At 68.6% G+C, this 54984-nt stretch carries 54 protein-coding genes (2 of these 54 only partly in view); 25 read left to right on the top strand and 29 right to left on the bottom strand.

Annotated elements, in window-relative coordinates:
* Positions 1 to 1444: the 5' portion of a S9 family peptidase gene (locus FBZ89_RS06340; RefSeq protein ID WP_211115126.1), read on the bottom strand. 572 nt of this gene lie to the left of the window's left edge; the window shows 1444 of its 2016 coding nt (coding positions 1-1444); its start codon is at positions 1442 to 1444; its stop codon lies off the left edge, out of view.
* A gap of 190 nt (positions 1445 to 1634) precedes the next feature.
* Between FBZ89_RS06340 and FBZ89_RS06335 the strand changes: the two genes are divergently transcribed.
* Complete coding sequence (locus FBZ89_RS06335; protein ID WP_145749170.1) at positions 1635 to 2705, top strand: lysine-2,3-aminomutase-like protein; 1071 nt, start codon at positions 1635 to 1637, stop codon at positions 2703 to 2705.
* A 151-nt stretch (positions 2706 to 2856) separates the two neighbouring features.
* Here FBZ89_RS06335 and FBZ89_RS06330 read toward each other — a convergent pair whose 3' ends face one another.
* The 3 genes from FBZ89_RS06330 to FBZ89_RS06320 all read right to left on the bottom strand — a co-directional run bounded on the left by FBZ89_RS06330 (position 2857) and on the right by FBZ89_RS06320 (position 5487).
* Entirely contained in the window at positions 2857 to 3603 is a 747-nt protein-coding gene (locus FBZ89_RS06330; RefSeq protein ID WP_145749169.1) for a DUF599 domain-containing protein, read from the bottom strand.
* A gap of 94 nt (positions 3604 to 3697) precedes the next feature.
* Positions 3698 to 4366 (bottom strand): maleylacetoacetate isomerase, encoded by a 669-nt coding sequence (maiA, locus tag FBZ89_RS06325; RefSeq protein WP_145749168.1) that lies wholly within the window; start codon positions 4364 to 4366, stop codon positions 3698 to 3700.
* Between the two features lie 29 nt (positions 4367 to 4395).
* On the bottom strand, positions 4396 to 5487 hold the full coding sequence (locus FBZ89_RS06320) for a fumarylacetoacetate hydrolase family protein (protein WP_246172066.1): 1092 nt from the start codon (positions 5485 to 5487) through the stop codon (positions 4396 to 4398).
* A 300-nt stretch (positions 5488 to 5787) separates the two neighbouring features.
* Between FBZ89_RS06320 and FBZ89_RS06315 the strand changes: the two genes are divergently transcribed.
* A complete protein-coding gene (locus FBZ89_RS06315) occupies positions 5788 to 6264 on the top strand; it encodes a MarR family winged helix-turn-helix transcriptional regulator (RefSeq protein WP_145749167.1) in 477 nt (158 codons plus the stop codon).
* A gap of 103 nt (positions 6265 to 6367) precedes the next feature.
* On the opposite strand, the gene FBZ89_RS06310 is transcribed toward FBZ89_RS06315, so the two are convergent.
* Both FBZ89_RS06310 and FBZ89_RS06305 read right to left on the bottom strand, forming a co-directional pair.
* Positions 6368 to 8575: a xanthine dehydrogenase family protein molybdopterin-binding subunit gene (locus tag FBZ89_RS06310; protein WP_211115125.1), complete on the bottom strand. Its 2208-nt coding sequence runs from the start codon at positions 8573 to 8575 to the stop codon at positions 6368 to 6370.
* 2 nt (positions 8576 to 8577) lie between these two features.
* Positions 8578 to 9042: a (2Fe-2S)-binding protein gene (locus FBZ89_RS06305; protein WP_145749166.1), complete on the bottom strand. Its 465-nt coding sequence runs from the start codon at positions 9040 to 9042 to the stop codon at positions 8578 to 8580.
* Positions 9043 to 9547: 505 nt separating this feature from the next.
* Here FBZ89_RS06305 and FBZ89_RS06300 point away from each other — a divergent pair.
* From FBZ89_RS06300 to FBZ89_RS06290, 3 genes are all read left to right on the top strand, one after another.
* On the top strand, positions 9548 to 10639 hold the full coding sequence (locus FBZ89_RS06300; protein WP_246172065.1) for an amino acid ABC transporter substrate-binding protein: 1092 nt from the start codon (positions 9548 to 9550) through the stop codon (positions 10637 to 10639).
* A gap of 164 nt (positions 10640 to 10803) precedes the next feature.
* Positions 10804 to 12054: a dicarboxylate/amino acid:cation symporter gene (locus FBZ89_RS06295; RefSeq protein WP_145749165.1), complete on the top strand. Its 1251-nt coding sequence runs from the start codon at positions 10804 to 10806 to the stop codon at positions 12052 to 12054.
* 412 nt (positions 12055 to 12466) lie between these two features.
* The gene (locus tag FBZ89_RS06290) at positions 12467 to 12667 is read left to right on the top strand and encodes a hypothetical protein (protein WP_145749164.1); all 201 of its coding nucleotides are present in this window, start codon (positions 12467 to 12469) and stop codon (positions 12665 to 12667) included.
* A 198-nt stretch (positions 12668 to 12865) separates the two neighbouring features.
* On the opposite strand, the gene FBZ89_RS06285 is transcribed toward FBZ89_RS06290, so the two are convergent.
* From FBZ89_RS06285 to hslV, 3 genes are all read right to left on the bottom strand, one after another.
* Entirely contained in the window at positions 12866 to 13084 is a 219-nt protein-coding gene (locus tag FBZ89_RS06285) for a hypothetical protein (protein WP_145749163.1), read from the bottom strand.
* Positions 13085 to 13422: 338 nt separating this feature from the next.
* A complete protein-coding gene (hslU, locus tag FBZ89_RS06280) occupies positions 13423 to 14733 on the bottom strand; it encodes an ATP-dependent protease ATPase subunit HslU (RefSeq protein ID WP_145749162.1) in 1311 nt (436 codons plus the stop codon).
* Between the two features lie 8 nt (positions 14734 to 14741).
* Positions 14742 to 15302, bottom strand: coding sequence for an ATP-dependent protease subunit HslV (gene hslV / locus FBZ89_RS06275; protein WP_145749161.1), 561 nt, complete (start codon positions 15300 to 15302; stop codon positions 14742 to 14744).
* Between the two features lie 138 nt (positions 15303 to 15440).
* Here hslV and hisB point away from each other — a divergent pair, with 138 nt between their 5' ends.
* The 8 genes from hisB to hmpA all read left to right on the top strand — a co-directional run bounded on the left by hisB (position 15441) and on the right by hmpA (position 21141).
* The gene (gene hisB, locus FBZ89_RS06270) at positions 15441 to 16064 is read left to right on the top strand and encodes an imidazoleglycerol-phosphate dehydratase HisB (RefSeq protein WP_145749160.1); all 624 of its coding nucleotides are present in this window, start codon (positions 15441 to 15443) and stop codon (positions 16062 to 16064) included.
* A 31-nt stretch (positions 16065 to 16095) separates the two neighbouring features.
* Positions 16096 to 16761, top strand: coding sequence for an imidazole glycerol phosphate synthase subunit HisH (gene hisH, locus FBZ89_RS06265; protein ID WP_145749159.1), 666 nt, complete (start codon positions 16096 to 16098; stop codon positions 16759 to 16761).
* Positions 16762 to 16816: 55 nt separating this feature from the next.
* The gene (locus FBZ89_RS06260; RefSeq protein WP_145749158.1) at positions 16817 to 17410 is read left to right on the top strand and encodes a GNAT family N-acetyltransferase; all 594 of its coding nucleotides are present in this window, start codon (positions 16817 to 16819) and stop codon (positions 17408 to 17410) included.
* 8 nt (positions 17411 to 17418) lie between these two features.
* Positions 17419 to 18159, top strand: coding sequence for a 1-(5-phosphoribosyl)-5-[(5-phosphoribosylamino)methylideneamino]imidazole-4-carboxamide isomerase (gene hisA, locus FBZ89_RS06255; RefSeq protein WP_145749157.1), 741 nt, complete (start codon positions 17419 to 17421; stop codon positions 18157 to 18159).
* The gene (gene hisF, locus FBZ89_RS06250) at positions 18159 to 18935 is read left to right on the top strand and encodes an imidazole glycerol phosphate synthase subunit HisF (protein ID WP_145749156.1); all 777 of its coding nucleotides are present in this window, start codon (positions 18159 to 18161) and stop codon (positions 18933 to 18935) included. The genes hisA and hisF overlap by 1 nt, the downstream gene beginning before the upstream one ends.
* Positions 18936 to 18939: 4 nt before the next feature.
* Entirely contained in the window at positions 18940 to 19272 is a 333-nt protein-coding gene (locus FBZ89_RS06245; protein WP_145749155.1) for a phosphoribosyl-ATP diphosphatase, read from the top strand.
* A gap of 53 nt (positions 19273 to 19325) precedes the next feature.
* Positions 19326 to 19688, top strand: a complete 363-nt coding sequence (locus tag FBZ89_RS06240) for a histidine triad nucleotide-binding protein (RefSeq protein ID WP_145749154.1) — start codon at positions 19326 to 19328, stop codon at positions 19686 to 19688.
* A gap of 238 nt (positions 19689 to 19926) precedes the next feature.
* Positions 19927 to 21141, top strand: a complete 1215-nt coding sequence (hmpA, locus tag FBZ89_RS06235; protein ID WP_145749153.1) for an NO-inducible flavohemoprotein — start codon at positions 19927 to 19929, stop codon at positions 21139 to 21141.
* Positions 21142 to 21205: 64 nt separating this feature from the next.
* Here the strand turns inward: hmpA and FBZ89_RS06230 are convergent, their stop codons facing one another.
* From FBZ89_RS06230 to dnaK, 3 genes are all read right to left on the bottom strand, one after another.
* Entirely contained in the window at positions 21206 to 21787 is a 582-nt protein-coding gene (locus FBZ89_RS06230; protein WP_145749152.1) for an LOG family protein, read from the bottom strand.
* Between the two features lie 82 nt (positions 21788 to 21869).
* A complete protein-coding gene (dnaJ, locus tag FBZ89_RS06225; RefSeq protein ID WP_145749151.1) occupies positions 21870 to 23012 on the bottom strand; it encodes a molecular chaperone DnaJ in 1143 nt (380 codons plus the stop codon).
* A 173-nt stretch (positions 23013 to 23185) separates the two neighbouring features.
* Positions 23186 to 25105 (bottom strand): molecular chaperone DnaK, encoded by a 1920-nt coding sequence (gene dnaK, locus FBZ89_RS06220; protein ID WP_145749150.1) that lies wholly within the window; start codon positions 25103 to 25105, stop codon positions 23186 to 23188.
* 681 nt (positions 25106 to 25786) lie between these two features.
* On the opposite strand from dnaK, the gene FBZ89_RS06215 reads away from it, so the two are divergent.
* Entirely contained in the window at positions 25787 to 25993 is a 207-nt protein-coding gene (locus FBZ89_RS06215; RefSeq protein ID WP_040849273.1) for a hypothetical protein, read from the top strand.
* 161 nt (positions 25994 to 26154) lie between these two features.
* Here the strand turns inward: FBZ89_RS06215 and FBZ89_RS06210 are convergent, their stop codons facing one another.
* From FBZ89_RS06210 to FBZ89_RS06200, 3 genes are all read right to left on the bottom strand, one after another.
* The gene (locus tag FBZ89_RS06210) at positions 26155 to 27573 is read right to left on the bottom strand and encodes a hypothetical protein (protein ID WP_145749149.1); all 1419 of its coding nucleotides are present in this window, start codon (positions 27571 to 27573) and stop codon (positions 26155 to 26157) included.
* A 159-nt stretch (positions 27574 to 27732) separates the two neighbouring features.
* Positions 27733 to 28581, bottom strand: a complete 849-nt coding sequence (locus tag FBZ89_RS06205) for an ABC transporter permease (protein WP_088870485.1) — start codon at positions 28579 to 28581, stop codon at positions 27733 to 27735.
* A 4-nt stretch (positions 28582 to 28585) separates the two neighbouring features.
* Positions 28586 to 29425 carry an ABC transporter permease gene (locus tag FBZ89_RS06200; protein WP_246172064.1) on the bottom strand — a complete coding sequence of 280 codons (840 nt, stop codon included), beginning with the start codon at positions 29423 to 29425 and terminating at the stop codon, positions 28586 to 28588.
* Between the two features lie 167 nt (positions 29426 to 29592).
* Here FBZ89_RS06200 and FBZ89_RS06195 point away from each other — a divergent pair, with 167 nt between their 5' ends.
* A complete protein-coding gene (locus tag FBZ89_RS06195; protein WP_145749148.1) occupies positions 29593 to 30210 on the top strand; it encodes a regulatory protein RecX in 618 nt (205 codons plus the stop codon).
* 36 nt (positions 30211 to 30246) lie between these two features.
* Here FBZ89_RS06195 and FBZ89_RS06190 read toward each other — a convergent pair whose 3' ends face one another.
* Complete coding sequence (locus tag FBZ89_RS06190) at positions 30247 to 32634, bottom strand: mechanosensitive ion channel domain-containing protein (RefSeq protein ID WP_246172063.1); 2388 nt, start codon at positions 32632 to 32634, stop codon at positions 30247 to 30249.
* Positions 32635 to 33093: 459 nt separating this feature from the next.
* Here FBZ89_RS06190 and FBZ89_RS06180 point away from each other — a divergent pair, with 459 nt between their 5' ends.
* Together FBZ89_RS06180 and FBZ89_RS06175 are read left to right on the top strand one after the other, a co-directional pair.
* Positions 33094 to 33801: a sulfite oxidase-like oxidoreductase gene (locus tag FBZ89_RS06180; protein ID WP_145749147.1), complete on the top strand. Its 708-nt coding sequence runs from the start codon at positions 33094 to 33096 to the stop codon at positions 33799 to 33801.
* A 111-nt stretch (positions 33802 to 33912) separates the two neighbouring features.
* Positions 33913 to 34434, top strand: a complete 522-nt coding sequence (locus FBZ89_RS06175) for a glutathione peroxidase (RefSeq protein WP_145749146.1) — start codon at positions 33913 to 33915, stop codon at positions 34432 to 34434.
* A gap of 38 nt (positions 34435 to 34472) precedes the next feature.
* Here FBZ89_RS06175 and FBZ89_RS06170 read toward each other — a convergent pair whose 3' ends face one another.
* A complete protein-coding gene (locus FBZ89_RS06170) occupies positions 34473 to 36488 on the bottom strand; it encodes a sensor histidine kinase (RefSeq protein WP_145749145.1) in 2016 nt (671 codons plus the stop codon).
* A 177-nt stretch (positions 36489 to 36665) separates the two neighbouring features.
* Between FBZ89_RS06170 and FBZ89_RS06165 the strand changes: the two genes are divergently transcribed.
* Complete coding sequence (locus tag FBZ89_RS06165) at positions 36666 to 37010, top strand: DUF1289 domain-containing protein (RefSeq protein ID WP_145749144.1); 345 nt, start codon at positions 36666 to 36668, stop codon at positions 37008 to 37010.
* Positions 37011 to 37024: 14 nt separating this feature from the next.
* Here FBZ89_RS06165 and FBZ89_RS06160 read toward each other — a convergent pair whose 3' ends face one another.
* The 5 genes from FBZ89_RS06160 to rsmI all read right to left on the bottom strand — a co-directional run bounded on the left by FBZ89_RS06160 (position 37025) and on the right by rsmI (position 40963).
* Positions 37025 to 37237 carry a hypothetical protein gene (locus FBZ89_RS06160; RefSeq protein WP_145749143.1) on the bottom strand — a complete coding sequence of 71 codons (213 nt, stop codon included), beginning with the start codon at positions 37235 to 37237 and terminating at the stop codon, positions 37025 to 37027.
* 277 nt (positions 37238 to 37514) lie between these two features.
* The gene (gene gshB, locus FBZ89_RS06155) at positions 37515 to 38465 is read right to left on the bottom strand and encodes a glutathione synthase (protein ID WP_145749142.1); all 951 of its coding nucleotides are present in this window, start codon (positions 38463 to 38465) and stop codon (positions 37515 to 37517) included.
* Positions 38466 to 38583: 118 nt separating this feature from the next.
* Positions 38584 to 39477, bottom strand: coding sequence for a SirB1 family protein (locus tag FBZ89_RS06150; RefSeq protein ID WP_246172062.1), 894 nt, complete (start codon positions 39475 to 39477; stop codon positions 38584 to 38586).
* Positions 39478 to 39618: 141 nt separating this feature from the next.
* On the bottom strand, positions 39619 to 40008 hold the full coding sequence (locus tag FBZ89_RS06145; protein ID WP_145749141.1) for a YraN family protein: 390 nt from the start codon (positions 40006 to 40008) through the stop codon (positions 39619 to 39621).
* A complete protein-coding gene (rsmI, locus tag FBZ89_RS06140) occupies positions 39995 to 40963 on the bottom strand; it encodes a 16S rRNA (cytidine(1402)-2'-O)-methyltransferase (RefSeq protein WP_145749140.1) in 969 nt (322 codons plus the stop codon). Before rsmI ends, FBZ89_RS06145 begins: the two co-directional genes overlap by 14 nt.
* Positions 40964 to 41000: 37 nt before the next feature.
* Between rsmI and FBZ89_RS06135 the strand changes: the two genes are divergently transcribed.
* A complete protein-coding gene (locus FBZ89_RS06135; RefSeq protein ID WP_145749139.1) occupies positions 41001 to 42365 on the top strand; it encodes a penicillin-binding protein activator in 1365 nt (454 codons plus the stop codon).
* A 5-nt stretch (positions 42366 to 42370) separates the two neighbouring features.
* Here FBZ89_RS06135 and FBZ89_RS06130 read toward each other — a convergent pair whose 3' ends face one another.
* The 3 genes from FBZ89_RS06130 to FBZ89_RS06120 all read right to left on the bottom strand — a co-directional run bounded on the left by FBZ89_RS06130 (position 42371) and on the right by FBZ89_RS06120 (position 44391).
* The gene (locus FBZ89_RS06130; protein WP_145749138.1) at positions 42371 to 42667 is read right to left on the bottom strand and encodes a hypothetical protein; all 297 of its coding nucleotides are present in this window, start codon (positions 42665 to 42667) and stop codon (positions 42371 to 42373) included.
* A 154-nt stretch (positions 42668 to 42821) separates the two neighbouring features.
* The gene (gene znuB / locus FBZ89_RS06125) at positions 42822 to 43613 is read right to left on the bottom strand and encodes a zinc ABC transporter permease subunit ZnuB (protein ID WP_145749137.1); all 792 of its coding nucleotides are present in this window, start codon (positions 43611 to 43613) and stop codon (positions 42822 to 42824) included.
* Positions 43606 to 44391 (bottom strand): ATP-binding cassette domain-containing protein, encoded by a 786-nt coding sequence (locus FBZ89_RS06120; protein WP_145749136.1) that lies wholly within the window; start codon positions 44389 to 44391, stop codon positions 43606 to 43608. The genes znuB and FBZ89_RS06120 overlap by 8 nt, the downstream gene beginning before the upstream one ends.
* Before the next feature lie 225 nt (positions 44392 to 44616).
* Here FBZ89_RS06120 and FBZ89_RS06115 point away from each other — a divergent pair, with 225 nt between their 5' ends.
* The 3 genes from FBZ89_RS06115 (at position 44617) to FBZ89_RS06105 (ending at position 49035) form a co-directional block, all read left to right on the top strand.
* A complete protein-coding gene (locus FBZ89_RS06115) occupies positions 44617 to 45579 on the top strand; it encodes a zinc ABC transporter substrate-binding protein (RefSeq protein ID WP_145749135.1) in 963 nt (320 codons plus the stop codon).
* 45 nt (positions 45580 to 45624) lie between these two features.
* Entirely contained in the window at positions 45625 to 46425 is an 801-nt protein-coding gene (dapB, locus tag FBZ89_RS06110; protein ID WP_145749134.1) for a 4-hydroxy-tetrahydrodipicolinate reductase, read from the top strand.
* A gap of 126 nt (positions 46426 to 46551) precedes the next feature.
* Complete coding sequence (locus FBZ89_RS06105; RefSeq protein WP_246172061.1) at positions 46552 to 49035, top strand: patatin-like protein; 2484 nt, start codon at positions 46552 to 46554, stop codon at positions 49033 to 49035.
* A 115-nt stretch (positions 49036 to 49150) separates the two neighbouring features.
* On the opposite strand, the gene FBZ89_RS06100 is transcribed toward FBZ89_RS06105, so the two are convergent.
* Both FBZ89_RS06100 and FBZ89_RS06095 read right to left on the bottom strand, forming a co-directional pair.
* The gene (locus FBZ89_RS06100) at positions 49151 to 49642 is read right to left on the bottom strand and encodes a DUF2244 domain-containing protein (protein ID WP_145749133.1); all 492 of its coding nucleotides are present in this window, start codon (positions 49640 to 49642) and stop codon (positions 49151 to 49153) included.
* A 96-nt stretch (positions 49643 to 49738) separates the two neighbouring features.
* Entirely contained in the window at positions 49739 to 50503 is a 765-nt protein-coding gene (locus tag FBZ89_RS06095) for an SDR family oxidoreductase (protein WP_145749132.1), read from the bottom strand.
* Between the two features lie 138 nt (positions 50504 to 50641).
* On the opposite strand from FBZ89_RS06095, the gene FBZ89_RS06090 reads away from it, so the two are divergent.
* Together FBZ89_RS06090 and nth are read left to right on the top strand one after the other, a co-directional pair.
* Positions 50642 to 51565 carry a LysR family transcriptional regulator gene (locus tag FBZ89_RS06090; protein ID WP_145749131.1) on the top strand — a complete coding sequence of 308 codons (924 nt, stop codon included), beginning with the start codon at positions 50642 to 50644 and terminating at the stop codon, positions 51563 to 51565.
* A 166-nt stretch (positions 51566 to 51731) separates the two neighbouring features.
* Positions 51732 to 52373, top strand: coding sequence for an endonuclease III (nth, locus tag FBZ89_RS06085; RefSeq protein ID WP_145749130.1), 642 nt, complete (start codon positions 51732 to 51734; stop codon positions 52371 to 52373).
* Positions 52374 to 52443: 70 nt separating this feature from the next.
* Here the strand turns inward: nth and FBZ89_RS06080 are convergent, their stop codons facing one another.
* Both FBZ89_RS06080 and FBZ89_RS06075 read right to left on the bottom strand, forming a co-directional pair.
* Complete coding sequence (locus tag FBZ89_RS06080; protein WP_246172060.1) at positions 52444 to 53073, bottom strand: bactofilin family protein; 630 nt, start codon at positions 53071 to 53073, stop codon at positions 52444 to 52446.
* Between the two features lie 273 nt (positions 53074 to 53346).
* On the bottom strand, positions 53347 to 54051 hold the full coding sequence (locus FBZ89_RS06075) for an EI24 domain-containing protein (RefSeq protein ID WP_145749128.1): 705 nt from the start codon (positions 54049 to 54051) through the stop codon (positions 53347 to 53349).
* Between the two features lie 93 nt (positions 54052 to 54144).
* Between FBZ89_RS06075 and FBZ89_RS06070 the strand changes: the two genes are divergently transcribed.
* Positions 54145 to 54984: the 5' portion of an adenosine kinase gene (locus tag FBZ89_RS06070; RefSeq protein ID WP_145749127.1), read on the top strand. The gene runs 141 nt beyond the window's last position; only the first 840 of its 981 coding nucleotides appear in the window; it begins with the start codon at positions 54145 to 54147; its stop codon lies beyond the right edge, outside the window.

Genomic DNA, 54984 nt, shown 5'->3' with positions numbered 1-54984 from the left:
GGCGGTTGCGATAGGCGCGGCCATAGCCGGTGCTGCCGCCGTAGTTCACGTCCACCACGGCGAAGCCGCGGCTGGTCCAGTACTGCACGCTCATGTCCATCGAGGGCTTGGCGGCACTGGTGGGGCCGCCGTGCACCTTGACCAGCAGGGGCGGCTTTTCCCCCACCGGCGCCTGGAAGGCCGGGTTGGTGGGGGCGTAGTAGAAGGCGTGGGCCGTGCGCGCCTGGCCGTCCGGGCCGGGGGTGGTGGGGAATTCGATGGGCTGGGCGCGCGACACCAGGGCGGGTTCCAGGCTTTCCGGCGCCGGGCGGCGCAGCACCGCGTGGGTGCCGGTGGAAAGGGTGACGCTGACCACCGCCGGCGTGGCGTCGGCGAAGCCGGCGATCATGACCGCCTGGTCGGGGCCCGCCAAGCGCACGCCGGTGATGCCGACGAAGGGCAGGTCCAATTGGCGTGCCGCCCCGGTCTTGATGTCGATGACCGCCAGGTGGTCCAGGCCCTTGGCGGCGTAGCGCGCCACCGCCTGGCCCTTTCCGGTCAGGGCATAGGTGGTCAGGCCCAGGTTCCACAGGGGGCCGCCGAATTCCGCCGCCTTGGGCAGAACGGCGCGTGTGGCGCCGTCCCGCCAGGCATAGAGGTTCCACCAGTCGCTGCGGTCGGAGACGAAGTACAGCGTGCCGTCGGCATCCCACTGCGGCTCCAGCACCGACTCGTCATGCCCGCCGGCCACCACCGTCGGGCTGCCCAGCCCCTGGGGCGTGATGTCGGCCACATAGAGCGTGGTGGTGTCCCAGGGCATGTTGGGATGGGACCAGGCGACCCAGGCCAGGCGCTTGCCATCCGGGCTTGGACGGGGATAGGCCACGAAGTCGCTGGCGCCAAACAGCACGGTGCCGGCGTCGCCGGGCTGGTCCACCGCCAGGCTGACGATGGCGTTTTTGGCCTCGCCCTTTTCGCTATGGTCCTCGCGCACGCAATAGAGATGGCGGGGCGTTCCCGCCACGCAGTCGGCGTAGCGGTATCCCTCCGGCGTCAGCGGCTGCGGCGCGCCGCCGGCCTCGGGCATCGTGTACAGGCGCTGGTCGGCGAAGTTGCTGAAGTACAGACGGCCACCGGTGGCCAGCAGGGCGCCGCCGCCGTATTCATGAACGCGCGTGCGGGCGTTGACCTCCGTCCCCGTCAGCTCACGGATGCCGCCCTTCCCGTCGGGGGTGACGATGGCGAAGCGCCCCTTCTCCGCCGGACGGCTTTCCAGCCAATAGGGCACGCCGCCGTCCACCATCAGGTCACCCAGGCGGATTTCGCTACCGGCCAGGCGGGCGGCGGTGATGGGCGAGGCCCAGGTGCCGTAAGCGGCGGTCTTCGTCTCGGCGGCGGTCGCGTCCGTCATGCCAGTCACCAATCCCATCAGCAATGCCGCCACCGCGGCCCGTTTCAGCCCCATGCCCTGTTCCCCGTTTGCCTGGTTATCAAAGGGATGCCCCCGCATCAGGGCGCCAGTGTGCCCCAAGCCCAGGCCCGGCGCCAACGCCGATGCGGGGGGCCCATGCGGGCGGGCCGCTTGACGAGGGGGCGCCCAAGGTCGATCTAACGCCCTGATTCCATCGTTCCACGCACCGCCAGGGAGAGGCCCCATGGGCATCGCCGTTCGCCAGCTCGCCCCGCGCAAGGCCGCCATCCGCACCCCGGATGGTTTGGTCGAGGCCGGCCTGGCCGAGGCCGCCGCCCTGCCGGTGCTGGAGCGGGTGGCGGCCAGCTTCGCCGTATCGGTCACCGACCAGATGGCCGGGCTGATCGACCCCACCGACCCGAACGACCCGGTGGCCCGCCAGTTCATCCCGGCGGGGGAGGAGCTGGAGACCACCCCCGGCGAATTGGCCGACCCCATCGGCGACGGGCCGCACAGCCCGGTGAAGGGCATCGTCCACCGCTACCGCGACCGCGTGCTGCTGAAGGCCGCCAATGTCTGCCCGGTCTATTGCCGCTTCTGCTTCCGGCGGGAGATGGTGGGCCCGGGCAGCGAGACCCTGGACGGGGCGGAGTTGGACGCGGCCATCGCCTATATCGCGGGCCATGAGGAGGTGTGGGAGGTCATCCTGACCGGGGGCGACCCGCTGATTCTCTCGCCCCGCCGCCTGGCCGAGATCGTCACCCGCCTGGACGCCATCCCCCACGTCGGCATCGTCCGCTTCCACACCCGCGTGCCGGTGGTGGACCCGGACCGCATCACGCCGGAACTGGTGGCCGCCCTGAAGGGCCAGCGCATCGCCAGCTGGCTGATGCTGCACGCCAACCATTGGCGCGAACTGAACGACGCGGCGCGCGGCGCCATCGCCCGCCTGGTGGACGCCGGCATCCCGCTGCTGTCACAGACCGTGCTGCTGAGGGGCGTCAACGACGACGCCGAGACCCTGACCCGCACCTTCCGCGCCCTGGTCCAGGCGCGGGTGAAGCCCCACTACCTGCACCAGGGGGATTTGGCCAAGGGTACGGCCCATTTCCGCACGACGATCCAGCGCGGCCGTGCCCTGATGCGCGAATTGCGCGGCGATGTCTCCGGCCTGTGCCAGCCCACCTATGTGCTGGACATCCCCGGCGGCCACGGGAAGGTGCCCCTGACCGCCGACTACCTGGCCCCCGACGGCGAAGGCGGCTGGACCGTCACCGACCCGCGCGGCGGCCGGCACGCCTATAGCGAAGAGTAGTTTTAAAACTCCCTCAGCGCCGGGCGCGGCCATCCGCGCCTTTGGCTTGCCTTCCCTTTCAGTCCGCTAATGCTCCCCGAAAAAGTCCGGCGGCCGCAGTCGCGGCCTGCGGCCTACAGCGGCATGATCCGAGATCATGCCGCCGGTGGGATCAACCCCCTTCGGGTGGCAGGGGCCGGGTGGGTTCCGGCAGCACCATCCGCACCGCCGTGCCGAAGCGGCGCACGGCGTGGAAGGCGCGGGAGTGGAAGTGGCGGCGCACCAGCACCACAATCACCAGGGTGGTGGAGGCCATGAAGGCCAAGGGGTGGACGAACCAGCCCAGCGCCGCGAAGCCGAAGTAATAGGCCCGCACCCCGGCGTTGAAGCTCTGCACCGCCAGGGACAGCAGGGCCGCCGCCGCGTCCGCCGCCGCGTCCACATCCACGCTGGGCGGATGGTTGGTGGCGTCGGGCATGGCGCCGATCAGGGCGCAGGTATAGTTGTACTGCCGTACCGCCCAGGTGAATTGGAAGAAGGCGTAGACCAACACGCCCAACAGCAGGAACAGCTTGGCCTCGACCAGGGCGCCCGACGCCGTGCTGGCGACATGCATCTTGTCCACCAGGGCCGCCAGCCGGTCGGCGTTTACCAGGGCGCTAAGGTCGCCGGCGATCAGCAGCACGGTGGTGGAGGCGAAGAAGGACACGCTCTGGATCAGATGGCCCAGCAGCTGGCCATCCAGCAGGCGGGTGTCGCGCGCCTGCATGTTGCGCATCCACACCTCGCGCACCGTGCGCATGTGCAGGTTCAGGCTGGCCGGCGCGCCCGGCAGGCGGAAGATGAGGTTATAGCCGCCCCACAACACGAAGAAGGTGATGAGGGCCAGAAGGTCCAGCGGCGCCAGGTCGAAGGGCATGGGCGGGGCTGCGGTCGCAGGAGGGCGGAAAGCGACGCCATCATGCCCTGAGCCTGCCCGCCAGGCGAGAGGAAGCTTGAGGCCCCCTGCGCCGTCAGGCGGCCGGCGGCGCGTCGGCCTGGCGGTCGGGTGCGGCGTCGGCGAAGGCCGGCAGGGCCAGGCAGGCCCGGTCGATGGCCAACAGGGTGGGACAGGCGGACAGGTCGGCGTTGAAGCGGCGGGCGTTGAACATCTGCGGCACCAGGGTCAGGTCCGCCAGGCCGGGCGTGTCGCCGAAGCAGAAGCGGCCGGCATGGGGCTTCACCATCGCCTCCACCGCCGCCAGCCCGGTTTCCATCCAGTGGCGCACCCAGCGGCCGGCCCGTTCCTCATCCACGCCCATCTCGCCCTTCAGGTATTTCTGGACCCTCAGGTTGTTGATGGGGTGGATGTCGCAGGCGATGGCCAGGGCCACGGCGCGCGCCTGGGCCCGCGCGATGGGGTCGGCCGGCAGCAGGGCGGGGGTGGGGTGCACCTCGTCCAGGTACTCCACGATGGCCAGCGATTGCGTCAGCAGGTGGCGACCGTCCGCATCCTCCACCGCCAGGGTGGGCAACTGGCCCTGCGGGTTCAGGGCCAGGTAGTCCGGCTTCAGCTGTTCGCCCCCATCGCGCAGCAGGTGCACCGGCACCTGCTTGGCCGTCAGGCCCTTCAGGTTCAGGGCGATGCGCACGCGGTAGGCGGCCGAGGAACGGAAATAGGTGTAGAGGGCGAGCGAGGCCATGGGGCAGGCGGGTCCTTGAAGGGGGACGGTCAGGGCGCGGGGACGGGAACGGGCTCGGGCGCCACCGGCTGGGGCCGGTATTCCGCCACCGTCTGCTCGATGGCGCCGAAGAGGCTGGCGCCGGCGGCGTCCCGCATTTCGATGCGCACGCTGTCGCCGAAGCGCAGGAAGGGTGTCTTGGGCTGGCCCTGCAGCAGGGTTTCCACCGTGCGCACCTCCGCCAGGCAGGAATAGCCGACACCGCCCTCGGCGATGGGCTTGCCCGGACCACCGTCCGGCCCCCGGTTGGACACTGTACCGGAGCCGATGATGGTGCCGGCGACCAGCGGCCGGGTACGGGCGGCATGCGCGATCAGCTGGCCGAAGTCGAAGGTCATGTCGATGCCGGCGTTGGGCCGACCGAAGGGTTGGCCGTTGATGAAGGACAGCAGGTCCAGGTGCAGCTTGCCATCGCGCCAGGCGCCGCCCAGGGCGTCCGGCGTCACCGCCACGGGGGAAAAGGCGCTGGAAGGCTTGGACTGGAAGAAGCCGAAACCCTTGCCCAATTCCGCCGGGATCAGGCCGCGCAAGGACACGTCGTTGACCAGCATGACCAGGCGGATCAGGCCGCGCGCGTCTTCCGCCGACACGCCCATGGGCACATCGCCGGTGACCACCGCCACCTCCCCCTCCAGGTCGATGCCCCAGGCCTCGTTGGCCATGAGGATGGGGTCGCGGGGGCCGAGGAAGCTGTCGGACCCGCCCTGGTACATCAGCGGGTCGGTCCAGAAGCTGGGCGGCATGTCGGCGCCGCGCGCCTTGCGCACCAGTTCCACATGGTTGACGTAGGCCGAGCCGTCCGCCCACTGGTAGGCGCGGGGCAGCGGGGCCATGCAGGCGGCCTCGTCGAACGCCTCGAACGGGGCGACGCCCTCATCCAGTTCGGCCGCGACCTCGGCCAGGCGCGGCGCCACCTGGGCCCAATCATCCAGGGCCCGCTGCAGCGTGGCGGCGATGCCCGGCACGGCGCGGCAGCGCGCCAGGTCGGCCGACACCACCACCAGGATACCGTCGCGGCCCACCTTGGCCTGCAAGGCGCCGTCCAGCGTCCGATCCAGCGATTTCAGGGTAGCCAGCTTCATGGGGGCCTTTCCTATCGATCCATTCGCCCTTACGGGGTCGGCAGGAAAAAGGGCGCCCTCAAGGCGGCCGGCCATCCCAGGGGACGGCGGCGCCTTGAGACCACGAAAAACGGGGCGGTTTCCTCCCAACCCGTCTTCCACCCCCGGGGCGGCGCCCGTTAAGGACAACCCCAATGACAGGATGGACAGCGGTCGGTTTTATCGTTTCAAATGAAACGTTATAAGTACAGTAGGCCGCGCGGGTTTCCCTGTCAAGTCGCCCCGCCGCCGCCACCAACCTGTCACAGGGCCAGCACCCCCATGTCCCTCGATCTGCAACTGAACCGCTTCCTGCCCTACCGGTTGAATATCCTATCGAAGAAGGTCAGCCTGGCGCTGGCCACGCGGTACCAGGAACGCTTCGGCCTCAGCATTCCGGAATGGCGGGTGTTGGCCACCCTGGGCCAGGAGCAGCCGCTGTCGTCCAACGACATCGTGGAGCGCACGGCCATGGACAAGGCCAAGGTCAGCCGGGCTGTCAACCGCCTGGTGGCCGCCGGCCTGCTGGACCGCCAGCCCCACCCCCGGGACCAGCGCCTGCTGCGCCTGTCCTTCAGTGCGCGGGGGCGCGATCTTTACGCCCAGGTGGCACCGGAAGCCTTGGCCTGGGAGGCGCAGCTGCTGTCCGTGCTGACCGACACCGAGCGCGCGCAGCTGTGGGCGCTGATGGAAAAGCTGGAACAGCGGGTGGCGGAGGAAATCCCGGAGTCGGTGCCGCTGTCGGATAGTCTTGATTAGGTGCTGGAGCGACGGCGGCCTACAGCGGCACGGGATCGCTCCCATGCCGCTGATTGGCGTCGTGGGCGACAGTGGCGGGACAAAGGCCACCGTCGCGCTTCACTCAAACGCTGACCGACCCGGCGAAGGGCAGGTCGCGGATGCGCTTGCCGGTCAGGGCGGCGATGGCGTTGGCCACCGCCGGCCCCAAGGGCGGCACGCCCGGTTCGCCAACGCCGGTGGGCGGGTTGGCGCTGGGGACGATGTGCACCTCCACCTTGGGCATCTCATCGATGCGCAGGCAGCGGTAGGTGTCGAAGTTGGACTGGTCGACCAGGCCGTCCTTCATGGTGATGGCGCCGAACATGATGGCGCCCAGGCCATAGCCGATGCCGCCCTCCATCTGGGCCTTGACCACGTCCGGCGTGACGGCGATGCCGCAATCGACGGCGCAGACCACGCGTTCGACCTTGATGCGGCCCTTGTCGTCCTGCGAGACCTCGGCCACATGGGCGACGACGGACCGGAAGCTTTCCGCTACCGCCACGCCCCGCGCCCAGCCCTTGGGCAGGGGCTTGGTCCACTCGGCCTTTTCCACCGCCAGGTTCAGCACCGCCAGATGGCGCGGGTGCTTTTCCATCAGCTTGCGCCGGAAGGCCACGGGATCTTGGCGTGCCTCCGCCGCCAGCTCGTCCAGGAAGGTTTCCACGGCGAAGGCAGTGTGGGTGGACCCCACCGATCGCCACCACAGCACCGGCACGGGCGAGGTGGTGGTGTGCAGGTCCACCAGGCGGTTGGGGATGGTGTAGGGGATTTCCGCCGCCCCTTCGACCGATGTCGCGTCGGGCTTGCCCGGCTGGTCGAACGGGCCGCCGGCCATGATGCTCTGACCGACGATGCGGTGCTGCCAGGCCAGCACGCTGCCGTCGGCGCCCAGCTTGGCCTCCATGCCGTGGACATACAGGGGGCGATAGCGGCCGCCCCGGATGTCATCCTCCCGCGACCAGATCAGCTTCACCGGCCGCCCGGCCAACTTGCCGCCCTGCACCTTGGCGTCCGACAGCGCCTTGGCGATGGCCACGCCCTCGACGATGTAGTCGGACTCGATGTTGGCGCGGCGGCCGAAGCTGCCGCCGGCATAGACGGTGTGGATGGTCACCTGCTCCGGCTTCAGGCCGGCCGTCTTGGCGGCGTTCATCTGGTCGATGGTCTGGAACTGGTCGCCCGCCCAGATGTCGCAGCCGTCCTTGCCCAGCTTGACCACGCAGGTCAGCGGCTCCATGGGCGCGTGGGCCAGGTAGGGGAAGGTGAATTCCGCCTTCACGGTCTTGGCGCCCTTCACCGCGTCGACATCGCCCTCCTTGGTCACCAGCTGGCCCGGCTTGGGCAGCAGGGTCTTGTAGTCGGCGACGATGGCGTCGGTGCCGCGCTTCTCGGCGTTGGTCTCGTCCCAGGTGACCTTCAGCGCCTCACGCCCCTGGTGCGCCGCCCAGTAGGAGGTGGCCAGCACGGCCACGCCGCGCGGGATCTCCACCACCTCGACCACGCCCTTCACCGCCTTCGCCGCCTTGGCGTCGATGGTCTGGGCCTTGGCGCCGAAGCGGGTCGGGCGCTGCACCACCGCCACCAGCATGCCCGGCTGGACGACATCGATGGCGAAGATGGCCTTGCCGGTGGTCTTCTCCGCGCTGTCCTTGCGCGGCAGCTTGGTGCCCACCAGGGTGAAATTCTTCGGATCCTTCAGCGGCACGTCGGCGGGCACGGGCAGGGTGGCCGCCTTGGCCGCCAGCTCACCGAAGCCGGCCTTGCGCGTGCCGGCGGAAAGCACGCCCTTGGACACGGTGATGTCCGACGCCGGCACGCCCCAGGTCTGGGCGGCGGCCGCCACCAGCAGGGCGCGCGCCGTGGCGCCGGCCTGGCGCAGCTGGGTCCAGGAATTATAGACGGAGGTGGAGCCGCCGGTGCCCTGGATGGGGCCGAAGGCGGTGTTGTTGTACAGCTTGGCGTTGGCGGGGGCGTGTTCCGCCCGCATCTGCGCCCAGTCGGCGTCCATCTCCTCCGCCACGATGGCGGTCAGGCCGGTAAAGACGCCCTGGCCCATCTCCAGATGTTTGATCAGCACGGTGACGGTGCCGTCCGGCGCCACCTTGACGAAGGCGTTGGGCTCGAAGGTCTGGGCGGCGGCGGCCTGGGCCCGGCGGCTGGTGCCGGTCCAGGTGAATCCGACCATCAGGCCCACGCCGGCGCCGCCGGTGACCTGCAGGAAACGGCGGCGGGAGGTGCCCTCGGGGCTTTGGGTCTCGGGGGCTTGGGTCATGTGTCCATCGGGCATGATCAGATCTCCAGCGCCTTGGCCGCCTCGTGGATGGCGGCGCGGATGCGGACATAGGTGGAGCAGCGGCAGAGGTTGCCGCTCATGGCGCTGTCGATGTCCTGGTCGGTGGGTTTGGCATTATCGGTCAGCAAGGCGACGGCCGACATGATCTGGCCCGACTGGCAGTAGCCGCACTGGACCACGTCCAGCTTGACCCAGGCGTCCTGCACGGCCTTGGCCACCTCGCCCTCGATGCCCTCGATCGTGGTCACCTTGGACCCGGCGATGGAACCGATGGGGGTGGAGCAGGCGCGCACGGGCTGGCCGTCGACATGCATGGTGCAGGCGCCGCACTGGGCGGCGCCGCAGCCGAACTTGGACCCCGTCTTGCCCGCGATCTCGCGCACCGCCCAGAGGAGCGGCATGTCGGGGTCGGCGTCAACCGACCAGGGCTTTCCGTTGAGGGTGAGTTTGATGGGCGGCATGGATCTCAATCCCGGGGGTTCGTCGTGCGGGGCATTCCCATTCCGGATGGCCGCGCCAGGCGGCACCGGTCACAGTCCCGGCCCATCCGATGCGGACGGATGGGCGGCAGGACCGGCCTTGCGGAATACGAATGCGGAACGGCGGGCAACCCCATGCCCGCCGGAAGTCATGGATGTACCACGACCGTGTAGAAATGGCCAACTTGGCCAAATGGTGGACTTGCGAAATCGTCGGTTTCTTCCCATATATGGGCTTAACGGAATGCGAGGCTGGGTCCTTTATTTGGCCACTCCCGTTATTTCCAGACAAATATAGCGTCTATTTCGGCATGGCGAATGGTTGCCACCATTGTTGTGGCCGGTGGAATCCGCCCCGGGGGCACTAGGCGTCCGCCCGGGCCTTTTGTATCTTGCGATGACCCGTGACGAACCCTTGGCCACCAAACGGTTAGCGCCCAAGGCCGGTCGCGCGGGAGCGGGACTTCGGGACGACATGGGGCGGGTCATGGGGCACAGGATGCGGCGCGGCTGGACGCGCCAGGCGAAAATATGGGCGCTGGGCCTGGCCTTGGCGGCTGGCGCCCTTATGGCACCCGCCTGGGCCCCCGCCGGGGCGGCCGCCCCCGGTTCCGCCAAAAGCGGCGGCACGCTGGAGCTGGTGCGCCAGCGCGGCGCCCTGCGCTGCGGCGTCAACACCGGCCTGCCGGGATTCGGGGCGCCGGACAGCCAGGGGGAATGGACGGGCCTGGACGTGGACATCTGCCGCGCCGTGGCCGCCGCCGTGCTGGGCGACGCCCGCAAGGTCCAGTTCATTCCCCTGAGCGGCCGCCAGCGCTTTAGCAGCCTGCTGTCGGGGGATATTGACCTGCTGTCACGCAACACCACCTGGACCCTGAGCCGCGACGTGCAGGGCATGGACTTCGCCCCGCCCGTCTATTACGACGGCCAGGCCTTCATGGTGCGGCGGTCCTTCCGGGCGCGCAGCGTGCGCGAACTGAACGGCGCCACCATCTGCGTGCAGCAGGGCACCACCACCGAACTGAACCTGGCGGATTACTTCCAGTCCACGGGCATGAGCTACAAGCCGCTGGCCATCGAGGATCTGGGCGAGTTGGTGGCCGCCTTCTTCAGCGGCCGCTGCGACGCCTATACCACCGACGCCTCGGCCCTGGCCGCCACCCGCGCGGCACAGACGGTCAGCGCCGACGACTATCTGATCCTGCCCGAGCTGATCTCGAAGGAACCGCTGGCGCCGGCGGTGCGCAAGGACGACGAGCAATGGTTCGACATCGTGAAATGGACCGTCTTCGCCCTGATCGAGGCGGAGGAGCGGGGCATCACCAAGGCCAACGTGCGCGACAACCTGGGGTCCGCCGCCCCGGGCGTGCAGCGCCTGTTGGGCGTGCGGACGGGGGCCGGGCTGGGCAAGTCGCTGGGCCTGGACGATGACTGGGCCGTTCGCATCGTTTCCCAGGTGGGCAACTATGGCGAGGTGTTCGAGCGCAACGTCGGCCGCAATTCCGTGCTGCGCCTGGACCGGGGGCTGAACGCCCTGTGGAACCAGGGCGGCCTGATGTACGCCATGCCCATACGGTGACGGAAAGCGTAGCGATTCCGGTAGTGAGAGGCCTTCCCGGCGAAGGCCGCCGTTGTATCGGCGCCGGTTTCAAGGCAAGTAGACAGCAACAGAAAATTTGACCGCGCCAAAATCGCCCCGGGCATGTCGGGGCGGCGGCGCCGGCCATCGGGGGATAGGTTTCAATGCAGCAAAAGCGCTTCACGCTGTTCGTCCTGGGCGCGATGGTCGCCGGCATCGCGGTGGGCGCCGTGGGGCACAACCTGCCCGCGGCCGACGGGGCCTCGCTGGCCGGCACCCTGTCCATCCTGACGGATATCTTCCTGCGCCTGATCAAGATGATCATCGCGCCCCTGGTCTTCTCCACCCTGGTGGTGGGTATCGCGCATATGGAGGACGTGGCCGCCATCGGCCGCGTGGGCGTGAAGACGCTGGGCTGGTTCCTGCTGGCCGGCATCGTCTCGCTGATCCTGGGCCTGGTCATGGTGCAACTCCTGGAGCCGGGCGTGGGCATGGCCCTGCCGGACCCCACGTCCGGGGGCAAGGCGCCGGACGCCGCCGTCTTCACCCTGAAGAACTTCATCGAGCACACGGTGCCACGCTCGGTGATCGAGGCCATGGCCAACAACGAGATCCTGCAGATCGTCGTCTTCTCCATCTTCGCGGGCATCGCCATCGCCTCGGTGAAGGAGAAGGTGCCGGTGGTGGTGCACCTGGTGGAACAGATCGCCACCGTCATGCTGAAGGTGACCAGCTACGTCATGATGTTCGCGCCCGTCGCCATCTTCGCGGCCCTGGCGGCCACGGTGACGACGCAGGGGCTGCAGGTGCTGGGCAGCTACGTGAAGTTCGTGGGCGGCTTCTACCTGGCCATGGCGCTGCTGTGGGTCGTGCTGCTGGCGGCGGCCGTGCCCTTCATCGGCGGCCGGGTGCGTGAGCTGGTCAGCGCCATTCGCCAGCCCGTGCTGCTGGCCTTTTCCACCGCCAGCTCCGAAGCCGCGTACCCGCGCACGCTGGAGCGCATGCAGGCCTTCGGCGCCGCCCGCAAGATCGTCAGCTTCGTCCTGCCGCTGGGGTATTCGTTCAACCTCGACGGCTCGATGATCTACTGCACCTTCGCCACCATGTTCATCGCCCAAGCCTACGGCATCCATATCAGCATCGGCCAGCAGGTGGAGATGCTGGGCCTGCTGCTGCTGACCAGCAAGGGCATCGCCGGCGTGCCGCGCGCCTCGCTGGTGGTCATCGCCGCGGCCCTGCCCTTCTTCCACATCCCGTCGGAGGGCATGGTGCTGGTGCTGGCTGTCGATCACCTGCTGGACATGGGCCGCAGCGCCACCAATGTGGTGGGCGTGTCGGTGGCCGCCGCCGTGATCGCCAAGTGGGAAGGCCTGCTGGGCCCCGGTCATCTGGCCGATGGGGAAGAGGACATCTGACGCGGCCATTCCCCGCAACTATCGGGATGGCGCAAGGCCGCACCCCCACCAACGGCGGGCCCCCGGGTCCGCCGTTCGCGTTTAAGGCACCATGGGGGACTCGGGCCTAAGTGCTTGGCATCCGTGGCCTTTTCCCGGCGCCTGCGGCGGGGCGTCCTACCCCCATCGGCGGGCGACGATTCCGGGACCCCGGCATCGTACAACTCACTGTACGGCAAGGGTATGCCGGATGGCGGCTGACATTAGCGGCCATAAACCCGACATGCCCCTGTCATAGCCGTCTGCCATGCTCATATATGCCCCATGGCGACGGATGGCTCATGCCCCGCCCCTCCTGAAATGGGGATGGGGCCTGGAACCCCGAAGCCTGGAGCAGGCTTGGACAAAGCCCAAGAAGGGAGGGTGAGACACGATGATGGTGCACCACGAACCCCGCCTGACCGACATGCTGGAGGACCCGGTGGTCCGCCTGGTAATGGAGCGCGACGGCGTCTACCGCGATGATGTCCTGAAACTGATGGCCAGCGTGGCCCGCAAGGCCACCAAGCCCGCCGTGAAGGCGGCTGCGCCCAAGGTTCCCGCGGCGGAACCGGCCTTGGCCGGCCACGCGTGAAACCAGCCCTGCCGTTCAGCATTTTACTTGGTTGATCTGATGATTGCCGCCCCCGGGGACCAGATACCGGGGCGCGGCCGGTGGGAATTAATGGAATTGGCGGGGCCCGCCCGCTCCACGCCCATAAATAAGACAATCCCACAAATAAAAAAGGCAGCCGCAAGGCCGCCCGGTGAACAACCAGACCTGTTTCAGGTGTTATTGTTCGACCGGGTCCCCTGACATCTGGGCCGGTACCTTGGCCGGGGCGGCGTTGCTTTCGCCCGAGGACGACCAAGCCGCCAGCAGGATCATGCCCACAGCGGTCAACGCCAGCAGCAGCCAGCGACCGGCGCTCTTGTCGCCGGCGGTCTTGTCCCTAGTCCTGATCTGTGGCAGTGGCAGATCCGCCACCGTCTCCGTTGCATCGCCGTTCATCTTGCCCCCCGGATGTCATGTTCCTGGGTTGATCCTGTACGGGAACAATAAAGTTACCCGCAGGGGCCACGAAACCCCTCTTAAGGTATAAATAGTCTATCTTTTCATTAAAGGGATTCTCTGTGTCATAGATCACACACTGCGATGCCAAGAGGAATTTAAGTCAAATGGCCTGTTAATGGATTAAAAGCACCAAGACACCGTTGTCTGATCCAATGGTCCCGGGCGCACCATCCACCCCCGGATGATTTCAGAAAGATGCCGCGCAACCAAAGATAACCCATAAAAAAGGCGGGACCCGGCGGCCCCGCCCCATCCCGGCACGCTGGCGCCAACGCTTATAGGATGAATTTGCTGAGGTCGGCGTTCTTGGCCAGGTCCGACACCTTTTCCCGCACATAGGCGGCATCGATGGCCACGGTGCTCCCGGCCTGGTCGGCGGCGGTGAAGCTGATTTCCTCCAGCAGGCGTTCCAGCACGGTGTGCAGGCGGCGCGCACCGATGTTCTCCACCGTGCTGTTGATCTGCACCGCCAGGCGCGCCAGCTCGTCGATGGCGTCGTCGGTGAAGCTGAGGGCCACGTCCTCGGTCTTCAGCAGGGCCACGTACTGCTTGATCAGGCTGGCCTCCGGCTCCGTCAGGATGCGGCGGAAATCCTCCTCGGTCAGGGGCTTCAGTTCCACGCGGATGGGCAGGCGGCCCTGCAGCTCCGGCAGCAGGTCGGACGGCTTGGCCACATGGAAGGCGCCGGACGCGATGAACAGGATGTGGTCGGTCTTCACCGCGCCATGCTTGGTGTTGACCGTCGTGCCCTCGATCAGGGGCAGCAGGTCGCGCTGCACACCCTCGCGGCTGACGTCGCCGCCGCCCCGGTTTTCGGAACGGGCGGTGATCTTGTCGATCTCGTCCAGGAAGACGATGCCGTTCTGCTCCACGGCGTGGATGGCCTCGGCCACCACCGTCTCGTTGTCCAGCAGCTTGTCGGATTCCTCGGCCATCAGCACGACGTGGCTTTCGGCCACCGTCATGCGGCGGGCCTTGGTGCGGCCGGCGAAGGCCTTGCCGAAGATGTCGCCCAAATTGATCATGCTCATGCTGCCGCCGGGCATGCCGGGGATGTCGAAGGCCGGGGCGGACGCGGCGTTGTCCTGTACCTGGATTTCGATCTCCTTGTCGTTCAGCTGGCCCTCGCGCAGCATCTTGCGGAACTTCTGCCGCGTCTCGGATGACGCCCCCTCGCCCACCAGGGCGTCCAGCACCCGTTCCTCGGCGCGCAGCTCGGCCTTGGCCGCCACCTCCTTGCGCAGGCGCTGGCGCGTGAGGGTGATGGCGATCTCCACCAGGTCGCGTACGATCTGTTCCACGTCGCGGCCGACATAGCCCACCTCGGTGAACTTGGTCGCCTCGACCTTCAGGAAGGGGGCCTGGGCCAGCTTGGCCAGGCGGCGCGCGATCTCGGTCTTGCCCACGCCGGTGGGCCCGATCATGAGGATGTTCTTGGGCAGAACCTCCTCCTTCAGGCCTTCCGGCAATTGCTGGCGGCGCCAGCGGTTACGCAGCGCGATGGCCACGGCGCGCTTGGCGTCCTTCTGGCCGACGATGTAACGGTCCAGTTCCGAGACGATTTCGCGGGGGGAGAACGAGGTCATCGCCGGGCTCACAGCTTTTCCAGGGTGATGTTGCGGTTGGTGTAGACGCAGATGTCGGCGGCGATGCCCAGCGCCTTGCGGGCGATGGCCTCCGCATCCAGGTCCGGCAGGTCGATCAGGGCGCGGGCGGCCGCCAGGGCATAGGCGCCGCCGGAGCCGATGCCGATGATGCCGTCCTCCGGCTCCAGCACGTCGCCGTTGCCGGTCAGGATCAGGCTTGCGCTTTTGTCGGCCACGGCCATCATGGCCTCCAGCCGGCGCAGGTAGCGGTCGGTGCGCCAGTCCTTGGCCAGTTCCACGGCGGCGCGGGTCAGCTGGCCCGGATACTGTTCCAGCTTGGCCTCCAGCCGTTCGAACAGGGTCATGGCGTCCGCCGTGGCGCCGGCGAAGCCGGCCATGACCGACCCGCCGGCCAGGGGGCGGACCTTGCGGGCGTTGGACTTCATCACCGTGTTGCCCACCGACACCTGGCCGTCGCCGGCCACCACCACCTGCCCGTTCTTGCGGATGGAAAGGATGGTGGTGCCGTGCCACTGGATGGGATCGTGGGTCTTGCCGTAATCGGACATGGCCTTGAGGCTTCCGTTGGAATGGAAATGAATGAAGGGCCCACGGTATGTGGGATGGCGATGATGCGGGTCAAGCCATGCGCCAGAGTCGATGCTCCGGCCCTTTCACGGTAACAGCCTTGCTGCTAAGTAGTGTTTATGGACAGGAACGAACCAGCAGGCGCCCGCAGCAGCACTGTGGAGCGCAAGACCAAGGAAACGCAGATCAGCGTGACCGTGGATCTCGACGGCACCGGGCGTTACGACGTATCGACCGGCATCGGCTTCCTTGACCACATGCTGGAGCAGCTGTCGCGCCATTCGCTCATCGACCTGACGGTGCGCGCGGTGGGCGACCTGCACATCGATTTCCACCATACGACCGAGGACACCGGCATCGCCATCGGCGAGGCCGTGGCCAAGGCCCTGGGCGACCGGCGCGGCATCAACCGCTATGGCCACGCCTACATCCCCATGGATGAGACGCTGACCCGCGCGGCCATCGACCTGTCCAACCGGCCCTATCTGATCTGGAAGGTCCAATTCACCCGCGACAAGCTGGGCGAGATGGATACGGAACTGTTCAAGGAGTGGTTCCAGGCCTTCGCCTTCGCCGCCGGTGCCACCCTGCACATGGAAAACCTGTACGGGGAGAACAACCACCACATCGTGGAGAGTTGTTACAAGGCCCTGGCCCGGGCCCTGCGCGCCGCCATCGAGGTCGATCCGCGCAAGGCCGACGCCGTGCCCTCCACCAAGGGTGTGCTGGGCGGTTCGCTCTGATCCTTTCTTTCCGTCACAAGGTCCGCCGCCTATGACCGCGACCTCTTCCGCCTCCGTGGCGCTGATCGACTACGGCTCCGGCAACCTGCGTTCCGCCGCCAAGGCGGTGGAGCGGGCGGCGCAGGAGGCAGGGCGCCTTGGGCTGCCCGTCACCGTCACGGCCGACCCGGACGCCATCGCCCGGGCGGACCGCATCATCCTGCCAGGTGTGGGCGCCTTCGCCGATTGCATGGGCGGCCTGCTGGCCGTGGACGGGCTCAAGGACGCGCTGGAAGAGGCGGTGATCCGCCGAGGCCAGCCCTTCCTGGGCATCTGTGTCGGCATGCAGCTGATGGCGCGCGAGGGCCGCGAACATGGCGTGCACCCAGGTCTGGGCTGGATCGATGCGGTGGTGGAACGATTGACTCCGGCCGATCCCGCCCTGAAGATCCCGCACATGGGCTGGAACGAGCTGGTGCTGGACCAGGCGGACCACCCGCTGCTGGCCGGCATCGAGGCCGGGTCCCATGTCTATTTCGTCCATTCCTACGGCCTGAAGGTGGGCGACCCCGCCCTGCTGAAGGCCCACGCCGACTACGCGGGATCCATTCCCGCGCTGGTGGGCCGCGACAATCTGGCGGGCACCCAGTTCCATCCGGAGAAAAGCCAGGCCACGGGCCTGAAGCTGATCGCCAATTTCCTGGCCTGGACGCCCTGATACACTGCTCCCGTCCACGCGCCATCGTTTCCGCCGCCACGCTTCGAGGTTTCCCATGACCGGTGCGCATCAGCCGGCTGCCCCCAGCGCCCAGATCACCGTGGAGGTGGTGGAACGCATCCGCCCCGGCGACATGGACGACCTGTGCGACGCCGCCGACCTGGCCATCCGCGATGGCGGCGGCTTCGGCTGGGTGACGCCCCCCGCGCGCGAGGCCATGGAGCGTTATTGGAAGGGCGTGATGGTGGTGCCGGAGCGCACCCTGCTGGTGGGCCGCCTGGACGGGGTCATCGCCGGATCGGCCCAGCTGGTGCGCCCCACCCGCAACAATGAGGCGCAGAGCTTCGCCTGCAACCTGACCACCAGCTTCGTCGCCCCGTGGGGGCGCGGCCACGGCCTGGCCCGGGCGCTGACCCTGGCGGTGGAGGACGAGGCGCGCAAGGCCGGCTTTCGCATCCTGAACCTGGACGTGCGCGCCACCCAGGGTGCCGCCATCGCCCTGTACCGCGCCTTGGGCTACATCGAATGGGGCCACCATCCCCACTATGCGCGGGTGGACGGGCGGGACGTGCCGGGCCTGTTCTTCTACAAGGATCTGACGGACCCCAGCCGGCAAGAAGACCGGCCTCAAGACAGCAAGCGGGATTAGGGCGAACCATGATCATTTATCCGGCCATCGACCTTAAGGACGGCGCCTGCGTGCGCCTGGTGCGCGGCGACATGGACCAGGCCACGGTGTTCAATACCGACCCGGCCGACCAGGCGGCGCGCTTCGCGGCGCAGGGCTTCGAATGGCTGCATCTGGTCGACCTGAACGGCGCCTTCGCCGGCCGGCCGGTCAACGGCGACGCCGTGGCCGCCATCCTGAACCGGGTGAAGCTGCCGGTGCAGCTGGGCGGCGGCATCCGCGACATCGCCACCATCGAGGATTGGCTGAAGCGCGGGGTGGAGCGGGTGATCCTGGGCACCATCGCCGTGCGCGACCCCGACCTGGTGAAGCAGGCCTGCCGCCTGTTCCCCGGCCGCGTGGCCGTGGGCATCGACGCCCGCGACGGCCGCGTGGCGGTGGAGGGCTGGGCCGAGGCGTCGGACATCACCGCCCTGGACCTGGCGCTGAAGTTCGAGGACGCCGGCGTGGCCGCCATCATCTACACCGACATCGACCGTGACGGCGCCCTGGGCGGGGTGAACGTGGAGGCGACGGCCGACCTGGCCTCCCACCTCACCACGCCGGTCATCGCCTCGGGCGGGGTGTCCAGCATCGCCGACCTGGCCGCGCTGAAGCGGCAGGAGGACACGGGCATCACCGGCGTCATCTGCGGCCGCGCCCTGTATGACGGGCGCATCGACCCGGTGGCGGCGCTGGGCCTGCTGAACCGCCCCCGGGAGATGCTGTGATGCTGAAACGCCGCATCATCCCCTGCCTGGACGTGAAGGACGGGCGCGTGGTCAAGGGCGTCAACTTCGTCGACCTGGTGGACGCCGGCGACCCGGTGGAGCAGGCGCGCCTGTATGACGCCGCCGGCGCGGACGAGCTGACCTTCCTGGACATCACCGCCAGCCATGAAGGCCGCGACACCATCTTCGACGTCGTGCGCCGCACGGCGGAACAGGTGTTCATGCCCCTGACGGTGGGCGGCGGCGTGCGCACGGTGGAGGATATCCGCAAGCTGCTGCTGGCCGGCGCCGACAAGGTCTCGATCAACAGCGCCGCCGTCAGCCGGCCCGAATTCGTGCGCGAGGCGGCGCAGAAGTTCGGCGCCCAATGCGTGGTGGTGGGCATCGACGCCAAGCGCGACGCCCCATCAGCCGCAAATGGCGGCCGCTGGGGCGTGTACACCCACGGCGGCCGCAAGGAAACGGGGCTGGACGCGGTGGAATGGGCCCAGCGCATGGCGGAATACGGCGCCGGGGAAATCCTGCTGACCTCCATGGACCGCGACGGCACCAAGAGCGGGTTCGATCTGGAGCTGACGCGCGCCGTGGCCGATGCCGTGCCCGTGCCGGTGATTGCCTCGGGCGGGGTCGGCACGCTCGACCATCTGGTGGACGGCGTCACCCAGGGCCATGCCTCGGCCGTGCTGGCCGCCAGCATCTTCCACTTCGGCACCTATTCCATCGCCGAGGCCAAGGCCCACATGGCCGCCGCCGGCATTCCCATGCGCGGGGTGTGACGCCATGCCCGGCAAGACCAAGGGCGATCCGCTGAAGGATCTGTATGCCACCATCCTGGCCCGCAAGGGTGCCGACCCCGAAACCTCGCACACCGCCCGGCTGTTCAACCGCGGCACCGCCAAGATCGCCCAAAAGGTGGGGGAGGAGGCGGTGGAGGCGGTGATCGAGGCCATGCGGGGCGACCGCGACAAGCTGGCCTCCGAATCCGCCGACCTGCTCTACCATCTGCTGGTGCTGTGGGCCGACGCCGGCCTGACGCCGGACGACATCTATGCCGTGCTGGCCGCCCGCCAGGGCATCAGCGGTATCGAGGAAAAGAAGAACCGTAAAGGCTGATCCGCTATAAGGGGCGGCGACCGCGCCCCTGCCGGCGCTTGAGGGAGAAAAAGATGGCGTACGACAGCACCAACATCTTCGCCCGCATCCTGCGCGGCGAGATCCCCTGCAAGAAGGCCTATGAGGACGACCACGTCCTGGCCTTCCACGACATCCATCCGCAAGCCCCCACCCACATCCTGGTGATCCCCAAGGGGGCCTATGTCAGCGCCGCCGATTTCGGCGCCCAGGCCAGCGACGCCGAGATCGCCGCCTTCACCCGCGCCGTTTCACGCATCGCCGCCGAGGCGGGGGTCGAGGGCTCGGGCTATCGCCTGATCTCCAACCACGGCCCCGACAGCCACCAGGAGGTGCCGCACTACCACGTCCACATCCTGGGCGGCCGGCCGCTGGGCCGGCTGGTGACGCCGCTGTAGCCGCCCCCCTCCCACCGATGGATCCCTGAAGGCCGCCGGAAGCGATCCCGGCGGCCTTTTTCATATCCCCCGCAATGTGCCGGGCCCGATATCACCGTTTGCGCAAAAAGATGTATTTGACACACATCGATATCGCTGGCAGGAATTCATTCATTAGAAATGAATGAATTGCGTATCCGCCGGCTCGCCGCCTTGACTGGGTAAGGCTGGCCCCCCCTTCCCCAGACAGGAGCACGACATGCCGAAGCCGCTGAGCCCGGAAACCATCACCCTGGTCAAGGCCACCGTGCCGCTGCTGGCCGAACACGGCCCCACCATTACCCACGCCATGTACCGCCGCCTGTTCCAGGACGATACCATCCGCGCGCTGTTCAACCACGCCAACCAGGGTGAGGACGGTGCCCAGGTGCATGCCCTGGCCGGCGCCATCCTGGCCTATGCCCGCAATATCGAGAACCTGGGCGCCCTGACGCCGGTGGTGGAGCGCATCGCCCACAAGCACGTCGGCTACCACATCCTGCCGGAACACTATCCCCATGTGGCGACCGCCCTGCTGGGCGCTATCAAGGAAGTGCTGGGCGACGCCGCGACCGATGCGGTGCTGAACGCCTGGGGGGAGGCCTACTGGTTCCTGGCGGAGGTGCTGAAGGCCCGCGAGTCCGTGCTGCGCGACGGGATTGCGGCGCAGGACGGCGGCTGGACCGGCTGGCGCCAGTTCACGGTGGCCGACAAGGTGCGGGAAAGCGGCGTCATCACCTCCTTCATCCTGCGGCCGGCTGACGGCGGCGGCGTGCCCCGCCACAAGCCGGGACAGTACCTGACCTTCCGCTTCGCTCTGGCGGACGGTACCGAGGTGAAGCGCACCTACTCCATCTCCTGCGCCCCGCAAGACGGGCAGTACCGCATTTCCGTGAAGCGGGAGGCCAACGGCAATGGCGGCTCGCGCCACCTGCACGACCATGTCCAGGTGGGCGACATCATCGAGGCGACGCCACCGGCCGGCGACTTCTTCCTGGATGAGGCGCCGACGCGGCCCGTCATCCTGCTGTCGGGCGGCGTGGGCCTTACCCCCATGGTTAGCATGGCGGAGGAGATCGCGGCCCGGCACCCGGGCCTGGAGACCCACTACATCCACGGCGCGCTGAACGGCACCACCCATGCCATGGACGCCCATGTCCGGGCACTCGCCGCCCAGCACCCCACCATCAGGGTCGCCACCTTCTACAGCGAACCGCACCCCGAGGACCGCCTGGGCGTCACCCACGACGGCGAAGGCTTCATCAGCATCGACTGGCTGCGGGAGAACACGCCCCTGCACCAGGCCGACATCTACCTGTGCGGACCCAAGCCTTTCCTGCGCACCTATCTTAACGGCCTGGCCCTGGCCGGCGTGGCCGCCGACCGTATCCATTACGAGTTCTTCGGCCCGGCCGACGATCTGATCGCGGCGTGATGTCGGGTAAAGAAAAGGCCGCCGGTGTCATTTCCAGCGGCCTCATTTACTTGGGAACAAGCTCTTAACGCTCGTCCGCCTTGATCCATTTGGTCACAGCCGGGGGCTGGTAGGCGCGCAGCTTGTCCAGCAGTGCCGCCGCCGTGTCAGCCGTCACCAGCATGTCGCGGTGGTTCTGCTTCATGAAGCCGGAGGCCACCACGCCGTCCAGGAAGGCGGTCAGGCCGTCATAGAAGCCGGCGACGTTGTAGATGGCGCAGGGCTTCTGATGGTGGCCCAACTGGGCCCAGGTCCAGACCTCGAACAATTCCTCGAAGGTGCCGATGCCGCCGGGCAGGGCGATGAAGCCGTCCGACAGCTCCGCCATCAGGGCCTTGCGCTCGTGCATGGAGGCGACGACGCGCAGGTCGGTCAAGCCGGCGTGGGCGATTTCCTTCTTCTTCAGCGATTCCGGGATGACGCCGATGACCGGACCGCCCGCCTCCAGGGCGGCGTCGGCCACGGCCCCCATGAGGCCGACGGAGGCGCCGCCGTAAACCAGGCCGATGCCGGCGCCGGCCAAAGCCCGGCCCAGGCCGCGCGCGGCCTCCAGGTACTGCGGATCGAAGCCGGGGCTGGAACCGCAGAAAACGCACAGACGCTTCATGATCTTCCCCAAAAGAAAACGCCGGCGCGTCACCCCCAAGAACCTAGGCAGGAGGCAGCGCGCCGGCGTAATTCAACAACCCTTATTCCTTCAGGTCGGCCCACAGCTCCTTCACCTTGGCGAAGAAGCCTTCCGATTCGGGGTGGGTGCCGCCCTTCTCTTCGCCGGCCTTCTCGAACTCGCGCATCAGCTCCTGCTGGCGCTTGGTCAGGTTGACCGGGGTTTCGACCAGGGCCGTCACGTACATGTCGCCGCGCTGGGTGCTGCGCAGAACGCTCATACCCTTGCCCTTCAGGCGGAACTGGTGCCCGCTCTGCGTGCCCGGCGGAATGGAGACGCGGGCGCGGCTGCCGTCGATGGTCGGCACCTCGACCGTGCCGCCCAGGGCCGCCGTGGTCATGGGAATGGGCACCCGGCACTGGATGTTGGCGCCGTCGCGCATGAACAGCGCGTGCGGGGCGATGGCCAGGAAGATGTACAGGTCGCCCGGGGGCGCCCCACGAGCCCCGGCCTCGCCCTCGCCCGTCAGGCGGATGCGAGTGCCGTCCTCGACACCGGCGGGGATGTTGACCTGCAGGGTCTTTTCCTTGCGCACGCGGCCATGGCCGCCGCAGTTGCGGCAGGGATCCTTGATGACGCGGCCGGCACCGGCGCAGGCCGGGCAGGTGCGCTCGATGGTGAAGAAGCCCTGCTGCGCCCGCACCTTGCCCGCGCCGTTGCAGGTGGGGCAGGTGACCGGCTGCGTGCCCGACTCGGCACCGGTGCCGTTGCAGACATCGCAGGCGACGGAGGTCGGCACGCGCACGTTCGTGGAGGTGCCCTTGAAGGCGTCCTCCAGCGAGATTTCCAGGTTGTAGCGCAGGTCGCTGCCACGGCCCGGGCCCTGCCCGCCGCCCCGACGTCCGCCCATGAAGTCGCCGAACATCTCTTCGAAGATGTCGGCGAAGCCGCTGCCGAAATCGAAGCCGCCGGCGCCGGCACCGGCCCGGCCGCCACCGTTCTCGAAGGCGGCATGGCCGAAGCGGTCGTAGGCCGCCCGCTTCTGCTCGTCCTTCAGGACCTCGTACGCTTCGCTGACTTCCTTGAATTTCTGCTCGGCCGCCTTGTCACCCTGATTGCGATCGGGGTGATACTGCATGGCCAGCTTGCGGTACGCTTTTTTCAGGTCGTCGGCCGAGGCGGTCTTCGCCACGCCCAGAAGTTCGTAATAATCCTGCTTCGCCATGTTTGGCCCTAAGCCCTTTCAGGGAATTGCCGGAACCCGGGCCCCACCAGACCCAAAAGGGCCTGCGGCCTGACGGACAGGCCCCTGATGGGGCTCAGGCCCGCCCCCCGGATTTCACCGGCGGACGGGCCCGATACCTAGTCAGTCATTGCCCGGATCGTCTTAAAAAAGACTTAGGCGGACTTCTTTTTGTCTTCGTCGACTTCCTCGAAATCGGCATCGACAACCTTTTCCGACCCTTCGCCATGGGTGGCGCCGTGGTCTTCACCACCGGCGGCCGAGGCGTCCTGGCCGGACTTGTACAGCTCTTCACCCAGCTTCATGGAGACCTGGGCCAGGGCTTCGGTCTTGGCCTTGATGTCGGCCGCGTCCTCGCCCTCCAGCGCCGTCTTCAGCTCGGCGATGGCCTTCTCGGCGGCGGCCTTCTCGGCGGCCGGTAGCTTCTCCGCGTTCTCCTTCAGCGTGCGCTCGGTGGAGTGCATCAGGCCGTCGGCCTGGTTGCGGGCCTCCACCAGCTCCTTACGCTTCTTGTCGTCGGCGGCGTGGCTCTCGGCCTCCTTGACCATGCGCTGGATGTCGGCGTCCGACAGGCCGCCGGAGGCCTGGATGCGGATCACCTGCTCCTTGCCCGTGGCCTTGTCCTTGGCCTGGACGTTGACGATGCCGTTGGCGTCGATGTCGAAGGTGACCTCGATCTGCGGCACGCCGCGGGGGGCGGACGGGATGCCGACCAAGTCGAACTGGCCCAGCATCTTGTTGTCCGCCGCCATCTCGCGTTCACCCTGGAAGACGCGGATGGTGACGGCCGTCTGGTTGTCCTCGGCCGTGGAGAAGGTCTGGCTCTTCTTGGTCGGGATCGTGGTGTTGCGGTCGATCAGGCGGGTGAACACACCGCCCAGGGTTTCGATGCCCAGGGACAGCGGGGTCACGTCCAGCAGCAGGACGTCCTTCACCTCACCCTTCAGCACCGCACCTTGGATGGCGGCGCCGACGGCCACCACCTCGTCCGGGTTCACACCGCGGTGCGGCTCGCGGCCGAAGAACTGCTTCACCGTCTCGATGATCTTGGGCATGCGGGTCATGCCGCCGACCAGGATCACCTCGTCGATCTCGCTGGCCTTCAGCCCGGCGTCCTTCAGGGCCGCCTTGCAGGGCTCGACCGTGCGGGCCACCAGATCCTCGACCAGGGCTTCCAGCTTGGCGCGGGTCAGCTTGACGTTCAGGTGCTTCGGACCGGTCTGGTCCGCGGTGATGAACGGCAGGTTGACTTCCGTCTGCATGGCGGAAGACAGCTCGATCTTGGCCTTCTCGGCCGCTTCCTTCAGGCGCTGCAGGGCCAGACGGTCCTTGCGGAGATCGATGCCGTTCTCCTTCTTAAACTCGTCGGCCAGGTAGTCGATGATGCGGGCGTCGAAGTCCTCGCCACCCAGGAAGGTGTCGCCGTTGGTGGACTTCACCTCGAACACGCCGTCGCCGATTTCCAGCACGGACACGTCGAAGGTGCCGCCGCCCAGGTCGTAGACCGCGACGATGCCGGAACCCTTCTTCTCCATGCCGTAGGCCAGCGCCGCGGCCGTGGGCTCGTTGATGATGCGCAGCACTTCAAGACCGGCGATGCGGCCGGCGTCCTTGGTCGCCTGGCGCTGGCTGTCGTTGAAGTAGGCGGGCACGGTGATGACGGCCTGGGTCACCTTTTCGCCGAGGTAGTTCTCGGCCGTTTCCTTCATCTTCTGCAGGATGAAGGCGGACACCTGGCTGGGGCTGTACTTCTCGCCATGGGCCTCGACCCAGGCGTCACCGTTGTCGCCCGAAATGATCTTGTAGGGCACCAGGCCCTTGTCCTTCTGGGTCAGCGGGTCGTCGTAGCGGCGGCCGATCAGGCGCTTGATCGCGAACAGCGTGTTCTCGGGGTTGGTCACCGCCTGGCGCTTCGCCGGCTGGCCGACCAGGCGTTCCCCGCCCTGGGTGAAAGCGGTCATGGACGGCGTGGTGCGCGCGCCCTCGACGTTCTCGATCACCTTGGCCGACGTGCCTTCCATGACGGCCACGCAGGAATTGGTGGTGCCGAGATCGATACCGATGACTTTGCTCATAATTCTAACCCTTCCAATGTGGCAGACGCGCGACGGCCCTTCCGGCACCGGAGCGGTCCCCCTGTTAAAACGGGACACGTTCAACACGATCATGGCGCGGCACCCGGTGGCGCCCGTCATGGCACGGCCCTCCCCATCCTGAAACGGGAGCGACCGCATCGCCACGCAGATATAGGCAGGGCGGCGCCCGGCTGCAACCGGCTTTGCGGCGGCGGACCCCGCTAAAAGCGCCCATTCCACCCCTGGCATATGTCCCGCTATCCCATAGCGCGTACCCGGCACCGTCCGCCCCCTCGCCAGCCCTGGGGGTGGTGCTGGAGCCCCACCACCACCGCTTGGTACGGGAAGGCCAGGCGGTGGCCGCCCGACTGTCCATCCATCAAGTTACAATTTGTCAGAAATTGGCGCCGCCAAGTGAATGTCGTGTGAATACCGGCGTAATCCACCAGATCGGGAATTAACCGTGAATTAACGGCCTGATTTACAGCCGGTTATTGCTGCAAAATTATAACTTATTGCCTTGCACAACCAGATTGGCCCGACACTAGGCAGGATGGTGTATCGCTAGTTGAGATTTTATTCTTCCTGTTGACTTGGCGCCCCAGATCTGTGCTGTAATTACTTCAGGGGTCGCTTGGACCCCCGGGCGAGGGGTCGCCCGCACTCTTGGGGCACAAAGTCATGACCGACACGCGCCGCACTACCGCCATCGCCATCAAGCATTGCCTCGACAATCTGGCGCTGGACGCCCGTCGCAATAACATGGGGGAACTGGTCCACCTCCTGGGCCTGGCCTCCCTGGCCGCGGAAGACGCCGCCAAGGCCGCGGACAGCCGCACCGTGGGCCTGCAATCCCTGCTGGACCGCACCCCCCAGGGGCGTTGCTGACAGGACCGCAAGCCCCGTCTGTGAACGGGTCGGGCGGAGGGATCACGCATGAAACGGATGACCGGAACGACGGCCGTGCGGGCCGCCTTTCGGGTTCATCCGTTTTTTTGGCCGAGTTTTAAAGGGCCGAGTTTTAAAGAACGGGCCGCCGACGTGCCGCGTCAGTTCTTGGCGGGGTCGTCGCCCTTGCGGCGGCGATAGCCGTCATCCTCTTCGTCCGAGTCGAGGGGACCATCCCCATCCTCGTCGAAGTCATCCCCGTCATCCAGCAGGGCGTCGCCCTCATCCCAGCTGCCGGCGTTCCAGCCGCCGGCAGGCCAATCCGGCGCCATGCCGGGCGGCAGGCCGTCGTCACCGTTGCCGGAGGCGTCGCCAACGGGCAGCGATTCATAGCCGCCGATCTGGGCGCGGCGGATTTCCCGTTCCAGCATGGCCACGGCGTCCACCGCCAGGGGCGAGCCTTGCAGCCCCTCGGGCAGGCCGTAGGAGAAGACGGCCAGGGTCGCCCGTCCGCCCACCACGGCGCCGCGCAGCCACAGGTGGCAGCGCCGGCGGCGCCCGTCCTCCACCGCCGTATGGGTGAAGCGGGCCAGCACCTCGTCATCCGCCAGGGTATCGACGCTGCCCATGCCCACCTGCCCGTCCGGCCCATCGGCGAACTGGGCGGCGATACGCTGCAGCAGCACGGCGGGGGGTAGGCCGTCACTTTCCTCCGACGTGATGGCTTCCCAGTCCAGGCCGGCGGCGAGCGCCGATTCCAAGGCGGACTCCGGTTCCATGTCGTCGGGCGGAGGATAGTCGTGCACCACGACCCGCAGGGTCTCGTCAGCTTCGGCGTCGTCCGGGCGGCGGAAATGGCTGGTCTCGGGCCCGCCCAGGTCGTCCTCATCCTCGTCGCTGGTCCGCCAATCCCAGGGAAGACGGAAGCGCAGGACGTCGGCGTGCACGATGTTGCGCATGGTGACGGCGCTGACGGGGCCCTGGTCGGCGGGTCCGAACTCCATGCGGCCGATCTCGTCGCCCAGGCGGTCCAGCAGGGCGCCCAGGCCAGGCACCCAGAACTCCTCACCCGGCACGTACAGTTGCAGGGTGGCGACGCGCACCCGGTCGGGCGGACGGAAGTCCGCCATCTTCCACACGAAGATCTGCGCCTCGGGAACGCGGGCACCGGCGCCCAGCGCCGCCGTGGCGGCGGCGGCCTGTTCCGGCGTCTCGCCCGGCTCGGGGGCCGCCGGCAGGGCGGCACAATAGGCGATCCAACGGCGGTCACCCGACGCCATGGCGGTCACGCCCGGCGGCAGCAGATGGTCGCGGTCCAGATACTGCAACGCGTCTTCGGCATCCACGCCGTATTCATTGGCGTAGGTGGTGACGGAAACCAGCAGGTCCAGCGGGTGGCCGCCCACGGGGCGCCCGTCGGTGGCCGCCCACAGCACCGGCGACTGTAGAGCCAAACCGCCGTCGTCACGGTAGACGCGGGTCCAGGTCGCGGGCAGGCAGATGCGCACGGCCCCGCCGTGCACGGCCATCCACTGCCAGTCGCCGCTGGCGAGGTCTATGTCCAAAGTCCGCTGTCCCATGGCGCGGCACTCTAGGCAAGCCGGCCCGCCGTTGCAAACCCTCCGCCAGCAGGCCAGCCAGTACAGTTGCGCCCCCAGCACATGGCTGCAGCGGCCGATTCCGCTAAAACTCCCGCCGCGCCAAGGACATACGGCCTCAGGCCCGTGTTGTGGCGACCATCAGTTCCGAAGGCGGTAGCCGCGGTGCAGCAGGGTGCCGGCAATGGCCAGCAGCGCGACGTTCACGGCCACCAGGACCAGGACGGCCAGCGCCGCCTGGTCCTGGCCCTGCCCCAGGAAGCCGATGCGCACGCCGTCGATGGCGTAGTAGATGGGATTGGCCTGGACGATGGCGCGCAGCACACCCGGCATGCCCGCCACCGGGGCGAACAGGCCGGACAGGAAGATCAGAGGCGTGAAGACGAAGGTCATGGCCGCCGACAGATGGTCCCACTTCACGCTGATGAGGCCGGTCAGCACGCCGAAGGTGGCCATCATGGACGAGCCCAGCACCACGAACAGCAGCACCAGCGCGGGATCGGCCATGGGCGCCTGCCAGAAGATGAGGAACCCCACCCACACGGCGGCCCCGCTGGCCACACCGGCGGCCATGGCGGACAGGACATAGGCGGCCAGCATCTCGGCCGCGCCCACCGGCGCCATCAGCTGGTCCAGGATGGCACCCTCCATCTTCGCGTAAAGGATGGAGAAGGAGGGGATCTGCACCGACTGGGTCAGCAGGGACAGGGTAACCAGGCCGGGCACCAGGAAGGCCAGGATGGCGTCGCCCTCGGGCGTGCCCCGCTTGTCGCCCAGGCCGAAGGCGAAGACGGTGAAGTAAAGGGCGGCGGACAGGCCGGGCGCCACCAGGAACAGCATGGCCAGCTTGCGCAGGCGCTTGATCTCCCGCCCCAGCAGGGTCAGGAAGCCCAGGGTGTTGAAACGCCCATGGTACCTGCGGCGGTCGGGCCGGTAGGCCCCGGCCGGCAACGGCGTTTCGGCACCCACTCCGTCCACCGGCATGTCCATGGCGTCAGGCCTTCAGCTTGTAGCCGGTGGAGACCATGCGCAGGGCCACCAGCCAGAGGACGAGGTTGATGCCCAGCATCACGGCGATGCCGGTCCCCAGCGTGCCGTCGGTGCGGCCGATGAAGCCGTAGCGGAACCCGTCGATGAAATAGAAGAAGGGGTTCACATGGGCCACGGTGTGGAAGAAGCGCGGCGCGCTGTCCAGCGTGTAGAAGGTGCCGGACAGGAAGGACAGGGGCGTGATCACGAAGTTGGTGATGGCCGCCATGTGGTCGAACTTGTCCGCCCAGATGCCGCCGATGAGGCCCAGCAGCGACAGCAGCATGGACGCCATCACGGCATGGAACAGGACGTAGAGGGGCGCGTGCAGGCCAAGCGGCACCACCAGCTGGATGACGACCCAGGTGACGACGCCCACCATCAGCCCGCGGACGACGCCGCCGGTGACGAAGGCGGACACGAACTCGAACGGCGACAGGGGCGGCATCAACACATCGACGATGTTGCCCTGGACCTTGGATACCAGCACAGAGGACGACGTGTTGGCGAAGGCGTTCTGCGCCATGCCCATCATGATCAGGCCCGGGCCCAGGAAGCGCAGGAAGGGCACGTCGCCCACCATGCGCACCACGCCGCCCAGCGCCAGGGCGAACACGGAATAGAACAGCAGCGTGGTCACCACCGGCGCGGCAATGGTCTGCACCCAGACCTTCAGGAAGCGACGTATCTCCCGCTTGGTCAGGGTGGTGAAGCCCACCCAGTTGATGGCGCCCAGGGCCCGGGGGGCCGGGACGCGCGTCGCGGCGCCGGCGCCGGACAGATGAGACTGCTGCAGCATGGTCATGGATTTAAGGCGCCCGTGCGGAAGGGTCCGGGGATATGCCCCCGGCAAGGCTGGGCCCGACCTTAACGCCGCGCCCCCATCCGGCAATATGAGCGGCGTCACAGGCGCCGCCGGAACCTAACGCGACACCGTGGCGCCGGCCCCGGCCCCGGCGCTACCATGGCCCCATGACCGACGATCTTTTCGACCCCCGCCCCGCCAACCAGCCGCCCGAAGGCCGCCAGCCCCCCAGGCGGCGCGGGCCCAGGCGGGTCAGCGCCGCCTATCTGGAGCGGGCCGCCCTGCATTACCTGGAGCGCTTCGCCGCCTCCACCGCAGCGTTGCGCCGCGTGCTGATGCGCAAGGTGGACATGTCGGCGGCCGCCCACGGCACGGACCGGGCGCAAGGGGCGGAGTGGGTGGAGGCATTGATCACGCGGTATCAGCAGAGCGGCCTGCTGAACGACCGCGTCTATGCCGAGGGCCGCGTGGCCAGCCTGCACCGCCGGGGCGGTTCCACCCGCACCATCCGCCAGAAGATGGCGGCCAAGGGTGTGGACGCCGATCTGGTCGATGCCGCCCTGGGCGAACTCGCCCGCGATTTGGGCGATGCCGAGGAAGGCTCCACCGACCTGCGGGCCGCCCACGCCTACGCCCGCCGCCGCCGGCTGGGTCCCTTCCGCCTCGAGGCGGAGCGGGAGGCCAAGCGCGACAAGGACCTGGCCGCCCTGGCGCGCGCGGGCTTCGACTTCGACACTGCGGCGCGCATCGTAGACGCGACCGATCCGGACGAAATTCTCGGCTGATGCCCCTCAGACCGGGGCCCCTCAGACCGGGCCCCCTCAGACCGGGAAGGGGATGCCCTCGGCGTCGAAGCGCAGCTTCAGGCGGCGGTTGAACTCGCGGCCCACGGCGAACTGGCGGCGGGGACGGGTCTTGATACGGAACTTGATCTTCACCGCCTTCTCGGCGAATTCGCTGACGCCCAGGATTTCCAGGGGCGCCAGGATGCCGGGGCCGAACAGGCTGTCGCCCTGCAATTCCTCGCCGATCTCGGTCATGATCTGGGTGGCCCGGTTCAGGTCGGTGGCATAGGCGATACCGAAATCGGCCATGAAGTAGCTGTAGTCCTTGGTCAGGTTGGAGATGCCGGTGACGGCGCTGAACGGCACGGTGTGGACCGCGCCGCTGTCGTCGCGCAGACGGATGGTACGGATGGTCAGCCCCTCCACCGTGCCGGTGTAGCCGGCCAGCGTCACGGAATCGCCGACGGAGATTGTATCCTCGAACAGGATGAACAGGCCGGTGATGACATCCTTCACCAGGGACTGGGAGCCGAAGCCGATGGCGACGCCGATAACGCCGGCGCCGGCCAGCAGCGGGGCGATGTTGACCCCGATCTCCGCCAGCACGGTCAGCCCCACCATGACCAGCAGGATCACCAGCACGGCGTTGCGCACCAGGGGCAGCAGGGTGCGGATGCGGGCGCTGCGCTCCACCAGGCGGCCATGGCGGTCGGTGGTGTTGAGGTAGCGCTCGATGCCGCCGCTGACCAGTTCCCACACGATCAGCGCGAAGATGACCATCAGGACGATGGTGAGGAGGGAGGCGCTGGCCCGCTGGCCGAAGGGCGTGCTGAGCCAGCCGAAACTGTCCACGCCCCAGGCCTGCAGCACGGTCAGCAATCCCGCCAGCCACACCACCACCTTGGCGCCCCGGTGCAGGATGGGCAGATAACGGTTGGCGCGGGATTCCAGCAGCGGGTATTGGCGCTTCAAATCATCCGGAATGGCGAAGCCGCGCCGGATCAGGCGATCTATCCCCTCCATCAGGAGGCGGGCCACGATCAGGGTGACGACGCTGATCAGGGTGGCGCGGGAAACGAAGCCGAAGCCGCCCTTCACCTCCAGCGCCCAGATGCCGTAGATGGCCACGAGATAGACGATGGCCAGGATGTGCCAGACCTCCGCCAGGCGCCGCCGGACCAGGCCCCAGGCGGTCGGCGCGGGCGGAGGGGCGGCGACCATGGGGCTGTCGCCGGAGATTTCGGCCGCCAGTTGCGCCTCAAGCGCGCCGTCATCATGCGGATCTTCCGGCAGCAAGGGGTCCCGGCCCCGGATCCAGTCCGCCACGCTCTGCCGGTTCTGCAGCACCAGGATCACCAGCATGATGCCGACGATCAGGCCCACCACCTTCAGCAAGGCCATGTAGGGGCGGTAGGGCAAGCCCAGCTGAAGCGCCACCTGGGCCACGAAGTAGCCATAGACGGCGGTCAGGGCGATGCGGCGCACCCAGATGTAAATGTAGTGCGCCGTCTCATCCCCCACGGGGAGCAGGCGTAGGGAGGGGGCACCCGGCGACAGCAGGAAACGGGCCGCCAGCGTCGCACCCTGGACCAGCAGGCTGGACACGATGATGCCCAGCGCCGCCGTGGAGGCGGGCTTGGGCGGGTGGGTCAGGGTCTGCACGCCATAGGCCGCCAGGGCGAAGGCCACCATGGGCACGATGTCCAGCAGGGTGCGGGTCAGCAGCAGGCCCAAGCGCACGCCCCAGTTCCGGGGCTGGCGATGTTCCAGACCCCGGCGCGGGCGGGCCAACAGCCAGAAGGTCGCCAGCCGGGCGACATAGCCGGCGATGACCACCAGCAGCACCTCGCCCAGCAGGATGCCCCACTGCACCCGCAGGCGGGGATCGGACATCTGACGGTCCAGCCAGCGATAGGCCTTGGGCAGATCCAGCAAGGCCTGGCCGGCGGCCGCGATCTCTTCGCTGAATTCCTCGATGCGGTCGGACAGGGCGTCCAGCATGCGGGCGCCCAGCGCTTCCACCTCCGACTCCTGCGCCGGGGCGGCGGGTGCGGCGCCGGCAGGAGCGGCGGGGGTGGCCGCCGGGGCGGGGGCGGAAGCCGAGGCGGAGGTGGCACCGGGGTTCGCGTCGGCCAGCAGCTTCAGCTGGGCGATCAGGGCGTCCCGGCGCTGGGGGTCCTGCAGGGTCTGCAGCAGGGCCGCCGCCTGGGAGGACGCGGCGGGCGGGACGGCATGGCTGGCGGGCGGCGAAACGGGTACCGGTACCGGAACGGCCACCGGCTCCTTGGCCGCCTCCCCTTTGGGGATCTGCGCGCCATCCCGCGCGTCCCCACCCGCGTCCCCACCCGCGTCCCCACCCGCGTCCGACGGACGCCGATCGGCCGGCGGCTGGTCGGGCTGGGCCATGTTTTCGGGCTGGGCCATGTTTGGCGAGGACGGGTTGGCGGGCGCGGCTGCGGGCGCGCCCTGCGCCCGGGCGGGCCGCGGCGCGGGCGACAGCAACAGGGACGCCAGAAGCGCCAGGGAAACGACAAAAAGGGCTTTCCGCATCATCCGCAACAATCGGGTGGGTCTATCAAGGGCCAAGGATCAAGGAAGGGGCCGAACGTTAACCTTAAAGGGTAGGGCTGCCAACGGTCGGGCGAGGAATGTTGCCGTAAAGCATAGGTCCCGAAGCACAGTTCCCGCCAAAATCGCCGCTGCGCGGTAGGCAGGCGGAGCAGGGCGCACTATCCTTAAGATTGTGGCGACGGCGCGGCATGTGGATCCGGCGCTCACGATTTGACACAACATTCCCCGTGGGATTTCCCCGTGGGATTTCTCCCGGTGGGCACCGGGCCAATTCCCGGCCACCCCCGGCTGATTATGTGAGTAACCCGGCGCATGGCCACGGACAGTCCCGACGACACCATACCGGATGCCGCCCTGGGCACCGATGCCCAGAGGACCCCTGAGAGCAAGCTGGTGGCGACCAAGCGCGCCTGGGCGCGCGACGGCCGGCTGCTGACCGGCGCACAGGCCGACCTTACGGCGGCCCGCCCCCGCCTGCCGCCGGGACAGCGCCTGGTGACCAACTGGCCGGTGCTGGACCTGGGCATCCTGCCGGATGTGGGCACCGACGACTGGACCCTGACGGTGGACGGGCTGGTGGACCATCCCTTCACCTGGCGCTGGGCCGATTTCCAGGATCAGCCGGCGTTCAGTGATACGTCCGACATCCACTGCGTCACGTCCTGGTCGCGCTATGACAATCATTGGCGGGGCGTTTCCGCCGGCCACATCGTGGCGCTGGCCCGGCCCCAGGCGGATGCGGCTCACGTCCTGCTGCACAGCCATGACGGCTACACCACCAACCTCAGCCTGGCGGCGTTCAGCGCCGCCGATGTGCTGCTGGCCACCACCTGGCAGGGCGAGCCCCTGACGCGGGAACATGGCGGGCCGGTGCGGCTGGTGGTGCCCCAGGCCTATTTCTGGAAATCGGCGAAATGGATCCGCCGCATCCAGTTCGTCAACGACGACACCCCCGGGTTTTGGGAAGTGCGGGGGTACCATAACGAAGGCGATCCCTGGACCGAACAGCGGTACGGTTGAGACCTGTAGATGAGCCAGAACAGCTTTCCTCGCACGGCCCCCCGCATGGCCCCTCGCACAGCCCCCTTCGCGCCGTCCCCGCGCGCGCCTTCCAATCCCCAGGTCAGGCCCATGGAGCAACCGAAGACGCGGGAACGGCTGAACGCCCACAGCTTCACCTTTCCCAGCCTGACCGGCGATGGAACCATACCGCTGGGGGCGTTCAAGGGCCGACCGGTGCTGGTGGTGAACACGGCGTCGGCCTGCGGCTACACCCCGCAATATGCCGAGCTGCAGATGCTGTGGACCCGCCTGCGCGGCCGGGGCCTGGTGGTGGTGGGCGTGCCGTCCAACGATTTCGGCGGACAGGAGCCCGGCAGCCCGGCGGAGATCGCGCAGTTCTGCGCCACCACCTACGGCGTGGATTTCCCCCTGACGGCCAAGCAGACCGTGATCGGCCCCAACGCCCACCCCTTTTTCCAGTGGGTGGTCCGCAGCGTGGGGGAAGGGGCGGGCCGGCCGCGCTGGAATTTTCAGAAGCACCTGATCACGCCCGACGGGCGTCTGGCGGAAATCTGGCCTTCCCCCGTGCGGCCCATGGCCGACGTGATGCTGGAAAGCATCCTGGGCCTGCTGAACAAAGCCGGGCTCTGAGCGTCACCGCCCCGCGCCGGTGCGGGTGACGGTGACGGTCAGTTCGCCGCGGCCACCAGCCCGATGTCCGGCCACACCCGGTCGGCGGGCATGATGACGCGGGCGATGGTGCCGGTGCCGGGCTCGCTCTCGATCTCCAGCTTGCCGTCGTGCAGTTCCACCAGGGCGCGCACCAGGGGCAGGCCCAGGCCGGCGCCGCCGGCGGTGCGGGTCAGTGGGTTCTCGATCTGGCGGAAGGGTTCCAGGGCGCGGCCGATGTCTTCCGCCCGCATGCCGATGCCCGTGTCGGCCACGGTGATGACCAGGCGGCCGTCGCCGTCGACCACGGCGCCTAGGGTGACGGTGCCTCCCTTCAGCGTGAACTTCACGGCGTTGGCCAGCAGGTTGGACAGCAGCTGCTTCAGCGCCACCTCGTCCGCGCGCAGACGGGGCAGGAAGTCGGCATAGTCGGTCTGCAGGTGGATGCCGCCGCGGATGGCCCGTTCCTTCACCACCCGCAGGCAGGAGGCGAAGACGCGCGGCAGATCGACCATGTGCTCGTTCAGCTCACGCTTTCCGGCCTCGATCTTGGACAGGTCCAGGATGTCGTTGATCAGGTCCAGCAGCATGCGGCCGCTGTCGTGGATGTCCTTGGCGTATTCGGCGTAGGCGGGGTTGCCGATGGAGCCCAGCGACTGGCTGCCGATGATCTCGGAAAAACCGATGATGGCGTTCAGGGGCGTGCGCAGCTCATGGCTCATGTTGGCCAGGAATTCAGTCTTGGAGCGGCTGGCGAATTCCGACTGTTCCTTGGCCAGGCGCAGCGCCACCTCGGCCCGGCGGCGGTCGGTGATGTCGTCGGCCGTTCCCTGGATAGCGTAGGCGCGGCCGGCCCCGTCCAGCAGCACCCGGGCGGACAGGGACGCCCACAGGGCGCTGCCGTCCCGGCGGCGGATCTCGGCCGCGAAATCCTGGATGGCGCCCCGGTCCATGACCTCCCGGGGGAATTCCACCCGGGGGCGCGGATCCACGAACAGCTGCGTCCAGGCGTCGGTCAAAGTGGTCGCCAGATCCTCTTCCGAGGCATAGCCCAGCATACGCACCAGGGCGGGGTTGGCCGACAGGATGGCGCCCCCGACGGTGATGGTGAACATGCCCTCCACCGCGTTCTCATAGATGTCGCGGTATTTGCGCTCACTGGCATGCAGCACGGCGTTGGCCTGTTCCAGGCTGTCCATCAGCACGGTGCGGTCATGGGCGCGGCGGCGACTGACCATCAGCACCAGGCTGACGCCGAAGGTCAGCGCGAAGCCGAAGACCAGCACGGCCTCCACCTCCCATGACTGGCGGGCCAGGCCGGCCACCAGGTCGCCCGTCATGTCCAGCCACCACACCCCGTCGCCGATGGACAGGGCGCGGCTGAATTCGGAGGTGGCGGTGGCGGTATGCCCCGTCTGGACGAAGGCGGCCTCGCCCCCGCGCGACCGCAGGCTGAGCCGGGTCCATAGGGCGGGATCGGCCTGCCCCTCCATGCGCAGGGTCAGCAGGTCGCGCAAGTCGATGCGGGCCACCAGCGCCATCCCGCCGTTGGGCGCCGCCCCGGACGTGGACCGCGCCAGCAACAGGTTGGCGCCGTCGGCGCTCAGGCGCACGGTGACGCCCTCGGGCGAGAGCGGGAGGTCGGCCATGTCGGCGGGCGCGATCTCGGCCCCGACGGGGCCGGTCCGCAGCACGCGCCCGCCCGAGCCCACCCAGGACACGGCCCTGATCTCGGGACGGAGGTCGATCAGCAGGGCCACCTGGCGGTCGAATTCCGCCGGGGCGGGGTTGGCGGTCAGGAAATCGCCCTCCGCCCCCAAGGTGGCGGCGATTCGGTCCAGGCGTTGCTGCACATGGCGGCTGCGGGCGTCGGCCTCATCCGCCAGCCGGGCCTGGGCCACGCCCGACAGCATGGAATGGACGTAGAACGCGGCCAGGACGGTCAGGACAATACCGGAGAGGGCGGCCAAAATCGGGCCGCGGGTCAGAAAAAAGACGGCCGGGCGGCGACGCCGCGCGGTCTCCAGCACCGACATCCTGGCAATACCTTTCCGCTTCCCCTTGGGGCCACATCCCTTGCGTCCCCTGGGCGCCCCCTGCGGCGCCCCTTGCGGCTTCGCAAGCGCGTAGGATAAACCCATTCCTAACCCCAAAGATACAACGGCGGGTTAACATCCTGTCAGAAAGTGTAGGATCGCGTAGGAAAGGCGGCCATGGGAAAGGGCGACACGAAACGCCCGCCGCCGCTATATCTGACGTTCCCACAACCGACCGGCGCCGACACCGTGACCGACAGCCCCATCCCCTCCACCGGCCCCGATCCCAGGGTTCCCGATCCGGACGATTACGTGGCCAGCCCCTGCACCCGGGTCTGCCGCATCGACGCGCGCAACGGCCTGTGCGCCGGTTGCCAGCGCACCTTGGAAGAGATCACCCTGTGGGGCGGGATGACACCGGACCAGCGGCGCGCGGTGCTGGCCCGCCTGCCGGAGCGGCGCAAGGCCAGGCGCGGCATGGTCCGCTGGCGCCATGGCGGCCAGCCGGGGACGCAAACGTAGGGGAAGGGGACGGGTCAGTCCGTCCGATTGTCCGGATCGTCGCCCTCGGCGAAGGCGCGGGCGCCCCACATGAGGCGTTCGATCTCACGGATACGGTCGCCCTGGCGGCGCAACCGTTCGGCATTGACGACATTGCCACCCGGCCCCCCATCGGGGGCCGAGCCCCTGGAAGCCCTGGGTGCCCGCTTGGGGCTGTCCTCCCCGCCGAGATCGTCCGCGCCAGCCATCGACCGCCTCATCGACCGGACGCCGATGCCGTGCCACGGGCGCCCTCTGGTTCATGCAAATATCACGAAGCGTATCATGGCCCTGGGCGACCCGCATCCCGGAAAGCCCGCCAAATCGTTCGGACAGGGTGATAATAAGTAGACGGTGTGACCTGATTTCAACGGTCCCCCGAGCCCTATTCTCGCAGTGGGCTGCACCTGGCGTTTCCAGCGGCGGAAATGTCACACCCACGCCGCCAAGCCAGCCGCCGACAGCCACCCCCGGGGCCCCAGGACTTCACCGTGACGCGGCGTACCGCCGCTCGATGGCATCCCACAGGGTGGACTCGATGGCGCCGCCGTTCAGGCGGTTGATCTCCTGGATGCCGGTGGGGCTGGTCACGTTGATCTCGGTCAGGTAATCACCGATGACATCGATGCCCACGAACACCAGGCCCTTGTCGCGCAGCACTCCGCCGATGGTGGCGCAGATTTCGCGTTCGCGCTGGGTCAGGTCGGTCTTGGCGGCGCTGCCGCCGGCATGGAAGTTGGCGCGCGCCTCGCCCTCCTGCGGCAGGCGGCTGACGGCGCCCACCGGCTCGCCATCCACCAGCAGGATGCGTTTGTCGCCCTGGCGGATTTCCGGCAGGTACTTCTGCACGATGATGGGCTCGCGGTAGAGCTGGGTGAAGGTTTCCAGCAAGGCGCCCAGGTTCTCGTCGTCCGGCTTCACATGGAAGACGCCGGACCCGCCGTTGCCGAACAACGGCTTCACGATGATGTCCTTGTATTCCCGGCGGAAGGCCAGGACCTCGTCCTTGGCGCTGGTGATCAGCGTGGGCGGCATCAGGTCGGGGAAGTGGGTGACGAACAGCTTTTCCGGCGCGTTGCGGACGGAGGCGGGATCGTTCACCACCAGGGTCTTGGGATGGACGTGTTCCAGCAGGTGGGTGGCCGTGATGTAGGCCATGTCGAACGGCGGGTCCTGGCGCATCAGCACCACATCGACGCCGGCCAGGTCCAGCGTCTCGGCCGGGCCGAAGGTGTGGTGGTTGCCCCGCTCGCGACGCACCTGCAGCGGGCGGGCGGTGGCCACCAGGCGGCTGTGGCGGAAGGCCAGGTCCTGGGGCAGGTAGTGGTAGAGGGTGTGACCCCGCCGCTGCGCCTCCAGCGCCATCATGAAGGTGCTGTCGGTATCGATGTTGATGGAGTGCATCGGGTCCATCTGAATGGCGACGGACAGGCTCATTCTCATCTCCCCCACCCCGGCGGTCCGGCGGTGCTTGGCTGGCAAAGGACAGGACTGTGGCCCGCATGGGATCGGCCCGGCTGCGGCGCCAATCACACGAGGGTGAATAATGATCGGGTCAATTCAGGCGATTGCGCAAATGCTGCACCAAGGTGGCCGCCTGGTCCAGCAGCTGGGCCGAGGTACCGGCGCGGGCCCCCAGGTCCAGGAAGGTCTCGAACGCCGAGATGGCGGTGGTGATGTGGCCCAGCTGGGCCTGCAACAGGCCGGATTCGCGCCATAGCGGCACCTGGCCCGGCGCCATCAGCAGCATGGCCTCCACCGCCTCGGCCGCCAGGTCGGGCCGTTCGCCGCGCATGTGCAGCAGCTTCACATTGTTGTGCAGGCGCAGGAGGACATCGCGGTTGCCGACGGGGGCATAGTGGTCCGGTTCCAGTTCCGCCGCGGCGCCCGAGGTCTGCTTGATCAGGTCGCGCAGATCGACCACGCTCAGCACCCGGCCGCCGCCGAAGGGGTCGATGATGGCGCGGTCGCCGCCATGATCCAGGCGGATGAGGAAATGGCCGGGGAAATTCAGGCCCACCATGCGCCAGCCCTGGGCGCGGGCGGCATGCATGTAGAGGATGCCGAGCGCCACCGGCAGGCCCCGGCGCCGGTCGATGACCCGCGCCAGGTTGGCGTTCTGCAAATCCTCATAGGTGGCGCTGTCGCCCTCATAGCCCATGCGGTCCACCAGGGCGCCGCGCAGCGCGTCCAGGCACTCCTCCAGCATCAATGCCTCCGGCGCGCGGCCGGCCGTCAGTTTGGCCACGGCGGCGGAGAGCGCGGTGAGATGCCGGCGATAGGGCGCCAGGCTGGTGTCGCCCCCGGACAGGGTCGCCAGCGCCAGGGCGGTTTCCGCCAGGTCAATATCCTCGTCATGCATCTGGCCCACGGCGCGCAAGAGCGCGCGGGCTTGCGCCTGGCCCTTGCCGGCGCGGGTGCTGCGATTCTGGGACCCCTGGCTGGTCACGGATTGGATGCTCCCTCCGGCATCGGCCCTGCGGCGCCGGGCTTTGGGGAGCCAGGCTTTTGGGGAGATAGCGCATCGCCGGGGCCGGTGTCGACCACCAATGCCGCCGGAACCTTCAATGGCCCCCTATGGAACGCGGCGTCAGGAGGGCCGCCAGGCGTCCGGCCGGTGCAGCGGCCAGCGCCGGGGCCGGACGATCATGAGGTCGAAGCGGATGGCGTGGCGCGCCAGCCGGGGCCGGGCGGCGACGTAGAGGCCGGCGGCCCGTTCCAGCCGGCGCCATTGCGCCAGGCTGACGGCCAGGTGGCCCAAATCCTCCGTCGGGCGCGCCTTGACCTCGACGATGGCCAGCAGGTCGCCCCTGGCCGCCACGATGTCGATCTCCCCCGCCGGGGTGCGGCAGCGGCTGGCCAGCACACGGTAGCCCTTCAGCCGCAGGGCCAGGCGGCACCATGCCTCCGCCCAGCGGCCCAGGCGCTCGCCGGAGCGGCCTTTCAGCGTCCTTCTTACCAGCCGCTCAGTCCGCGTCATCTTTCGAAATCTCAAGCGCCCGTTGGTAGACCTGCTTGCGGGGCGCGCCGCTGGCCTCCGCCACCGTGGCTGCGGCGTCGCGGACGCTGAGGGTGCGCAGGGCGGCGCGCAGCAGGCCGTCGATGTCCACCTCCTCCCCACCGGCGTCGAGCGGCGGGCCGATGACCACCACCACCTCGCCCTTGGGCGGGCCGTTCTCGGCATAATGGGTGGCGAGCCCGGGCAGGGTGCCGCGCCGCACCTCCTCGAACAGCTTGGTCAATTCACGCGCCACCGCCACCTCGCGCCCGCCCAGCACCTGGGCGGCGTCGGCCAGAAGGTCGGCCAGGCGCTGGGCCGACTCGAACAGCACCAGGGTGGCGCGCACCGGCGCCAGTTCCTCCAGCGCGGCCCGGCGGGCGCCGGTCTTATTGGGCAGGAAGCCGGCGAACAGGAAGCGGTCGGAGGGCAGCCCCGCCAGCACCAGGGCGGTCAGGGTGGCGCTGGCGCCCGGCAGGTGGGTGACGTGCAAGCCCTGGTCGCGGGCCTCGCGCACCAGCTTGTAGCCGGGGTCGGAGATCAGCGGCGTGCCGGCGTCGGACACCAGGGCTATGGCCTCGCCCGCCGCGATGCGCGCCAGCAGCTGGGGCCGCATGCGGGCGGCGTTGTGCTCGTGATACGGCAGCAGGGGCTTGCGCACCTGGTACCGGGCCATCAGCTTGGCCGTCACGCGGGTGTCCTCGCAGGCGATGGCGTCCACGCCCTTCAGCGTTTCCAGCGCGCGCAGGGTGATGTCGCCGGCGTTGCCGATGGGGGTGGCGACGACATGCAGGCCAGGCGGCGGTTTACGCGCGAAGGCGCTGCCGCTAGGCTCTGCCCCGTCTTCGTCCGGCGGGATGTCCCCGTCCGACGGAACGTCATCGTATGGGTCGTTGCCGGCATCGACATCGTCGACAGGCGGTTGCTGCGGTTTCATGGGATCAACGGATGGGTTTGCGATGAAGTATGCCGGGATGTCCGCCACGACGGCGGCGGCCAGGACCGCAGCGACGCTGCTGACGCTGGCCTTGCTGGCGGGCTGCGCCAGCCAGCCCACGGTAACGGCCCCGCCGCGCGCCGCGCAAGCGCCGCAGCAGGCGCCCCAGCCGCAAGCGGCCCAGCCCCAGCCCGAGGCGGCCCCGGTCCAGGCGGAAGCGGCCCCCGCGCCGGCCACGGTGCCGGCGGATGAGACGGTGCGCGTGGCCCTGCTGCTGCCCCTGTCGGGCAAGGCCGCCAGCCTGGGCGAGGCCATGCAGCAGGCGGCGCAGATGGCGCTGTTCGACACAGCCGACAGCCATTTTCAACTGTTGATCCGCGACACCAAAAGCACGCCCGAGGGGTCGGTGGCCGCGGCGCAGGACGCACTGGCCGCCGGCGCCACCCTGTTGATCGGCCCGGTCTACGGCGTGGACGCCAAGGCGGTGACGCCGGCGGCGGGCACGGTGCCGGTGCTGAGCTTTTCCAACGACGCGACGGTGGCCGACACGCACGCCCCGGCGGGCGGCACCTGGGTGCTGGGCTTCCAGCCGCAGGACCAGGTGGCCCGCGTGGTCAGCTACGCCGCCAGCCGCGGCCTGACCCGCCTGGCGCTGCTGGCCCCGGTGGGGAGCAACGGCGACATGGTGGAGCAGGCCATGCGCGACGCCGCCGCCAAGGCAGGCGCCGACGTCACCCGCGCCGCGCGCTATCAGCCCACGCAGAAGGATGTCAGCGACACCATCAAGCGGCTGTCCAACTTCGAGCAGCGTCACGCCCAGATGGCGGCGGCGCGCGAGACGGCCGCCGCTGCCAAGGAGGGGGGGAAGGACGGCAAGCCGGCGGCGGCCGTGGAGGATCTTTCCTTCCAGGCCATCCTGATCGCCGAGGGCGGCCAACGGCTGAAGGAGGTGGCGCCCCTATTGCCCTTCTTCGACATCGACCCCGGCCCCGTGCGCTTCCTGGGCACCGGCCAGTGGGATGAGCCCGGCATCGGACGCGAGCCGGCCTTGGTGGGGGGCTGGTACGCCAGCGCCGCCCCCGACGCGCGCCAGGGCTTCGAGAAGCGGTTCAACGACGTGTACGGCCAGCGCCCGCCGCGCCTGGCCACCCTGGCCTATGACGCGACCGCCCTGGCCGCCGTGCTGGCCAAGGGCCATAAGGCCTATGTGCGGGAAAACCTGACCGACCCCAACGGCTTCGCCGGCATCGACGGGGTGTTCCGCCTGCTGCCCACCGGCCAGGTGGAGCGGGGCCTGTCCGTGCTGGAAGTGACCAAGACCGGCGTGACCGTCGTGGATCCGGCACCCACCAGCTTCACGCCGGCGGCGGCCCCGGCGCCCAGCCCGAACACCGGATCATAAGTCGTCTACCGGGACACGGTGCGCGGCGCGCCCATATCCAGGTAGAAGCCGTCCAGGTCGGCGCTGTCCAAATCGAGAAGACCGAGGTCGGTGGCCAAGTCCTGGGCCAGGGATCGTCGGGTGGCGGCGGCGGCCAGTTCGAACCAGGCGAGGCGGGCCACGCGGCTGGCGGCCGAGTGGTCGGTGTCGCGGCGCAGTTCCCCGGCGATGAAGCCTTGGCTCATTGAGCCGGCGGACGCCTGCGCATAACCGGCCTTCATGCCGGCGGGGGAGAACCGATCCAAACCATGCTCCATCGTCATGTCTGCCACACACAAGGTGGGCGTCGGTTCACGTGCTGTTAATTAGATAGTGACCGAAATGGCGCGGTTCGGGTAGAAAAATTATGCTTAAAAATTAGTTAAAACAGTGTGCGGCCGCGAACGCGGCACCACCTGCGGTGGCCGGCGGCTTTTCTCAGCGCGTCCCACCCCTTGGGAAAAGCTGGGACAGCAGGAACAACGCGGCCGCAGCAACCACCACCGCCGGCCCCGCCGGCAGGTCGGCGCGGAAAGAGGCGCCCAGGCCGCCGCAGACCGACAGCGCGCCGATGGCGGCGGCCAGGCCGGCCATGATTTCCGGCGTGCGGGCGAATCGGCGGGCGCAGGCGGCCGGGATGATCAGCAGGGCGGTGATCAGCAGCACGCCCACCACCTTCATGGCCAGCGCGATGGTGGCGGCCATCAGCATCATGAAGCCCAACTGCGTGGCCAGCACGGGCACACCCTCCACCCGCGCCAGATCCTCATTCACCGTCATGGCCAGCAGGGGACGCCACAGCCAGGCCAGCAAGACCAGCACCACCGCCCCGCCGCCCCAGATCCAGGCCAGGTCCCCGCCGCTGACGGCCAGGATGTCGCCGAACAGATAGGACATGAGGTCCACCCGCACCGTCTGCAGCAGGGCCACGGCGATGAGGCCCAGGCTGAGCGTGGTGTGGCTGAGCAGCCCCAGCAGCGTATCGGTGGCCAGCTTGCGCTGACGCTGCATCAGCACCAGCACGCCGGCCAGCGCCAGGCCCACCAGCGCCACCGCCAGCATCAGGTTGATGCCGGCGACGAAGCCCAGGGCGATGCCCAGCAGGGCGGCATGGGACAGGGTGTCGCCGAAATAGGCCATGCGCCGCCAGACGACGAAGCAGCCGAGCGGTCCCGCCACCAAGGCCACGCCGATGCCGCCGGCCAGCGCGCGCAACAGGAAATCATCCATGGGGGTGCTTGTCCTTGGGCCCGGGGTCATGCGGGTGCTGACAGCCGGGCGTGGCGGCGCCATGGCTGTGCGGCCCGGCGGCGGACAGCCAGGCCGGCATGGCCAGCGGATCGATACCGAACAGGGCCTGGAAATCGGGATGGCGGCGCACATCCTCCGGCCGGCCGGCGCAGCAGACATGGCCGTTCAGGCAGATCAGCCGGTCGGTGCCGGAAATGGCGTAGCTGAGATCATGGCTGACCATCAGCACGCCACAGCCATGGCGGCGGCGGATGGCGTCGATCAGGGCGTAGAGGGTGGCCTGGCCGGCCACGTCCACCGCCTGCGCCGGTTCGTCCAGCACCAGCAGGTCGGGCCGGCGCAGCAGGGCGCGGGCCAGCATGACGCGCTGCAGCTCCCCACCCGACAGGGATTGCACCGGGCTGTCGGCCAGGCTGGCGGCGCCCACCTCGCGTAGCGTCTCATCCACCGCCGCATCGGTCACCGGGCCCCAAAGGGCCAGCAGCCGCCGCACGGTCAGGGGCAGGGTGGCGTCCACGGCCAGGCGCTGGGGCATGTAGCCGATGCGCAGGCCGGGCTTGCGCCACACCGTGCCGCCGCTGGGCCGCTGCAGCCCCAGCACGGCGCGCAGCAGGGTGGACTTGCCGGCGCCATTGGGGCCCACCAGGGTCACCACCTCGCCAGCCGACACCACCAGGTCCACCGACTGCAGCACCGTGCGCCGGCCGAACTGCACCGTCAGGCCCGTGGTCTTGATAAGCGCCGCCTCAGGCGACATCTCTGGGAACCCTGGCTGAGCGAACTCTGGCTGGGCAAACTCTGGCTGAGACGGCATGGGCCCTTCCTGGCGGGGAAACCGGTCCCAGGTGCCAAGGCGCCTGCGACACGGGTATGCGTGCCCCCCGGCTTTACGGCATCCGGACCGACTTGACAAATGTTATAGTATAACATTGCATGTGGGAGACGACCGTGTCCCCGGCGCTTTTTACCCGATTGGCTTCCCATGTCCCCCTTCCGCATCCTGTCCCTGGTCGCCCTGCTGTGGCTGGCGTTCACCGTCCCGTCGCGGGCGGACGCGCCCACGGCGCCCAAGGTGGTGGCGAGCGTCAAGCCGGTGCATTCCCTGGCGGCGGCGCTGTTGCAGGGGGTCGGGCAACCGAAATTATTGGTCGACGGCACAGCCAGCCCGCACAGCTTCAGCCTCAAACCCTCGGACGCCACCGCCCTGTCCCAGGCCGACATCGTGTTCTGGATGGGCCCGACCTTGGAGCCCTTCCTGGTGAAGCCGCTGGCCAGCCTGGCCCGGGGCGCCCACATCGTCACCCTGATCGAGGCGCCGGGCCTGCGCCCCCTGGCCCTGCGCAGCGCTGGCGCCTGGGCGGATGACGATTCCCACCAGGATGGCCATCCCCACTTGATGCCCGCCGTGGTGGGCGGGGCCGCCGACAACCAGATCGACGGTCACGCCTGGCTGGATCCCACCAACGCCAAGGCCATGGCCCGCGCCATGGCCGACGCCCTGATCCAGCACGACCCGGCCGACGCCGCGCGCTATCGCGACAACCTGGCCGCCCTGCTGCGCAGCCTGGACGCCCTGGACGCGGAGATCGGCGCCATCCTGGCACCCGTCAGCGCCAAGCCCTTCGTCGTCTTCCACGACGCCTTCCATTATCTGGAGGCGCGCTACCGCCTGGACGGCGTGGGCGCCATCACCCTGAACCCGGAGGTGCGGCCGGGTGCCGCCCGCCTGAGCCAGCTGCGCGCCCGCATCCAGGCCTCCGGCGCCACCTGCGTCTTCGCCGAACCGCAGTTCGAGACGGCGCTGATCGGCACCCTGGTGGACGGGACCCAGGCCAAGCGCGGCGTGCTGGACCCCGAGGGCGCCCTGCTGCCCGCCGGCCCTGATCTTTACGCCACCTTGATGCGCGCCAACGCCCATGCCCTGGCGGGATGCTTGGGCGGGTAAGCTGTGTTAAGACCGCCCCATAATGAGATTGGTGAGGGCGATGTCATGCGGATCGGGATCGTGGGCTGCGGCGGCCGGATGGGCCGCATGCTGATGCGCGAGGTGCTGGGCACCCCCGGCGCCACCCTGTCCGGCGGCACCATGCGGCCGGGCAATCCCGACCTGGGCCGCGACCTGGGTACCCTGGCGGGGCTGGACCCCGCCGGCATCGTCTCCACCAGCGATGTGGACGCCCTGTTCGCCGCCAGCGACGCCATCATCGACTTCACCACCCCCGCCGGCACGGCCGCGCACGCCGCGCTGGCGGGCCGCCACAGCACGGCCCTGGTGGTAGGCACCACCGGGCTAAGCCCCGACCAGCAGGCCGCCATCGACGCGGCCGCCAAGACGGCCGCCCTGGTGCAGGCGCCCAACATGAGCCTGGGCGTGAACCTGCTGCTGGCGCTGGTTGAGGACGTGGCACGCACCCTGGGGCCGGACGTTTGGGATATCGAGATCGTGGAGATGCACCACCGCCACAAGGTGGACGCGCCCTCCGGCACCGCGTTGGGCCTGGGCCGCGCCGCCGCCGCCGGCCGTGATGTCGACCTGGCCGCCGTGTCCGACAGGGTGCGCGACGGCCATACCGGCGCGCGGGAGGCCGGCCACATCGGCTTCGCCACCCTGCGCGGCGGCGACGTGGTGGGTGACCACACCGTGATCTTCGCGGCGGAAGGTGAACGCATCGAGCTGACCCACAAGGCCGGCAGCCGCGCCATCTTCGCCCGGGGTGCGGTGCGCGCCGCGATCTGGGCCGGCGGCAAGGGCCCCGGCCTCTACAGCATGCGCGACGTGCTGGGCCTGTAATGGCCGACGCCGCGCCGGGTTTCCCGCCCCACCCGGCCTGCGGGGCGCGTTGTCAAAGACTTAATTGACCGCCCTGGATCGCGGCGCGACAGTCGGGGCGGGAGAAATCGCCTTGGATGCCGTGCCGTGAAGGAAAAAGAACTGCGCATGGCGCTCGTCTGCTACGGCGGGGTGTCGCTGGCCGTGTACATGCACGGCGTCACCAAGGAACTGCTGAAGCTGGCCCGCGCCTCGCGCGTTTTCCACGGCACCCACGATCCCCGGCTGCGCAACACCGGCAGCTATCAGGCCCTGCAGGACGACCTGGCCCGCCGCATCGGCTACAGCAGCGGCGCCAGCCTGGACGGCGGCGCGCAGACCCCGGACACGGAGGAGGTCTACGTCGCCCTGCTGCAGGAGGTGGGCGCCCATATCGACCTGCGCATCGTCATCGACGTCATCGCCGGATCGTCCGCCGGCGGCATCAACGGCGTGCTGCTGGCCCGCGCCCTGGCCCATGACCTGGACCTGGACGCCCTGACCGAACTGTGGCTGGACGGCGCCGACGTCACCAACCTGATGGTGGAGGACGGCCGGGCGACGAAGTGGAGCAAGTGGTTCCTGAAGCCCTTCCTGGCCTATGGCCTGGGCCGGCTGATGCGCCTGGCGCCGGATGACGAGATGCGCTGGAAGCTGTCCATGTTCGTGCGCTCACGCTGGTTCAAGCCGCCCTTCGACGGCATGCGGCTGATGGAGATGCTGCTGGACGCGGCGTCTTCCATGGGCCGGCCGGTCAGCCCCTACGCCTCGCTGCTGCCGGCGGGGCAATCCCTGTCGCTGTTCGTCACCGTCACCGATTTCCACGGCTTCCTGCAGCGCATCCCCGCCCATGACCCACCGACTGTGGAGGAGCGGGAGCATCGCCACGTGCTGAAGTTCCACTACCGCCGCTGGCCCGGCGGCCGGGTGGACACGGATTTCGGCGAGGGCGCCATCCCCGGGCTGGTGTTCGCCGCCCGCGCCACATCTTCCTTCCCTGGCGCCTTCACGCCGGCGCACCTGCGGGCGTTGGACGGCCTGCTGGCCCGGCGGGGGCGGGGCTGGCCGGAGCGGGAACGCTTCCTGAAACGAAACTTCCGCCGCTACACGGCCGCCGGCGTGGACCCGGGGCGCATCAGCTTCATCGACGGTAGCGTACTGAACAACAAGCCCTTCGCCGAAGCCCTGCGCGCCATTTCCGGCCGCCCGGCCTACCGCGAGGTCGACCGCCGGCTGATCTACATCGACCCCGACCCCGCCCATCTTAAACGGGTGGCCAAGGCGGAGACGCCGGGCTTTTTCCGCACGCTCAAGGGAGCGTTGTCCGACATTCCGCGCAATGAGCCGGTGCGCGATGAACTGGTATCCATCGACCGCAACAACGCCCGGGTGCGCCAGCTGCGCTCCGTCATCGACGCCGCCCGCCCCGGCATCACCCAGCTGGTGCATGAGGTGGTGGGGGGTGAGCCGCCGGCGGAACTGACCTACGCCCAAATCCATGACTGGCGGGAAATCGCCAACGGCCGCGCGGCCCAGGAGGCGGGCTTCGCCTATGAGGCCTATGTCCGCCTCAAGCTGACCTCAGTCCTGGACGCCATGGGCCGGCTGGTGGCGGTGGGTTGTGGGTATCAGCCAGGTACGGCCGCCGCCCGCCAGGCCACGGAGGCGCTGCACGCCTGGGCGCGGGCCACCGGCATCACCCCCGACCAGGTGACGACCTGGAGCCTGGAGCGGCGGGGCGACGGCCTGCCGGGTGGTGACGCCCCGCCCTGGGTACGCTTCCTGCTGGCCTTCGACGTGGGCTTCCGCGGCCGGCGCCTGCGCTTCGTCATCCGCGCCCTGAACGAGCTGTATTCCCGGCTGGATGAGGATGAGTTCGCCGATGTCGCCGCCCGCGACCTGGATGAGATCAAGGCCAACCTGTACGACTGCCTGGAACGGCTGCGGGTGTACGAGTCCGGTGCCTTCCTGAACGCCGACGAGCGCGAGGCCCTGGCGGTGCCCTTCGTCGAGCCCCTGGCCATGGGCCGCCAGCCGGACGTGGCGGCGGTGGACCAGGTGATGTGGGACCTGGCGCGGCGCATCGACCTGAACGCCATCAACCAGCAGGTGGATGAGATCTTCGCCCTGATGGGCCTGAACATGCTGGGCGTGGCGGCACGGCGGGAGCTGTTCGTGGCCTATGTCGGCTTCGCCTTCTGGGACGTTCTGACCTTTTCCATCAGCGGCTGGCGCGAGCTGGACGACCTGGAGGAGGTGCGGGTGGACCGCATCAGCCCGGACGACGCCCGCTTCTGCCAGGCCATGGGCGGCGCCATCCCCCTGAAAGGGCGGGAAATCAACCATTTCGGCGCCTTCTTCAGCCGCGTGCACCGTGAGAGCGATTATCTGATGGGCCGCTTGCATGCCGCCGACCGCCTGGTGGATCTGGTCCTGGACGCCGCCGGCCACCCGCCGGGCGTGGATGGTCCCGGCCTGAAGCGCCGCCTGTTCGCCGCCATCGCCCGGACGGAGCGCCAGCGCCTGGGGGACAAGTCACCGGCGTTGCGCTGGCTGGAAACCATGCTGGCGGAAGGCGCTTACCCGGCATGAGGCCAGCCTCATGCCGTAGGCCGCGACTGCGGCCGCCGGAGCGTTCCGGAGAGCGGACTGGAAGGCGAGGATAAGCCAAGCCAGCGGATGCTGGCGCCCGGGGTTTGAGGGAGCCTTAAACCAAACCCTGGCGATGTTTGGCCAGGGCCTGGTTGAGGGTGCTGGCCACCTGTACCCGTTCCTCCATGGGCAGGAAGGCGCCCACCACCAGGCGCTTGCCGTGGCTGGTCAGCACCACCTGGCTGTCGTGGTGGGCGGGGTCATCGATATGGACGCGCAGCCAATAGGGGATGAAGGACCAGCTGCGGCTGGCGCGGCGAGGTTCCACCCGTTCCACCGTCAGGGCCTGGTCGGTCAGCTCCACCCGCTCATACAGCCGGGCGGAGCGGTAGCTGGCGCGGAAGGCCAGGTAGATCACCAGCACGTCCACGCCGCAGAAGCCGATGACCGGCCAGGCGCCGCGCAGGAAGAAGAGCAGGCCCACGCCGAAGCTGACGGCCGCCACGATGCCCATGAGGACGCGGAACCCCTGCGGCGACAGGCTGCGATGGGGTCGCAGGATGACGGTGAGCCAGGTCTGCCTCAGGGTGGTTTCGTCATGGATCATGAACAAAACAGTAGGGCGGCCTCACCACCCGGTAAAGGCCGCCCCGTGCGGGGCATCAGGCCCCGGTCATGCTTTCCGCGCTTGGGTGCGCATGCCTTAGCTACGGGTGATCGAGATGCCGCCATCCACCAGCTGGGCGGTGCCGGTGACGAAGGACGAGTCGTCCGACGCCAGATAGAGGACGGCGCGGGCCAATTCCTCCGGCTGGCCGGCGCGGCGCAGGGCGTGGGCGTTGTTCAGCCAATCGCGCTTCTCCGCCGTGTCGTTGGCGGCGTGGTACATCTCGGTCTCCACCGCGCCCGGCAGCACGGCGTTGACGCGCACACCCTGAGGGCCGAACTCGGCGGCCAGCGCCTGGGTCAGGCCGATCAGGCCGGACTTGCTGGCGGCGTAGGCGGCCAAGCCAGGGAAGGCGAAGGTGTGGCCGACGAAGGTGGAGGTGAAGACCACCGAACCGCCACCGTTCTTCACCATCTGGCCGATCTGGTGCTTGGCGCCCAGGAAGGGGCCGGTCAGGTTCACGGCCAGGGTGTTGGCCCAGCCGGCCTCGCTTACGCCGGTGCTGGGCCCGGCCTCGCCCAGGGTGCCGGCGTTGTTGAAGGCGATGTCCAGGCGGCCGAAGCGGTCCACCGCCAGGGCCACCAGGGCCTGGTTATAATCCTCGTGCTGGACGTCGCCGGCCAGCGCCACGGCCTGGCCGCCGGCGGCGGTGATCTCGGCCACCAGGTTGTCCAGTTCCGTCTGGCGGCGGGCACCGACCACGACCTTGGCGCCCTCCGCCGCGAACAGTTTGGCGGTGGCGCGACCGATGCCTGAGCTGGCGCCGGTGACGAGGGCGACCTTGTTCTGCAAACGAGCCATTTTTTACTCTCCGATGCTGGGGTCGGCGCGACATCCGCGCCGCTGACGAACCAAGGTTTACCCTTCAGCAGACCTTGCATCGATGGCATGAAAATGAGTTTATGATTCATCTTTCCTGAATAATTAGAAGGCCACCCCATGGACAGGCTCCGCGCGTTCGAGGTGTTCGCCACGGTGGTGGCCCGGGGCGGCTTCGCCAGGGCGGCGGACGCCCTGAACACCTCCCCCGCCAACGTCACCCGCTATGTCAGCGAGTTGGAAGGCTACCTGGGCAGTCGGCTGCTGAACCGCACCTCGCGCCGGCTGTCGCTGACCGAGGCGGGCGAGGCGCTGTATGAGCGCGCGCAGACCATCCTGGAAGAGGTGGCGGAGGCGGAGGCGCTGGCCTCCGCCACCACGCTGAAGCCCCGGGGACGGCTGCGGGTGAACGCGCCGCTGAGCTTCGGCATCCGACACCTGGCGCCGCTGTGGCCCCGGTTCATGGTGCTGTATCCCGACGTGCTGCTGGACATCGCCCTGACCGACCGGGTGGTGGACATGGTGGAGGAAGGGTTCGACCTGGGCATCCGCATCTCGCGCGGCGGGTCGCCCACCTATGCCGCGCGCAAGCTGGCCACCTCCCGCAACGTGCTCTGCGCGTCGCCAGAATACTTGGCCCGGCACGGCGTGCCGCAAACGCCGGACTGCCTGGCCAATCATGTCCGCGTCGCCTACAGCTATACCGGCGTGCCGGAGGATTGGGTGCTGCTGGACCCGGAGGGTAAGCCCGTCACCGTGCGCGTCCCCATCCGCCTGGTGACCAACAACGGCGACACGGCGCGGGCCGCGGCATTGGCCGGGCAGGGCATCATCTGGCAGCCCACCTTCCTGATCGGCGACGATCTGCGCGCCGGCCGCCTGGTGCCGGTGCTGCCGGACCACCGCATCCCCGACATCGACATCCTGGCCGTCTATCCCAGCCGCCGCCACGTCAGCGCCAAGGTCCGGGCCCTGATCGACTTCCTGGCCGACGCCTTCCACGGTACCCCGGCGTGGGAGTGCCAATCCGGCGACGCCGCTTGATCGAACCATGGTGCCGCCCGTAGATTTGCCGGCCCGCTAGACGACCGGGCGCAAATAAACCTAGGCCGCGACCGCGGCCGCCGGAGCTTTCTGGGGAGCGTCAGCGGACTGGAAAGCGAGGACAAGCCTAGGGGCGGATGCCCCGCCGGCGTTTGAGGCCCCGAACATGAAACGCGCGAACATCGAGGAATTCTTCCGCAGGCTGGCGGAGCGGGACCCGGAGCCGAAGACGGAACTGGAGTATGTGAACCCCTACACCCTGCTGGTGGCGGTGGTGCTCTCGGCCCAGGCCACGGACGTGGGTGTGAACAAGGCGACCAAGGCGCTGTTCAAGATCGCCGACACCCCGGCGGCCATGGTGGCGCTGGGGGAGGCCACGGTGCGGGACCATGTGAAAACCATCGGCCTGTACAAGACCAAGGCCGCCAACGTCATCCGCCTGTCGGAAATCCTGCTGGAGAAGCACGGCGGCCAGGTGCCGCGCCAGCGCGAGGACCTGGAGGAACTGCCGGGCGTGGGCCGCAAGACGGCCAACGTGGTGCTGAACGTGGCCTTCGGCGAGCCGACCATCGCCGTCGATACCCATATCTTCCGCGTGTCCAACCGCACCGGCCTGGCGCCGGGCAAGACGGTGGAGGCGGTAGAGGAGAAGCTGGTGAAGGTGGTGCCCAAGGCCTACCGCCTGCACGCCCACCACTGGCTGATCCTGCACGGCCGCTATATCTGCAAGGCGCGCAAGCCCGACTGCGCCGTGTGCAGCGTCATCGACCTGTGCGCCTATGAGGCCAAGACGGTGCTGACCGCCTAAGTCGTTCCGGAAATGAAACGGGCCAGTCCCAAGAAGGGCTGGCCCGTAAAGATCTGGCAGGTGGCGAGGCTTATTCCTCGGTGCCCGTGGCCACGACGGCCTCGACTTCCTTCACGGGGCGAGCCCGGGATTCGCCGGTCAGCGTCTCGATGGTGCCGACCAGCAGGCCGCCCTGTTCCACTTCCAGCACACCGTAGCGGATGTTGCCCTGGATGCGGCCGGTGGAGCGGACGCGCAGGGTGCCGCGCACGGAGATATCGCCTTCGAAACGACCGCCGATGTCGGCCTCGTCGATCTCGACCGAGCCCTTGAACAGGCCGCTGTCGGTCACCTCTATGGCGCGGCCCTCGCGCAGCTTGGCCTCCACCGTGCCTTCCACCACCAGGATGTCGCAGGCGGCGATCTCACCGGACAGGGAAATCTCACGGCCGACGATCAGTTTGCGCATGTCGTTGGTAGGCAAGGGGGCATTTCCTTCGGTACCGGTGGGGGCGACGCGCCGGGGCGGCGTGCCGGGAATTTCCACGACACGGCGCGGAATGTCACTACGAAAACCACCGGTGGCGGCACCGGCGGGCGCCGGAGTCGCGGGCGTGGCCGGCACCGGCGTGGCGCCACCCCCAAGGCCGCTGTTCCCCAGGCCGAGCGAAGGCTGACCCGGCGTCGGTGTGGGGCCGGGCGTCGGCGTCTTGAACTGCATATCGATCCCCTTGTCTAAGGGCCCCCTGCTGGCCGCGGCCAGATTGGACGAGGGCTCCGGTTCGGAAACGGGTTCCACGGCCGGGGAGGCCGGGGGCGTGGGCTCAGCCACCGGAACAGGCGTGCGAAGGTCGGCCGGCTTGGCCGGGTCGCCGCCAACGGGGCCCAGGTTCGGTCGGTTACGTCGGAACATCGGCGTTGTCCCCAAATCTTCGTGTCGCGCGGCCAGCCTGACCCGTTCAGGGCCCGGACCGGTCGTTGAAGGTCGTTCTTTTTATGAGTTCGCCCGGGGTGCGACCGGCAGCGGACTTCGCGTTCCGCCTGTGGGCAGGAACCCGCCGAACAGGTGGAGCATGAAGGCCGTCGCCAGAACCGGCGCGAACAGATTCACAACAGGCAGCAAGGAAATAAAGGCAATAATGAGGCCTGCGCAAAAAATTCGCCCCCTATAGCGCAGACGGAGTAGGCGTGCCTGGTCCGGGGGCATGCGGCGCACCGCCACCTGGTCGAAATACTGCCGCCCCAGCAAGAAGCCGTTGGCCAGCGGATAGGCCACGGCACCCACCGGCGGCAAAAGCCATAAGGGCAGCACGGCGACGTTGACGATGATCAGCAGAGCTGTGAACCGCAGGGCGATGGCGGCCTCTTCCACTACGCCGGCGTCGCGCGGCGGCGGCAGGGTGGGGTACCACCGACGCTCCACGGCGCGGGCCACCGGTTCCAGCAGCATGCCGGCGATGGCCGCCACCACAACCAGGAAGAAGTACCAGGCCAGCGCCACGACGCCCAGGGCGCCCGCCACCGTGATCAGGGGATCCAGCCAGGCCCTGCCCGTGGGGTGCAGACGGTCCAACCCCCAGGAGACGGCGCCCCCCAGCAGAATGAACGACAGCAGCGTCAGGATGAAGGAACGCGCCATCACCCGCAGCAAGGCGGGGTCGAAAGCCTGGGCAAGGGTGCGGAACAGGGCGCGGACCATCTCAGCATCCTAGGTAGTATGCCCCCGCGCTTGCCGCAAGCGGCCCCATCTCTATACTGCGGCCCAAGTTTTTGCCGATCCGGAGGATTTTAAGTGACGGCTGAATTGGATGTGGTGGGGATCGGCAACGCGATCGTTGACGTGATCACGCAGACGACCGACGTATTCCTGGCGGACAACCGCCTGGACAAAAACAGCATGCGCCTGATCGATACGGCCGAGGCCGAGGCGCTGTACGCCAAGATGGGCCAGGGCATGGAGATGTCGGGCGGTTCCGCCGGCAACACCATGGCCGGCATCGCCATGCTGGGCGGCAAGGGCGCCTTCATCGGCAAGGTGGCGGGCGACCAGCTGGGCCAGGTCTACCGCCATGACATCGAGGCGGTGGGCTCGCGCTTCGTCACCACCGACCTGGCCGACGGCACGCCCACCGGCCGCTGCCTGATCCTGGTGACGCCGGACGCCGCGCGCACCATGAACACTTACCTGGGCGCCGCCGTCCGCCTGACCCCGGCCGACATCGACGCGGCGCTGATCGCCTCGGCTCAGGTCACTTACATGGAAGGCTACCTCTGGGATCCGCCGGCCGCGAAGGAGGCCTTCCTGAAGGCGGCGTCGGCCGCCCACGGCGCCGGCCGCAAGGTGTCGCTGTCGCTGTCCGACGCCTTCTGTGTGAACCGCCACCTGGACAGCTTCCGCGACCTGGTGGCCGGCCATGTCGATGTGCTGTTCGCCAACGAGGCGGAGATCACCGCGCTTTACGGCACCGACTTCGACCAGGCGGTACAGGCGGTGCGCGGCCAAGTGGCCGTGGCGGCGCTGACCCGCAGCGAGAAGGGTGCCGTCATCGTCACGCCGGAGGAGATCGTGACCGTGCCGGCCGCCCCGGTGGCCAAGGTGGTGGACACCACCGGTGCCGGCGACCTGTTCGCC

Source organism: Nitrospirillum amazonense, from assembly GCF_007828045.1.
Taxonomy (GTDB): Bacteria; Pseudomonadota; Alphaproteobacteria; order Azospirillales; family Azospirillaceae; genus Nitrospirillum; species Nitrospirillum amazonense_C.
Note: the sequence above shows the minus strand (reverse complement) of the source record. Positions and strands in the feature narration are given on the sequence as shown.

Bases quoted from the DNA above. Each gene is read 5' to 3' on its own strand.
- FBZ89_RS06335 (WP_145749170.1), top strand. From the start codon at position 1,635: ATGGGCATCGCCGTTCGCCAGCTCGCCCCGCGCAAGGCCGCCATCCGC.
- FBZ89_RS06120 (WP_145749136.1), bottom strand. From the start codon at position 44,391: ATGTCGCCTGAGGCGGCGCTTATCAAGACCACGGGCCTGACGGTGCAG.
- FBZ89_RS06320 (WP_246172066.1), bottom strand. From the start codon at position 5,487: ATGAAGCTGGCTACCCTGAAATCGCTGGATCGGACGCTGGACGGCGCC.
- FBZ89_RS06205 (WP_088870485.1), bottom strand. From the start codon at position 28,581: ATGGACATGCCGGTGGACGGAGTGGGTGCCGAAACGCCGTTGCCGGCC.
- FBZ89_RS06215 (WP_040849273.1), top strand. From the start codon at position 25,787: ATGACCGACACGCGCCGCACTACCGCCATCGCCATCAAGCATTGCCTC.
- FBZ89_RS06210 (WP_145749149.1), bottom strand. From the start codon at position 27,573: ATGGGACAGCGGACTTTGGACATAGACCTCGCCAGCGGCGACTGGCAG.
- rsmI (WP_145749140.1), bottom strand. From the start codon at position 40,963: ATGAAACCGCAGCAACCGCCTGTCGACGATGTCGATGCCGGCAACGAC.
- hisF (WP_145749156.1), top strand. From the start codon at position 18,159: ATGCTGAAACGCCGCATCATCCCCTGCCTGGACGTGAAGGACGGGCGC.
- maiA (WP_145749168.1), bottom strand. From the start codon at position 4,366: ATGGCCTCGCTCGCCCTCTACACCTATTTCCGTTCCTCGGCCGCCTAC.
- FBZ89_RS06315 (WP_145749167.1), top strand. From the start codon at position 5,788: ATGTCCCTCGATCTGCAACTGAACCGCTTCCTGCCCTACCGGTTGAAT.
- FBZ89_RS06240 (WP_145749154.1), top strand. From the start codon at position 19,326: ATGGCGTACGACAGCACCAACATCTTCGCCCGCATCCTGCGCGGCGAG.
- nth (WP_145749130.1), top strand. From the start codon at position 51,732: ATGAAACGCGCGAACATCGAGGAATTCTTCCGCAGGCTGGCGGAGCGG.
- FBZ89_RS06100 (WP_145749133.1), bottom strand. From the start codon at position 49,642: ATGATCCATGACGAAACCACCCTGAGGCAGACCTGGCTCACCGTCATC.
- FBZ89_RS06300 (WP_246172065.1), top strand. From the start codon at position 9,548: ATGGGGCACAGGATGCGGCGCGGCTGGACGCGCCAGGCGAAAATATGG.
- hisH (WP_145749159.1), top strand. From the start codon at position 16,096: ATGACCGCGACCTCTTCCGCCTCCGTGGCGCTGATCGACTACGGCTCC.
- FBZ89_RS06290 (WP_145749164.1), top strand. From the start codon at position 12,467: ATGATGGTGCACCACGAACCCCGCCTGACCGACATGCTGGAGGACCCG.
- FBZ89_RS06080 (WP_246172060.1), bottom strand. From the start codon at position 53,073: ATGCAGTTCAAGACGCCGACGCCCGGCCCCACACCGACGCCGGGTCAG.
- FBZ89_RS06310 (WP_211115125.1), bottom strand. From the start codon at position 8,575: ATGCCCGATGGACACATGACCCAAGCCCCCGAGACCCAAAGCCCCGAG.
- FBZ89_RS06115 (WP_145749135.1), top strand. From the start codon at position 44,617: ATGTCCCCCTTCCGCATCCTGTCCCTGGTCGCCCTGCTGTGGCTGGCG.
- FBZ89_RS06145 (WP_145749141.1), bottom strand. From the start codon at position 40,008: ATGACGCGGACTGAGCGGCTGGTAAGAAGGACGCTGAAAGGCCGCTCC.
- FBZ89_RS06090 (WP_145749131.1), top strand. From the start codon at position 50,642: ATGGACAGGCTCCGCGCGTTCGAGGTGTTCGCCACGGTGGTGGCCCGG.
- FBZ89_RS06075 (WP_145749128.1), bottom strand. From the start codon at position 54,051: ATGGTCCGCGCCCTGTTCCGCACCCTTGCCCAGGCTTTCGACCCCGCC.
- FBZ89_RS06190 (WP_246172063.1), bottom strand. From the start codon at position 32,634: ATGGCCCAGCCCGAAAACATGGCCCAGCCCGACCAGCCGCCGGCCGAT.
- FBZ89_RS06330 (WP_145749169.1), bottom strand. From the start codon at position 3,603: ATGCCCTTCGACCTGGCGCCGCTGGACCTTCTGGCCCTCATCACCTTC.
- FBZ89_RS06175 (WP_145749146.1), top strand. From the start codon at position 33,913: ATGGAGCAACCGAAGACGCGGGAACGGCTGAACGCCCACAGCTTCACC.
- FBZ89_RS06245 (WP_145749155.1), top strand. From the start codon at position 18,940: ATGCCCGGCAAGACCAAGGGCGATCCGCTGAAGGATCTGTATGCCACC.
- znuB (WP_145749137.1), bottom strand. From the start codon at position 43,613: ATGGATGATTTCCTGTTGCGCGCGCTGGCCGGCGGCATCGGCGTGGCC.
- hisA (WP_145749157.1), top strand. From the start codon at position 17,419: ATGATCATTTATCCGGCCATCGACCTTAAGGACGGCGCCTGCGTGCGC.
- FBZ89_RS06095 (WP_145749132.1), bottom strand. From the start codon at position 50,503: ATGGCTCGTTTGCAGAACAAGGTCGCCCTCGTCACCGGCGCCAGCTCA.
- hslU (WP_145749162.1), bottom strand. From the start codon at position 14,733: ATGACCTCGTTCTCCCCCCGCGAAATCGTCTCGGAACTGGACCGTTAC.
- FBZ89_RS06135 (WP_145749139.1), top strand. From the start codon at position 41,001: ATGTCCGCCACGACGGCGGCGGCCAGGACCGCAGCGACGCTGCTGACG.
- FBZ89_RS06260 (WP_145749158.1), top strand. From the start codon at position 16,817: ATGACCGGTGCGCATCAGCCGGCTGCCCCCAGCGCCCAGATCACCGTG.
- FBZ89_RS06165 (WP_145749144.1), top strand. From the start codon at position 36,666: ATGGGAAAGGGCGACACGAAACGCCCGCCGCCGCTATATCTGACGTTC.
- FBZ89_RS06285 (WP_145749163.1), bottom strand. From the start codon at position 13,084: ATGAACGGCGATGCAACGGAGACGGTGGCGGATCTGCCACTGCCACAG.
- FBZ89_RS06195 (WP_145749148.1), top strand. From the start codon at position 29,593: ATGACCGACGATCTTTTCGACCCCCGCCCCGCCAACCAGCCGCCCGAA.
- hmpA (WP_145749153.1), top strand. From the start codon at position 19,927: ATGCCGAAGCCGCTGAGCCCGGAAACCATCACCCTGGTCAAGGCCACC.
- FBZ89_RS06305 (WP_145749166.1), bottom strand. From the start codon at position 9,042: ATGCCGCCCATCAAACTCACCCTCAACGGAAAGCCCTGGTCGGTTGAC.
- FBZ89_RS06180 (WP_145749147.1), top strand. From the start codon at position 33,094: ATGGCCACGGACAGTCCCGACGACACCATACCGGATGCCGCCCTGGGC.
- dapB (WP_145749134.1), top strand. From the start codon at position 45,625: ATGCGGATCGGGATCGTGGGCTGCGGCGGCCGGATGGGCCGCATGCTG.
- FBZ89_RS06170 (WP_145749145.1), bottom strand. From the start codon at position 36,488: ATGTCGGTGCTGGAGACCGCGCGGCGTCGCCGCCCGGCCGTCTTTTTT.
- FBZ89_RS06130 (WP_145749138.1), bottom strand. From the start codon at position 42,667: ATGACGATGGAGCATGGTTTGGATCGGTTCTCCCCCGCCGGCATGAAG.
- FBZ89_RS06295 (WP_145749165.1), top strand. From the start codon at position 10,804: ATGCAGCAAAAGCGCTTCACGCTGTTCGTCCTGGGCGCGATGGTCGCC.
- gshB (WP_145749142.1), bottom strand. From the start codon at position 38,465: ATGAGCCTGTCCGTCGCCATTCAGATGGACCCGATGCACTCCATCAAC.
- dnaK (WP_145749150.1), bottom strand. From the start codon at position 25,105: ATGAGCAAAGTCATCGGTATCGATCTCGGCACCACCAATTCCTGCGTG.
- FBZ89_RS06230 (WP_145749152.1), bottom strand. From the start codon at position 21,787: ATGAAGCGTCTGTGCGTTTTCTGCGGTTCCAGCCCCGGCTTCGATCCG.
- FBZ89_RS06200 (WP_246172064.1), bottom strand. From the start codon at position 29,425: ATGACCATGCTGCAGCAGTCTCATCTGTCCGGCGCCGGCGCCGCGACG.
- dnaJ (WP_145749151.1), bottom strand. From the start codon at position 23,012: ATGGCGAAGCAGGATTATTACGAACTTCTGGGCGTGGCGAAGACCGCC.
- FBZ89_RS06160 (WP_145749143.1), bottom strand. From the start codon at position 37,237: ATGGCTGGCGCGGACGATCTCGGCGGGGAGGACAGCCCCAAGCGGGCA.
- hslV (WP_145749161.1), bottom strand. From the start codon at position 15,302: ATGTCCGATTACGGCAAGACCCACGATCCCATCCAGTGGCACGGCACC.
- hisB (WP_145749160.1), top strand. From the start codon at position 15,441: ATGGACAGGAACGAACCAGCAGGCGCCCGCAGCAGCACTGTGGAGCGC.